At 43.8% G+C, this 42,579-nt stretch carries 37 protein-coding genes and 1 pseudogene (1 of these 38 cut by a window edge); 12 read left to right on the forward strand and 26 right to left on the reverse strand.

Annotated elements, in window-relative coordinates:
• Window positions 1-739 carry the 3' portion of an MOSC domain-containing protein gene (locus ACE1CD_RS14135; protein WP_374824882.1) on the forward strand. Its footprint begins 59 nt before the window's first position, so 739 of the gene's 798 nt are visible here — the last part of the coding sequence; its start codon lies beyond the left edge, outside the window; it ends in the stop codon at window positions 737-739.
• 83 nt (window positions 740-822) lie between these two features.
• On the opposite strand, the gene ACE1CD_RS14140 is transcribed toward ACE1CD_RS14135, so the two are convergent.
• On the reverse strand, window positions 823-2,466 hold the full coding sequence (locus ACE1CD_RS14140; RefSeq protein WP_374797518.1) for an adenylate/guanylate cyclase domain-containing protein: 1,644 nt from the start codon (window positions 2,464-2,466) through the stop codon (window positions 823-825).
• Between the two features lie 162 nt (window positions 2,467-2,628).
• Here ACE1CD_RS14140 and ACE1CD_RS14145 point away from each other — a divergent pair, with 162 nt between their 5' ends.
• On the forward strand, window positions 2,629-2,796 hold the full coding sequence (locus tag ACE1CD_RS14145) for a hypothetical protein (RefSeq protein ID WP_374797520.1): 168 nt from the start codon (window positions 2,629-2,631) through the stop codon (window positions 2,794-2,796).
• A gap of 143 nt (window positions 2,797-2,939) precedes the next feature.
• Here ACE1CD_RS14145 and ACE1CD_RS14150 read toward each other — a convergent pair whose 3' ends face one another.
• The 4 genes from ACE1CD_RS14150 to ylqF all read right to left on the reverse strand — a co-directional run bounded on the left by ACE1CD_RS14150 (window position 2,940) and on the right by ylqF (window position 7,403).
• Window positions 2,940-3,155: a DUF2283 domain-containing protein gene (locus tag ACE1CD_RS14150; protein ID WP_374797522.1), complete on the reverse strand. Its 216-nt coding sequence runs from the start codon at window positions 3,153-3,155 to the stop codon at window positions 2,940-2,942.
• 133 nt (window positions 3,156-3,288) lie between these two features.
• On the reverse strand, window positions 3,289-3,903 hold the full coding sequence (locus ACE1CD_RS14155; RefSeq protein ID WP_374797524.1) for a hypothetical protein: 615 nt from the start codon (window positions 3,901-3,903) through the stop codon (window positions 3,289-3,291).
• An 18-nt stretch (window positions 3,904-3,921) separates the two neighbouring features.
• Window positions 3,922-5,871: a tetratricopeptide repeat protein gene (locus ACE1CD_RS14160; RefSeq protein WP_374824885.1), complete on the reverse strand. Its 1,950-nt coding sequence runs from the start codon at window positions 5,869-5,871 to the stop codon at window positions 3,922-3,924.
• 668 nt (window positions 5,872-6,539) lie between these two features.
• Window positions 6,540-7,403 (reverse strand): ribosome biogenesis GTPase YlqF, encoded by an 864-nt coding sequence (gene ylqF, locus ACE1CD_RS14165; RefSeq protein WP_374824888.1) that lies wholly within the window; start codon window positions 7,401-7,403, stop codon window positions 6,540-6,542.
• A gap of 48 nt (window positions 7,404-7,451) precedes the next feature.
• Here ylqF and ACE1CD_RS14170 point away from each other — a divergent pair, with 48 nt between their 5' ends.
• Window positions 7,452-8,306, forward strand: a complete 855-nt coding sequence (locus tag ACE1CD_RS14170; RefSeq protein ID WP_374824890.1) for a class I SAM-dependent methyltransferase — start codon at window positions 7,452-7,454, stop codon at window positions 8,304-8,306.
• A 282-nt stretch (window positions 8,307-8,588) separates the two neighbouring features.
• On the opposite strand, the gene ACE1CD_RS14175 is transcribed toward ACE1CD_RS14170, so the two are convergent.
• Genes ACE1CD_RS14175 through ACE1CD_RS14185 form a run of 3 tightly spaced genes read right to left on the reverse strand, consistent with a single transcriptional unit; the run spans window position 8,589 to window position 10,681 of the window.
• Window positions 8,589-9,002 (reverse strand): universal stress protein, encoded by a 414-nt coding sequence (locus ACE1CD_RS14175; RefSeq protein ID WP_374797532.1) that lies wholly within the window; start codon window positions 9,000-9,002, stop codon window positions 8,589-8,591.
• A gap of 31 nt (window positions 9,003-9,033) precedes the next feature.
• Window positions 9,034-10,200: an RNA-guided endonuclease InsQ/TnpB family protein gene (locus tag ACE1CD_RS14180; protein ID WP_374824940.1), complete on the reverse strand. Its 1,167-nt coding sequence runs from the start codon at window positions 10,198-10,200 to the stop codon at window positions 9,034-9,036.
• Window positions 10,085-10,681: an IS607 family transposase gene (locus ACE1CD_RS14185; RefSeq protein WP_374824893.1), complete on the reverse strand. Its 597-nt coding sequence runs from the start codon at window positions 10,679-10,681 to the stop codon at window positions 10,085-10,087. The genes ACE1CD_RS14180 and ACE1CD_RS14185 overlap by 116 nt, the downstream gene beginning before the upstream one ends.
• Window positions 10,682-10,864: 183 nt before the next feature.
• Here ACE1CD_RS14185 and ACE1CD_RS14190 point away from each other — a divergent pair, with 183 nt between their 5' ends.
• The 3 genes from ACE1CD_RS14190 to ACE1CD_RS14200 all read left to right on the forward strand — a co-directional run bounded on the left by ACE1CD_RS14190 (window position 10,865) and on the right by ACE1CD_RS14200 (window position 13,986).
• Window positions 10,865-12,067, forward strand: a complete 1,203-nt coding sequence (locus tag ACE1CD_RS14190; RefSeq protein ID WP_374824896.1) for a phosphoglycerate kinase — start codon at window positions 10,865-10,867, stop codon at window positions 12,065-12,067.
• A 414-nt stretch (window positions 12,068-12,481) separates the two neighbouring features.
• Window positions 12,482-13,066 (forward strand): hypothetical protein, encoded by a 585-nt coding sequence (locus ACE1CD_RS14195; RefSeq protein ID WP_374797538.1) that lies wholly within the window; start codon window positions 12,482-12,484, stop codon window positions 13,064-13,066.
• A 233-nt stretch (window positions 13,067-13,299) separates the two neighbouring features.
• A complete protein-coding gene (locus ACE1CD_RS14200) occupies window positions 13,300-13,986 on the forward strand; it encodes a Bax inhibitor-1 family protein (protein ID WP_190464397.1) in 687 nt (228 codons plus the stop codon).
• Window positions 13,987-14,137: 151 nt separating this feature from the next.
• Here ACE1CD_RS14200 and ACE1CD_RS14205 read toward each other — a convergent pair whose 3' ends face one another.
• The 9 genes and pseudogenes from ACE1CD_RS14205 to ACE1CD_RS14245 all read right to left on the reverse strand — a co-directional run bounded on the left by ACE1CD_RS14205 (window position 14,138) and on the right by ACE1CD_RS14245 (window position 26,493).
• Entirely contained in the window at window positions 14,138-15,616 is a 1,479-nt protein-coding gene (locus tag ACE1CD_RS14205) for an ATP-binding protein (RefSeq protein WP_374824899.1), read from the reverse strand.
• Window positions 15,617-15,745: 129 nt separating this feature from the next.
• Complete coding sequence (locus tag ACE1CD_RS14210) at window positions 15,746-16,141, reverse strand: hypothetical protein (RefSeq protein WP_374824902.1); 396 nt, start codon at window positions 16,139-16,141, stop codon at window positions 15,746-15,748.
• Window positions 16,142-16,263: 122 nt separating this feature from the next.
• A complete protein-coding gene (locus ACE1CD_RS14215; protein ID WP_374797544.1) occupies window positions 16,264-16,677 on the reverse strand; it encodes a hypothetical protein in 414 nt (137 codons plus the stop codon).
• A gap of 47 nt (window positions 16,678-16,724) precedes the next feature.
• Window positions 16,725-19,067 carry a protein kinase gene (locus tag ACE1CD_RS14220; RefSeq protein ID WP_374824905.1) on the reverse strand — a complete coding sequence of 781 codons (2,343 nt, stop codon included), beginning with the start codon at window positions 19,065-19,067 and terminating at the stop codon, window positions 16,725-16,727.
• 210 nt (window positions 19,068-19,277) lie between these two features.
• Window positions 19,278-19,736: pseudogene (locus tag ACE1CD_RS14225) on the reverse strand (RNA-guided endonuclease InsQ/TnpB family protein); the annotation flags it as partial.
• A 192-nt stretch (window positions 19,737-19,928) separates the two neighbouring features.
• A complete protein-coding gene (locus ACE1CD_RS14230) occupies window positions 19,929-20,084 on the reverse strand; it encodes a hypothetical protein (RefSeq protein WP_374797548.1) in 156 nt (51 codons plus the stop codon).
• Between the two features lie 209 nt (window positions 20,085-20,293).
• Window positions 20,294-23,941: a GAF domain-containing protein gene (locus ACE1CD_RS14235; protein WP_374824907.1), complete on the reverse strand. Its 3,648-nt coding sequence runs from the start codon at window positions 23,939-23,941 to the stop codon at window positions 20,294-20,296.
• Between the two features lie 54 nt (window positions 23,942-23,995).
• Window positions 23,996-24,985 carry a hypothetical protein gene (locus ACE1CD_RS14240; protein ID WP_374824908.1) on the reverse strand — a complete coding sequence of 330 codons (990 nt, stop codon included), beginning with the start codon at window positions 24,983-24,985 and terminating at the stop codon, window positions 23,996-23,998.
• 2 nt (window positions 24,986-24,987) lie between these two features.
• Window positions 24,988-26,493 (reverse strand): AAA-like domain-containing protein, encoded by a 1,506-nt coding sequence (locus tag ACE1CD_RS14245; protein ID WP_374824911.1) that lies wholly within the window; start codon window positions 26,491-26,493, stop codon window positions 24,988-24,990.
• A gap of 221 nt (window positions 26,494-26,714) precedes the next feature.
• On the opposite strand from ACE1CD_RS14245, the gene ACE1CD_RS14250 reads away from it, so the two are divergent.
• Window positions 26,715-29,264, forward strand: a complete 2,550-nt coding sequence (locus tag ACE1CD_RS14250; protein WP_374824914.1) for a GAF domain-containing protein — start codon at window positions 26,715-26,717, stop codon at window positions 29,262-29,264.
• A 359-nt stretch (window positions 29,265-29,623) separates the two neighbouring features.
• Here ACE1CD_RS14250 and ACE1CD_RS14255 read toward each other — a convergent pair whose 3' ends face one another.
• Together ACE1CD_RS14255 and ACE1CD_RS14260 are read right to left on the reverse strand one after the other, a co-directional pair.
• A complete protein-coding gene (locus ACE1CD_RS14255; protein WP_374797558.1) occupies window positions 29,624-30,031 on the reverse strand; it encodes an AbrB family transcriptional regulator in 408 nt (135 codons plus the stop codon).
• Between the two features lie 109 nt (window positions 30,032-30,140).
• Complete coding sequence (locus ACE1CD_RS14260; protein WP_374797560.1) at window positions 30,141-30,404, reverse strand: hypothetical protein; 264 nt, start codon at window positions 30,402-30,404, stop codon at window positions 30,141-30,143.
• 193 nt (window positions 30,405-30,597) lie between these two features.
• Between ACE1CD_RS14260 and ACE1CD_RS14265 the strand changes: the two genes are divergently transcribed.
• Window positions 30,598-30,747: a hypothetical protein gene (locus ACE1CD_RS14265; protein ID WP_374797562.1), complete on the forward strand. Its 150-nt coding sequence runs from the start codon at window positions 30,598-30,600 to the stop codon at window positions 30,745-30,747.
• A gap of 188 nt (window positions 30,748-30,935) precedes the next feature.
• On the opposite strand, the gene ACE1CD_RS14270 is transcribed toward ACE1CD_RS14265, so the two are convergent.
• Window positions 30,936-31,145, reverse strand: coding sequence for a hypothetical protein (locus ACE1CD_RS14270; protein ID WP_374797564.1), 210 nt, complete (start codon window positions 31,143-31,145; stop codon window positions 30,936-30,938).
• 123 nt (window positions 31,146-31,268) lie between these two features.
• On the opposite strand from ACE1CD_RS14270, the gene ACE1CD_RS14275 reads away from it, so the two are divergent.
• The 3 genes from ACE1CD_RS14275 (at window position 31,269) to ACE1CD_RS14285 (ending at window position 32,834) form a co-directional block, all read left to right on the forward strand.
• Entirely contained in the window at window positions 31,269-31,433 is a 165-nt protein-coding gene (locus tag ACE1CD_RS14275; RefSeq protein WP_374797566.1) for a hypothetical protein, read from the forward strand.
• Window positions 31,434-31,839: 406 nt separating this feature from the next.
• Window positions 31,840-32,058 carry a hypothetical protein gene (locus ACE1CD_RS14280; protein WP_374797568.1) on the forward strand — a complete coding sequence of 73 codons (219 nt, stop codon included), beginning with the start codon at window positions 31,840-31,842 and terminating at the stop codon, window positions 32,056-32,058.
• 80 nt (window positions 32,059-32,138) lie between these two features.
• Entirely contained in the window at window positions 32,139-32,834 is a 696-nt protein-coding gene (locus ACE1CD_RS14285; protein ID WP_374797576.1) for an SRPBCC family protein, read from the forward strand.
• 187 nt (window positions 32,835-33,021) lie between these two features.
• On the opposite strand, the gene ACE1CD_RS14290 is transcribed toward ACE1CD_RS14285, so the two are convergent.
• Window positions 33,022-33,267: a ChaB family protein gene (locus ACE1CD_RS14290; RefSeq protein WP_374797578.1), complete on the reverse strand. Its 246-nt coding sequence runs from the start codon at window positions 33,265-33,267 to the stop codon at window positions 33,022-33,024.
• Window positions 33,268-34,070: 803 nt separating this feature from the next.
• On the opposite strand from ACE1CD_RS14290, the gene ACE1CD_RS14295 reads away from it, so the two are divergent.
• The gene (locus tag ACE1CD_RS14295) at window positions 34,071-36,767 is read left to right on the forward strand and encodes a CHASE domain-containing protein (protein ID WP_374797580.1); all 2,697 of its coding nucleotides are present in this window, start codon (window positions 34,071-34,073) and stop codon (window positions 36,765-36,767) included.
• 193 nt (window positions 36,768-36,960) lie between these two features.
• Here ACE1CD_RS14295 and ACE1CD_RS14300 read toward each other — a convergent pair whose 3' ends face one another.
• The 5 genes from ACE1CD_RS14300 to ACE1CD_RS14320 all read right to left on the reverse strand — a co-directional run bounded on the left by ACE1CD_RS14300 (window position 36,961) and on the right by ACE1CD_RS14320 (window position 42,313).
• A complete protein-coding gene (locus ACE1CD_RS14300; RefSeq protein WP_374824917.1) occupies window positions 36,961-39,630 on the reverse strand; it encodes an AAA-like domain-containing protein in 2,670 nt (889 codons plus the stop codon).
• Between the two features lie 256 nt (window positions 39,631-39,886).
• Entirely contained in the window at window positions 39,887-40,831 is a 945-nt protein-coding gene (locus tag ACE1CD_RS14305) for an SPFH domain-containing protein (RefSeq protein ID WP_374824920.1), read from the reverse strand.
• A gap of 22 nt (window positions 40,832-40,853) precedes the next feature.
• Window positions 40,854-41,393: an NfeD family protein gene (locus ACE1CD_RS14310; RefSeq protein WP_374824923.1), complete on the reverse strand. Its 540-nt coding sequence runs from the start codon at window positions 41,391-41,393 to the stop codon at window positions 40,854-40,856.
• A gap of 14 nt (window positions 41,394-41,407) precedes the next feature.
• On the reverse strand, window positions 41,408-41,890 hold the full coding sequence (locus ACE1CD_RS14315; protein WP_374824926.1) for an NfeD family protein: 483 nt from the start codon (window positions 41,888-41,890) through the stop codon (window positions 41,408-41,410).
• A 66-nt stretch (window positions 41,891-41,956) separates the two neighbouring features.
• Complete coding sequence (locus ACE1CD_RS14320) at window positions 41,957-42,313, reverse strand: hypothetical protein (RefSeq protein ID WP_374824928.1); 357 nt, start codon at window positions 42,311-42,313, stop codon at window positions 41,957-41,959.
• Window positions 42,314-42,579: the final 266 nt, after the last annotated feature.

A 42,579-nucleotide genomic window follows, 5' to 3' on the forward strand; every position in this document is an offset into this window, starting at 1 on the left:
TACTCAAGTAACTGTTCTTGCCAGCGGTGCTTTAGAGCAAGATCGAGAGTTTGGAATAATAGACGCAAAAGGTAGATTTGTCAATGGGAAGAGTAACGCCAAGGTTCATTTGTTGCGATCGACTTGGGATGCAGCCGCAAACACTGTCTCCTTACAAATACAAGGTCAAGTAGAAAAACGAACATTTCATTTAGAACAAGAATCGAGAGAATTGCAAGCTTGGTTAAGTGACTTTTTCGGTTTGACGGTTCAAATAACTAGAAACTCCCTCACCGGTTTTCCAGACGATCCAATTGCATCGGGGCCAACAATTATTAGTACTGCTACTCTGGAAACAGTCGCATCTTGGTTTCCGGGAATTAGTGTAGATGAAATGCGACTGCGCTTGCGAGCTAACCTGGAAATTGGCGGAGTACCTCCGTTTTGGGAAGACCGACTGTTTGCAAATCCCGAAGAAGTTGTGCGATTTCAAATAGGAGAAGTGCTGTTGGAAGGAATTAACCCTTGCCAACGCTGCATTGTGCCGACAAGAAGCTCCCGCACTGGAGAAAGTTATCCCAATTTCCAAAAAGTATTTTCGCAAAAGCGGCGAGAAACTTTGCCATCTTGGGTAAATTCATCGCGGTTCAATCATTTTTATCGCCTGAGTGTGAATACGAAAGTGCCAAGCTCGGAAGCGGGAAAGATTTTACATATTGGAGATGAAATTAAGTGCTTGTCAACTGAGCATATCTCATAGGCGCTCCCCTATCGCTGGAGGTAATTTCAAATTTCCGATTTCCCAGCAGACTTTTTCAATTTGCCATCTGAAATTATGTGCGTTCAATCGGTAATAATCTCCGTAATACTGGATCTATGACTGTAATAAACTCGGATGGGTCGATCGATACCTTTGAAACGATATTCTCCCATATCGTCTAAAGCTATACGTTGAGATGGCCGCAACATATTATAAGTTGTTTCGCTCACCACACATTTACCGATCGGACAAATTGCTTCCATTCGAGATGCCAAATTAATAGTTCCTCCCAACACCGTATAGTCTACTCGTTGAGAACTACCGACATCTCCCACGACAGCTTTACCTGTATTAATAGCAATTCGCAATTGTAGCGGTTCGCGCAAGGCTTTTTTGGCATTAAGATTATCCAGGCGATCGAGCATTCCTTTGGCAGCGGCAAAAGCTCTGTCTGCATGATCTGGCTGAGGTTCAGGAGCCCCAAAAAAGGCCATTATGCAATCTCCAATAAATTTATCTAGCGTGCCACCTGCTGTAAAAACTTCCTGCAACATTTCCTCAAAGAAACTGTTAAGCAAATTAGCAATTTCCGCTGGGCTCAAACGTTCTGAAAGAGCGGTAAAACCAACGATATCGGCAAATAAAATACTGATCTCGCTTTCTTTAGGCAGAAGACGACTGTTTTCCAAAGTGCCGGCTGTCATCATTTGTTGCACAACTGCTGGAGAGTGATAGCGTTCCAATCTGTGCCGAATCTTTTCTTCGTTTCTGAGTTTGCGGGTAAGCAGCCAACGTTGCACGCTGGCTGCTACTAAATTTGCTAATGTCGAAAAAAAGCTAATATCTTCCTCACTTCCCTGATGGGAATCTTGCATACAAACGTGACCGTCGGCATAAAGAACTCCCACAACTTTATCTTCATCCCAAAGAGGCACAGCCATGACGTTATGGATGCCTTTATCGATGATGCTTTGTTCGCTATCAAATCGGTTGTCTTTTTGGGCATCTGCCGTTTGAATAGCTACTTTTTCATTAAAGACTTTTTGACAGATGGTGCGACTAATCCAATTTCCATCCGGTTTCAAATATTTTTGTTCGTATACATCTCTGGCAGCACCTTTGAGCAATTCAAGTTTTCCAGACCCATTAATATCAATTAATAAAGCTAAGCGCTCAATCTTGTCAAGGTAACGGAAAACGACTGCCTGCGCTGCTTTAAAAATTGCCTCTATAGATACAGCAGAATTTAAACCTTGGGCTATATCTAACAAATCTTTGAGACGGGAAATAGTTATTTCTTGACGATCGGCTTCATCGCCGCGATCGTCAGCTTGTATCCACTGCTGTCGTAGGTCTTGAACATTCCGAAAAATGGTCATGCCTACAACTTGAGTATCCATATCATCATTGTTGATTTTCAATGCGTCGTCATAGAATAGTGCGCTCAGATAAACGCTGCCTAACTGAATCACATCGCCGTGCTTCAATATTTGAGGAGATTCAACCAATTGTTCGTTCACGACGGTACCGTTTCGGCTGCCCATATCTTCAATAAACCACACTCCCTCTGGTTTCTTAAAAAGGCGGGCATGATATCGGGAAATGCCAAAGTAAGGCAAGTGCCAATCGCAGTCTATTGCCCGACCTAAAGTAAAAATATCCCGACTGACGGTGATGGTTTTTTCTATATGTTGTTCGATGTATAGGTGCAGTTTAAGCTCAATCATTAATACCACCTGTTTTTGTTAGCAAAATATTTTCAATAGATACCCTGAAGATCTTTAATAAGTTGGCCCAGGCTATGCGATCGCGTGCATTTGCAGGCGATCTCGTCTACTTAGTACCACCATAACCGCATCGATCGCAAAATTGGTATCCATAAGACAATTGTGAAGAAGAAACAGGCCAAAACCTACTTCGATCCTAATTCACGCATAGGAGCGATCGCTCAGCATGAAACAATCCTAGATATTTCCCCTACCAAACTCAACTGCATTTGTCAGCGATCGAGATGTAGCTTCGGGATCGGGCGGCTGTTGCAGAAGTCGCGGGACTGAAATTGTGGATGCTCGTGTATATTTTGTTAGCTTATATACTGGCAGAAAGTGCTAATTTTTGATATAATTATGCTATTTGTCTGTTTGCTTCAGTTTGCTAGTAAAGTAAAGCCACCGTATCTGCAAAGAAACATCTAACGACTTTAGGCGTTAGTGATAAGCAATCTAGGAAGATTAACAGTTTCTAGAGTTTTCAGATCGAGTTTTTGGGAAGCGTTGTCAATATCGATGCCAACTATATTGCCATCAGCATCAAAGTCTACGACCAAACCATCTGCTATTTCTTGAGAATCTTCGCTATGTTTGGCATTTAGCTCGATGTAAAGTGAATCTGTTTCTGGGTAGTAATGTAATTTCATAATTCTTCCTCTGAGCTTTCATCTGGTATGACAAAATTTCGGTCTGGGAAGGCGTTGTGAATTGTCTCTCCATCAGCAATCAACTGTAACATAAACGAACATTTTCCCCATAAACCCGAAAGAGTCAACTTTTTTAACTTTTACTCGATCCTATCAATATACTCACCATTAATCCTAATGCTACTCCAATCCAAGCTGTGCCGATCATTGTGAGAAAAACTTGCACTTTATCAAAATTATTATTGACCATTTTTACCTTAATAAATGACCAGTAGATTAAAGCTGCTGTATCGGCAATGAGCAAGATTGAAACAACTGCAAATGTAGCCAAATTTGTCAATTCACCCCATTCTTCTTCTACAGAAATATAGGCTATTAACCCAACCAATATAAAACTGCAAATTCCAACCAAAAACCCCCAGATAAAGTCAAGCTTAACTAGGTCACTGACGACGATCGCCACCAAAATAGTTGCTATTATACCTGGAAATATAGAAATAAACCAGGGAGATTTAGCAGCAGATAACCCCCAACTGATTAAAAGATAACCCAGCAATCCACTCAGCATCGCTATAATCGGTATCCTTTGCCGAATTTCTTGGGGTATTAAAGCGCCGATGAGTGCCATTATGCCCAAGCTCAGCACTAATATAATGATACCAACTTCTATAGGAATGCCCAAAAGTAATTGGTTTTTATCGCTTGGCGTACTCGATTGGGCAAGGAAAAACACTTGTTCTAATAACATCGCAGTTTAACCTACTGATTAAGGAGATTTAAGATCGTCTGAATTTTCTTTAAACGCCCTCAGCTTTGCTTTAAAATTCTGAGTCGTACCATTACGCTCGACTTCTACCTCTAACTCAGATCCTACCCCCGTGGAACGAATAATATTACTCAACTCAGAGGGATTGATAACTGAAGTACCGTTAACTTTTTGAACGATATCACCTACTCGCAGTCCAACTTCATCTGCTGGCGAGTTGCGGAATATTCGATCGATTAAAACGCCTTTTTTTTCATATTCCTTCATTCCTATGCCTAAGAAAGGACGCCCATCAAATTGCTGAGCAGCTTGTTTTTTAGCTTCCAGTGCTGCTTGGTAATTAGGATTAATTTCGAGCGCTTTGTCAAAGGCAGCGATCGCTTCTTCGTAGCGTGTCAGCGCAACTAGCGCCCTACCTCCATTAAACCAAACTTCCACAAAATCTTTTTTGATTTTCAACGCCTCATCATAAGAATCAATTGCTTCTTGATATTTACCTAACTGATGTAGCGCTTTACCTCTACTGTTCCAAACTCCGTGTTTTTTGGGTTGATTTAAAGGATCGTCAAATTTGATGGCGATCGCTTTGTCATAGGCGGCGATCGCATCCTCATACTTGCGTAACTGATACAGCGCATCCCCTTCACCATTCCACGCATAAAAATAGTCCGGCTTTATCTCTCTAGCCTTCTGATAAGATTTAATTGCTTCTTCATAATCTTTCTTTTGAAATAAAGCTTTACCTTTCCCATTCCAAGCATCATAGGCATTTGCTTTGATGGCGATCGCCCTATCATAGGATTTAATCGCCTCATCGTATTTCTTCAAACAAGATTCCGCATTGCCTTTGATAAACCAAGTATCATTGGAAACAGGCAGTGTTTCTGGCCAGATTTCCAGAGCCTTATCAACAGATTTAAGCGCATCTTCACAGCGGTTCATATAAAAGAGCGCATCGCCGCGATTACTCCAAACACCTGCAATCCCTCCGGCATTTTCTCGTGGTATAAGTTTGAGCAGCGTATCCCAAGCTTGCAGTGCTTCTTCATGTTTACCCATTTTAGCCAGCAAAAGACCTGCACCCTGCAAAGCTAGAAGGTTGTTTTGGTCAATTTCCAGAGCCTTTTGAATAGGAGCAAGCGCATCTTTGTATTTTCCCAAATCAAATAATGCAGAACTCTTGCAACTCAATCCTCCGAAATCATCAGGGCTAATTTTGAGAGCCTTTTCACAAGCGACAAGTGCTTTTTCAGGTTCCTTCATTTTACGCAGCACCTCACCTTTTCCTATCCAAGCTTGATAAAAGTTTGGGTCAAGCTCGATCGCCTTTTCAAAAGAGGAAAGCGCGTCTTTATAATTTTCCAAAGCAAATAGTGCCGAACCTTTGCCAAGCCATCCTCCCGGCAAGTCTTTATTGATTTTTATAGCCTCTTCGTAAACAGAGAGCGCTTCTCCGGGTTTTCCCAACGCACCTAACAAATCACCTCGACTCAGCCAAGCTTCATAAAAGTCCGGCTTGATTTCAGTCGCCTTTGTAAAAGCTGCAATTGCTTCATCCGCACCCTCATAACTTTTTATATTCAATAGCGCTTTACCTTTTCCAAACCAGTCATAAGCATTATCTGGTTTAATTTCTATCGCCTTTTCGTAGGCATATTTTGCTTTCTCAAATTCCTTTGAATTCAATAACGCATCGCCTCGCAAAGCCCAAGCTAAAGAACTTTTTTGATTGATACTGATACCCCTGTCATAAGCTTCCTGGGCTTCCTTGTATTTTTTCAAACCCATTAGCGCAGTGCCTTTACCAAGCAAAGCTTCAAAACTATTCGGTTCTTTTTCCAGTGCTTTATTACAATTTTCCAGCGCTTTTTGGTACTGATTAGAATTATTTAGATAATTGCATCTTTCAACTAATTTTTCGGGGGGGGGGAGAGAATAAACAACTACCAACAGTAGTAGAAATTGCTGCTGCTATTCCCAATTTTGTTAAATTTTTCCGGAGGATTGAGTGGTATGTCATAGCTAACTGGAAAGTCTTTTTTACTCATCAATACATAAACTTTTAACTGGAGTTTCCCCACTGGCTTTTCGATCTACTAGAAAGGCGGTCAACTAATCTGAGCATCGTAGTTTATCTAGAGCAGTCAGCCAGAAAAGTGCTGTTTTCAGTCTGAGAAACTCGGTTTCTGAGCCCTACTAAACAATACTTGACTGATAATCTAGGGATGAAAGACGGCTGGAAAGGTGTTAGCGCAGAGCCTGGGATATCTTGAATTAAGCAGAAAAGCTTAATTATCCCTACGTACTTTTTAGGTTATTTTACCATAGATATGGTATTAGTCAACACTAGCATTGATTCCCTGACAGCCTAAGCTGCGACGCATCTAAGTTGTATAACTGGGGCGGCGGCGATGCCCACCCCACAAGAGTGTCACTTTCTTGCAATTATTAAAACAAAGCTGGCGCTACAGCTTATCACTGATGGAAGGTATCGTAATGCCAGACACCTGGTTTCTTCAACAATACCCTCGCCATTTTTTTTTAGGTTGGGTTTCGTGCCTCAACCCAACCGACGAATTTCGATCGCAATTATTTTTAATTCTTTTGTTGATGAATATTTAATTTGGCGGCAATTCCAGAGGAATCGCACCCAAATTTCCTTTGCGAAAATCATTTAACAACTGACGCGCAGCGCGTTCCGCATCGCCTTGATATCGTTCGTTTGCCAAAGTCAACAAATAATCCTCACCAGTTACATTTGTAGCGTCTAAACCGTAACGCGATCGCAAAATAGATTTTGGCAACAAATTACCAGCCGTATCTTCCAAATATCCAATTAAATCCACCAACTCAGTGGCTACTAACTGATTGTCGTAAGACGCCTCACCAATATCATCGCAAATAGCTAACTTAATCGCCGCTTCGCGATCGTCCAACTTGGCGGGAATCACGCCTGGTGCATCCAGCAACTCAATTTGATCGGAAATTTTGACCCAGCGCAGTTGACGCGTCACACCGGGACGTGCGGCACTTTCCACCACTCGGCGTCCCAACAAACGGTTAATCAGCGCTGATTTTCCCACATTAGGAAAACCGATAACTACGGCGCGAACCGGACGGGGAAGCATACCGCGATCGCGCCTTTTTTTATTCACATCCACCCCAGCTGCTTGCGCCGCCTTCACCACAGCTGCTGTCCCCTTACCGTGTTGTGCATCGGTAAAATAAGGCACTTCCCCTTGCGCCACAAACCACGACTCCCACAACTTCTGCACTTGCGGAGAAATCATATCCATACGATTGAGAACCAAAACTCGACTTTTGCTACCAGTCCACTGAGAAACTTGGGGATGCTGCGTGGCAAGGGGAATGCGAACATCGCGCACTTCCAGCACCACATCCACAAGTTTGAGTTGTTCCTTGAGCGCTTTTTCAGCTTTGGCAATGTGACCGGGATACCATTGAATGGAGGGAGAAGTCATTGTCAGCTTTTCCTGTAGTTTACTTCTACTTTGCTAAGGTTAAAATCGATGCAACAACTGGAATCTCAAGAATCCCAAAATAAAAGCACGAGTGAATATATTCATGGTTTCACCAAAACCGAACAAGAGCGTCTAGTTAGACAAAGCCGATTTATCGAACCTTATATTTACCCTACCATTGACTTTGCCCAATGCAACCATATTTTAGAAATAGGGTGCGGCGTGGGAGCGCAGATAGAAATACTTTTACGTAAATATCCAAATTTAAGGATTACTGGTGTCGATCGTTCAAAAGAGCAAATTCAACGTGCCACGGAATTTCTCAAACCATATTATATAGATGATGCCCAGCGAGTTTTCCTGCATCTTGAGGATGGTGGCAATCTTCCTTTTGCTAACGACACTTTTGATGGATGTTTCATTTGCTTTGTATTGGAGCACACAGAAGATCCTATTGCTATTTTGCAAGAAGTACGGCGAGTTATCCAGCCAGGTAGTCGCTTATATTGCAGCGAGGTCTTCCATAGGAGCTTGTATATCTATCCATCCTGTCCATTGACTGAGTTATATTGGCAAAATCTGAATGAATATCAAAAAGAGTTAAAAGGCGATCCGGAAGTGGGAATAAAGTTGTGTAACTTGGCATTAAAAGTGGAATTTTCTGATGTCACAATTCGCGATTTTTGTATTCACTTGGATGCCAGAAACCAGAATCTAAAAGAGCGAGAACTTTTTTTTGATTATTGGATTGATTTGTGCCTCAGCGTCGCCCCATCCTTGTGCGAGCGAGATAAAATTACTCTCGATCTGCTAGACGGAATGAAGGCAGAGTTACATTCCCTCAAAAGCAATCCAGACTGCATTTTTAGCTACACGGGCAAGCAACTAGAAGCTGTAAAGTAATCTAGCTTTTTGTCCATCAATTGTGAAATTAAGTTGACGGGGTGACAAGTATTGCTGAAACTCTTTGACAGTATTTGTTGTCCCACGTCCCCTTTGACAAAAAATGAACTCATTTTTGGGGTTTGTTGACACTATTCTCAAGTACCAGCAGCTACCAGTCTCATGGATTCGTTGTGGATCGTTAGATTTCTTGGCTAATTTTTCCAGATGTGAATGGCGATGAATTGCAATCCCTGTCAAGGTTTCCGCGATAGTTGTCACCCCGTCAGCGATCGACAGGCTCTAAGGGACAATCAAAACTGGACAGGGAGACAGATTGATCACCCGATTGGTTACGCTGTCGGACATTCCTTCTTCGGTTAAACCGAGACCGCGACAACCCATAACGATTAAATCCGCGTCAACTTCGTCAGCTACATCACAGATAGTGAAGGCAGGCTTGCCCTCGCGTTCTATAGCTTCGGCGGAAATTCCTCGATCGGCAAATAGGGACTTGGCAGTTTCCAGCAGTTGTGCTACTGCCTCTGGGGAAGTCATGGCATCTGCGTTAGCAGACTCCCCCTCCTCTGGCGGCGGTTCTAGAACGGACAGTAAGATCAGACGACTGCCGTACTTTTTCACCACATCGACAACCACATCAGCCGCTTCGCGGGCTTCGCGACTTCGATCGACTGGAAACAAAACTGTATTAAACATTTACGCACCGATACATTTTTGCTAACGTTTGCTAACAAATACACTCTCTGAGAGAGGGCGTATCAACCAATGCACGAAGGAAAATCCCTCGCGCACCATTCCAATCCCGTGGCATCTTCTGACCTGTTAGCTTGGACTTGATAATTTTTGCTCCACCTAATTTAGGAACGATTTCACCAGTCCAACTCACTGTTTTGGAAGTATAGGCTTCGTTGACATCCAGCACTACTTTAAGAGTCTCAAACGCCTTATGTCGGAGAAACTGTTTGAACTGGTAGTGAGATAATGTCAGCATTTGTCTGACAGACTTGGCTCTAATTCTGCGTTTTGCCTTAAGAGGCATTTGAGATGTCTCAAATGTAGGAAGCAGAATAATGTCAAAGTTATCGACCAAGAATCGGGCTATCTTTTTGTGTAACTCCGAAACTAGGTTTTTAATCCTCCCTCTAATTCGATTGGCAGCAAGCCGCATACGCCTTTTCTGCCTGCACTTAGATAAGCTGATTTTAGAAATCAACTTATCTAAGCGGAAGCACAAACGCTGAATTCTTAAATTAGAGGCTCGTCCTAACTCTCCAAAACTTTCTTCAGAAAAGAACGTCATAAACGTTCTGATGCCAGGGTCAAGAGCCACGACACGTCCTTGGTTATCGGCAACATTGCGTGGCGACTCTCTAGGGATAGCGAGATAGTAATCACCATAGGCAAATACCAATCGGCAATCCCCAAAGCTTTGTGGTAGAGGCTCTTTGAATGTAGCCTCCCCTAAGATGGTGTGGTAAATCCCCATTACCTTAACAACAGACTTAGGGATGTAGCAAGACTGAACTGGGTTCTTTTTAGACTTGAACCGCATCTTACTAATTCCACCACCATTCTTAAACTTTTTCTTGGCGTTACTTACCGCTTTACAGGCATCTTTAACGGCGATGGATTTAATTTGATAAGGGACTTCAAAGCACCAATCGGGCAGTGCTTCTAGAATCCCTCCTTTAATCGCTTTCCAGTTGGCTTTAGTCTCTGGCTGCTGCAAATATTCAATGGTTTTGTTGTAGACAAAACGCGCTACGCCAAACCACTTTTTAACAATCTTCTTCTGGTCTGGGCTCAGATAAATCCGGGTCTTGTTTGATTTTTTGACTATACTTTCTGAGCCCGTGCATTCGACAAGAGAAGACGTGGAGGATGCTGAGTAAATCTTGGGTAAGTTCCGATGAAGGGCAGTATACAGCTTGGTCGAGAACCACGATTTGTCCACCGTTTTGCTCGACCAAGTACTGAATAAGCTCGAATCCAAACCTCGCGAGTCGGTCACGACAGGCAACAACAAGCGTGAGCTTATCTCCGCGCAAAAGTCTGTCCAGTAAGGAACGCAGTCCTTTCCTTTTGAAGTTAAGTCCACTTCCGATGTCTTTGATGATTTCGGCATCTGGGTAGAGGGACTGCATATAGGTGACTTGTCGGTTGAGGTCGGCGAGCTGCTTTGAGGAAGAGACTCGGCAGTAGCAAATAGTGGTAACTCTAATTGAATCGCCTCTAATATAGGACTCGACATCGTAGAGCCTTTGCCCTGCTTGGTTTTTAATGCTTTTGATCTTCCCTTCATCTGCATATCGTCTCAACGTATTAGGATGCAACCCCAGAAATTCGACCGCTTTTCTGAGTGGAATATATGCCATACCTAAAGTATAGTATTAGTGAGCGTTAGTGAGCATTAGTTAACAAAATCTTAAATGGCTAATTTCCGTCCTAGAAAGACGGGGCTAACAACCCATTTTTCGGTAAAATGTGGACGGCGTAGATAGAACGGACGACCGGTGGCACGCTGATTCCGTGAAAAAAGTGATTAGGAGGTTTTTTCGGTGTCCAAAAAAACTGTAGCAAATTTGTCGTCGTCAGACTTAGCTGGCAAACGGGTTTTGGTGCGGGCTGATTTTAATGTGCCGGTGGATGAGGCAGGTAACATCACCGACGATACGCGCATCCGCGCTGCTTTGCCAACCATCCAGGATTTGACCGGAAAGGGAGCTAAAGTAATTCTATCAAGCCACTTTGGGCGTCCCAAGGGAGTGGATGAAAAGCAGCGCCTCACCCCAGTTGCCAAGCGCCTGTCGGAGTTGCTGGGTAAGGAAGTCAAAAAACCCAGCGATTGTATCGGTGATGAAGTTGCTGCTACAGTCGCCGAAATGGAAAACGGGGATGTCATTCTGCTGGAGAATGTCCGCTTCCACAAAGAAGAGGAGAAAAACGACCCGGAATTTGCCAAACAACTGGCTGCGAATGCAGATTTATACGTAAACGATGCGTTTGGGACAGCTCACCGCGCTCACGCTTCTACGGAAGGCGTCACCAAGTACCTCAAGCCTTCTGTGGCTGGGTATTTGATCGAGAAGGAACTGCAATATCTGCAAAGTGCGATCGAAAATCCCCAGCGTCCTTTAGCTGCAATTATCGGCGGTTCTAAGGTTTCCAGCAAAATCGGTGTGATCGAAACGCTACTGGAGAAGTGCGATAAGTTGATCATCGGTGGCGGGATGATTTTCACGTTCTACAAAGCTCGCGGTTTGAGCGTGGGTAAGTCCTTGGTGGAAGAAGATAAGCTGGAACTGGCGAAGACTCTGGAAGCTAAGGCAAAAGAACGCGGCGTGCAGTTGCTGTTACCTACCGATGTGGTAGTTGCAGATAAATTCGCCGCCGATGCTGAATCCCAAACTGTCAGCATTGAAAATATCCCCGATGGTTGGATGGGTTTGGATATTGGCCCCGACTCTGTGAAAGTGTTCCAAGATGCGCTGGCTGATTGCAAGACAGTGATTTGGAATGGCCCGATGGGTGTGTTTGAGTTCGATAAGTTTGCCGTAGGTACGGAAGCGATCGCTCACTCTCTCGCCGATCTTACCAAGAAAGGCGCTGTCACCATTATCGGCGGTGGCGACTCCGTAGCTGCTGTAGAAAAAGTCGGTGTGGCAGACCAAATGAGCCACATTTCTACTGGCGGCGGTGCTAGCTTGGAATTGCTCGAAGGTAAGGTATTACCCGGTATTGCCGCACTTGATGAAGCTTAATTTCTCTTAGCAGTAGGTGGGCATCGCCCACCTTACATTATTTGTCACCCGATTTTAGATTTTGGATTCTGGATTTTGGATTGGCTCGGCCTTGAAAAGACGGAGCTTGAAATTCGGAAAATTTTTTTGATGATTCCCCTTGAAATGGTTGGCTTGAAACCCTTTTGTTCGGTCAAAAAAATTTATACTTAGCAGTAGGGTGGGCACTGCCCACCCTACTTTTGTCAATTTTACTCAGAACAAGAAGCTAGGTTACTCCCTTCCCGCTGGAAGAATTTGTATTTTAATGAACCGCGAAGACGCGAAGGAAGAGAAAAGAAAGAAGTACATAATCTTATTGCGGGATGGAAGTAATGTGAGAATTTTGTAAATAAATTGTTCTAAAACAGTATTTTGTAGAAGATATAAACTATTATGATAAAAACATCAACATGGAAGAAATGGCTGAAGCGAGCGCACAAATTACTAGCATTACCAGTTTTTCTCGCTCTGATTAGCAACACAGTTAAAGCATCTGCTATTCCGGCTGAAGTTTTTACTCCCTACTTAAATGAAATCGGCAATAGTTTACCACCCGGTTGGGTAATGCGCTTGCCCTCACGAATTTTACTGGGTGGCCCCGCTGACGAAGAATTTATCAGCCAATTGATTGTCCGCGTTTTTCCCTCCACTACTCCACCCGGTTTAACTGTTAGCTTGTTTAGCTGCACTTCCGGAGGTTATCCCTGCTTAGTCGGCAGCTTTTCCGTAGATAGCCAAACTTCTGCGAACGCACAGCGAGAATTCCGAAAACATATTGCGGCGGCGCAAGCAGTCACCCTGGCAAGGGGAATTCAGGGATATTTGCTGGAAGGGCAAAAACAAAATCAGCCCAATATGTTTTCATCGGTAATGTGGGAACAAGATGGCATGATTTACACTGTTAGCTTTTTGACGGAAGAACGCCAAAATATTCTGTTTATGGCTTCTTCTATGGCAAATCAAGCACCGTTGCGGTAATTAGCTAGGGGCTAGAAAAGTCAAAAGTCAAAAGAAAGGGCGTCGGGATTAGGGCGTCGGGATTAGGGCGTCGGGGCTAGGGGAGAGGGAGAGGGAGGAATTTTGACTTTTGACTTTTGACTTTTAACTCCCCCACTCCCCCACTCCCCTGCTCGGCATTTGTACTCAACTGGTTTGCCGAAGCGATCGCATAAACTAGCTTATAGGTTGGTTTCGCATTGAGGAAACTATCTATGCTGACTGTTGCACAAGCGCGACCAAACGAACGCGCCAAGTTTATCCAACAAACCTACACGCATCTAGCGGGGGCAGTTGGTGCATTTATTGTTGTCGAATTTTTGCTGTTTCAGACTGGCATTGCGGGAGTATTGTTCCGTTTTGTAGCCGCCAGTCGATTTAGCTGGTTAGCGTTTCTGGGAGCGTTTGCGCTGCTGGGCTGGCTATCGAGGGAATTGGCTGCGAAGGCAGATTCGGTGGAAACCCAGTACACGGGTTTGGGGATTTATGTGGTTGCAGAAGCGCTGATATTTGCTCCCCTGCTGTACATTGCTGCCTTTTTTTCGAGTCCTGATGTGATTCCGACAGCGGCGATCCTGACCCTGTTCCTATTTGGCGGTTTGACTACCGTTGCGTTCACGACGCGCCAGGATTTTACTTTCTTAGGCGGCATTCTCAAAATAGCTGCTTTTGTCGCCTTGGGTCTAATTCTTTGCAGCATCATGTTTGGCTTCACTTTAGGGCTATTTTTCTCAGTAGCAATGGTGGTGTTTGCCTCGGCGGCAATTCTGTACGATACATCGAATGTGATACACCACTACTCAACGCATCAGTATGTGGCGGCTTCGCTAGAACTATTTGCTTCTGTAGCTTTGTTGTTCTGGTATGTGCTGCAAATTGTGATGTCATTGTCTCGCCGCTAAGACAATGGTGCTTTGATTTTTAATAATTAAAAACCAAAAAGCGCTCTCGTTAAAAGGAGAGCGCTTTTTTTGCATCTCTTTCGGATTTATCAAATTTTATCATAATGTCGCAATTCATCTCCCGTTATAGCGTTAGCTTAACGGGAGAGTGTCAAACACACTCTGACTTGCCACTGCTGCTATTAACGCTTTCCTCAGCTATCAAAGGCTGTTGTCCGGCTTCACTTGGCAGAATGCAAGCTGCCATCAGAGGTAGCTGCACCGTAAATGTAGCTCCTTGCCCTTCGCCTGGGCTATTTGCTTGCACTGTTCCCCCGTGCATTTCCACCAATTGCCGCACAATGGCAAGTCCTAATCCCAATCCACCATGATGCCGTGTAGTTGCTCGTTCTGCCTGACGAAAGCGGTCAAAGACGTAAGGTAGAAAATTTGGATGAATACCTTGACCGGTGTCACTGACTGTAATGACGGCGTTGGAGGAAATGCGCTCTAACCGAACTTCTATTTGTCCATTTCTGGGAGTAAACTTAATGGCATTGGAGAGCAAATTCCAAACGATCTGCTGTAAGCGATCGCTATCTCCTGACACTAAACTGACTGATTCATCAAGATCTGTCCAAATCTCGATGTTTTTAGCTGTGATGGCAAGCTGCACGCAATCAATAGCTGCCCGAATCACAGCAACTAAATGGACGGGGCGGATATTGAGATGAAGTTTACCTCGAACAATGCGAGAGATGTCTAGCAGATCTTCAATCAGTGTTACCTGGGTTCTGGCATTCCGCTCGATCGTCTCTAATGCGCGAGCGACGATCGTGTCATTTAACTTCCTAGCGCGAAGGATCTGTGACCAACCCAAAATAGCATTTAACGGGGTGCGGAGTTCGTGGGAGACGATCGCCAAAAATTCATCTTTGAGGGTATTCGCTTGGTTGAGCGATTCCGCTTGCTGTCGCAGTTCCTTCTCTAGCTGCTTCCGCTGGGCAATTTCTGCTTGCAAGGCTTGGTTGGTCATTTCAGCCAGTTTTGCCCGCAATTGCGCTTCTTCCAGTTGCTTCCGTTCGCTGATGTCCCGCACTAGCCAGCGTAGCCCCACGATCGTACCTGTCTGGTCAGACACCCTAGTGACCGTTAATGCAGCATCAAAAGGTACTGCACCGCGAGGCTGTAACTGGATAATCCACTCTTGAAGTCGTTCAACTTCATGCAATCGGTTGAGTTCGTTGCGGAAAGCTCGACGCTGAGATTCGGGAATAAATACGATTAAAGGTTTGCCAACCAAGTACTTTTGCGACACCTTGAGCAACAGACTAGCAGCATGATTGGCTTGCTGAGTTTTGCCTTCTGTGTCAGTAATCAAGTAGGCATCAGGAGCAAATTCAAATAACTCTCGGTAGCGCTGCCGTTCTACTTCTAGCGACGCATAAGCCTCCTGCAATTCCTGATTCTGCTCGTGCAATACCTCTTGAGATACCCGCAGTTCTTCTAGAGAAACACCCAGTTCTTCCAATGCTTGGGGCAGCAGTTCTGGGTGTTGCGATGGATTGGAATGAGCGTAGTTTAATAGGTTACTCACTCGCTCACCCAATGCTCTCATTTGCTGGCTCAGCCACTCACCGTTCACGTTCATTCTTCCAATCGTACTATTTCCAAATTAGTACGAATTTTTCTGCTGACATCCCTCCTGAGATTTGTTCGATCGATGAATCACTCAAACAAACCAAACTGGCTTGTGCAAAAAGTACAACCGGACAGGATATTATCTGTCTTCCGGTTCTAAAAAACCATAGAGAATTTCATCAGGTTCATCGTCTGGAAAGTTTTCATCACTATATATATATTCTTGTTGAACTTTTTTGATTAGGTTAACTGACGCCGGATCGGAGATGGCGATCGTAGAAGTCGCCGCGTGCAATCTTTCCTGCAAACTTTTGACTGTGGCGTTTAATTGAGTTATTTCTTTTTGCAGTGTTGGCATTTCTTTTTCCAAGGCTAAAAGGCGATTGTCAACAGTCTGGATATCTTCACCTAAGTATTGCGCGATCGCTTCGTAAATGATTTGCGCGGACTGCTTTTTTCTTTGTGCTGCTATTTGCTCGATTTGACGCTTCCAGTCTTGAGGAATCTGACAATTTACCATTACATTTTCTGACATTATTAACGCTCCCAATATTAATTATCAAACAGGAGCATAATTTGATTGGTTTACACAGATATTTTTTGCTAAACCAACAATATGAAATGTTTGCTCTGCTCCAAGGCAAGTATAACCCTTAATTAAACCTCTTTTCTGAGCAGTTTGGATATTTCTGCATGGCGCATAGCAATATCGGGATTGCGTTGAATGGCGCTATGATAACGCTTCTGTAAGCTCGTTCCTTCCTCTGATGGCGTTAACAGATTTCGCGCTTCTTCTAGAAGTTCGTTAGCTTGGCTCAAGGTTACGGGTTCTTTGGCGCTGAGGGTTTCATCGATTTGGACGATAAATTGAGAAAATGAGCGCAACCAGCTAAACCATTCATGCTCTATGACTAAACGGAAAAACTCTCCTTTTGATTGAATTCTGCCGTGGAACTGCTCATAAACGATCCGCTCAGATTCTAGCAGTTCTTTGTGCAGACGAAGTAGAGCAGCCCTTACCGAGCGCAGTTGTTGGAGTGTCAACTCTAGAGATGAATTGTTGGCTTCCATTGGTAACGATCGCAATAAACACTTTTCTATCTTCAGATCATAGATCTTTAAATTCCGTTAGAAGGAGTCTGGGTGTCAGTTGGACTCGGTGATGGCGGAGTCTCGGTGGCGCTTGGACTTGGTGGTGGAGTCTCGGTGGCGCTTGGACTCGGTGTAGCAGGAGTCTCGGTTTGAGTTGGATTCGGTGTAGCAGGAGTTTGGGTATCAGTTGGATTCGGTGTAGCAGGAACTGTCTGAGTGGGTGGGGAACTAGGCGTAGGTGTAGGAGAAGATGTCGGAGGTAATGCGGGATACTCAGCTGTTAAGTTGAGTCGATAATTAATTGGTTTTGATGCTTTGGAAACAACTACAAATTCGTAAAAACCTTTTGAAGATAATGTTCCTGACCAGGTTCCCTTAGTAGAATTTTCCAGAAGTGCTTTTTGGTTGCTCGTTGGCGGATAAACTGATAATAGAATTTGTGGATCGGCTTGCAGATTTACTGTCATTAGTTGACCTGCATCAAGTCCGGCGATGTAAGCTTTGCCTTCGCCTGGTGGGAGATTACCTTTGACTTCTGTACCAACAGCGCCGGGAGGAAAGACAATTTTTTCTAAAGCGTTGTTATTCTTCAAAGCGTTGACTTTATCGAATGCGATCGCGTGCCAAATTTGACCCGTCGGTTGTTTGAGAAACTGGTCGAAACTGAGGTTCAGTTTTTTGGCAGAGTAATCACCAGCAAAAGATGAATACTTGGCATCGGTTAATGTAAAGAGAGCGCGACTGCTGAGGTGTAAGTTGTTCGCTTCTGCGATCCAGCGATCGCGATCGTTTTTATCGAAACTTCCCAGCTGCTGACGCGCTGCTACACTCAATTTAGCTTGCTGCAAATTGTTGAGTAATTCAGCGCCTATGCTATCCCACTGCGCCCGCAACTGTTCGTCTTTCGGATCGTCGCTGAGAGTAGTTCCCCGTAAGTTGGGATTCCTTTGCCAAAATATTTGATTGACAAAATTAACGTAAAAGTTGTAATCAATACCCAATTTGAGGCGAAGCTGACGCAAAGCTTCTTTGCGATCGCGTTCTGCTTGCGAAAATTTTGGCGGTGGCGGGGGTTCGGGATCTTTTGTCGGCGAAACAATTGGCTTATCTGAAGGTTTTTGAGCTATTTTCGCTATAATCTTGCCACCTACTACCCAACCGATACTACCGGCGATCGCAACCAGAACGCCGACAAGCACAATTTTGCCGAAAAAATTAGGTGAATTGCCTGTACTTTGACTGGGAAGTGGGTTGACTGGTGGCGCGGGGGCTGGATTGGGCGGCGAGATTGGTAAAGTAGCTTGTAGTGATTGTGAAGTCGGTTGTGGAGTAGGTTGTGGAGTAGGTTGTGGAGTGGGTTGTGGGGTGGGTTGTGGGGTGGGCGTCCCGCCCGCCACAGGCTGATTTGCAGGTGTTGGAGGACTGAGGACTTGCAATACATCGCGGGCGGATTGGTAGCGATCGCCCGGTCGATAAGACAACATTTTATCTAACACCGCACCGAAATTCGGGCTGAGGGTAATTTCCCGCCGCCAATTCCAAGTCATCGTGTGCGTATCGATTAGCTGTTGCGGTTCCTTACCCGTCAGCAACACCAACACCGTTGCTGCCAAAGCATACAAATCGCTGTGAGGATAAACCGTTCCCACTTGCATTTGTTCGTTTGGTGCGTATCCAATTTTACCCAAACGAGTCGCAAAAGAAGGCACAGCGCCGGGGGCAGCTTGAGTAAATTCAGATTCTGCATTGGCTGCCACTTGCTTAACGCCGCCAAAGTCAATCAGTACCGGCAGCAAGTCCGAACTCCGCAACATCAGGTTATCTGGGGAGATATCGCGGTGAATCACACCCATTGCGTGAATATATTCCAACACGGGCAGAATTTGCAGCATCAGCTGGGTAACTTCTACCTCAGAAAATCGCAGTCCCTGACGTTTGCGGGTATCTAATAAGGTGCGATAATTTTGCCCTTCTACGTAATCTTGCACTAAAAACAGGTGTCCTTCCTCATCCACCTTGGTGCGGAAGAGTTCGCGAAAGCGAGGAATTTGGGGATGTTGCAGCTTGTAGAGGACGCCTGCTTCTCTCTCAAACAATTCTGATGCTTTTTGCAGTGCGTAAGTACCGCGAACTTGGGGCGCAAATTCTTTGAGGACGCAATGTTCTCGGAAGCGGTTAAGGTCTTCAGCTAGATAGGTGCGTCCGAAACCGCCGTGTCCGATTTCGCGTACAATACTATAGCGATCGCCCAGCACCACACCTGGATAAATACCCTTACCGGCTGGTTGATTCAGCTTCTCGCCGCACTGCTGACAATACACATTAGTGGCAGCGTTCTCGTGTCCTTTACTGCAATAGTTTCTCTGCATTCTCAAAACCTTTAAACCCAGATTGCACTTCTAGCCCTACGTTGTTTGTGCCTAGCGATTTGGTGTCTCGCTTTGATTTGTGCCTCATTGAGCTTAGAAACATTACGGGCTCGACGTTTAGTGCTACTGGTAATGTCGTGCTTAAATAAATCATATTGATAATAAACTTTAAGTTTTGGACTGAACGTGAACTACCCAACGCCAAGCTTAGGTCATGCTTACGGTGACAGTCTTGATTGTTCCTTCAATCGGTCTGTGGACTTTAGCTTTAACCGTACCAGTACGTCCAGGGAACTTGAGGCAACCATCAACAACTCTGACAGATTGTGGATACTGAATTGACTGCCTATTTTTCTTGGCTTTGAATCTAGGATATCTAGCTCTCCCTTCAAAGAAGTTTTTATAGGCAGTTACTAAATTGAGTGTAGTGGACTGTAAGACCTGGGAGTAGCACGAACTAAGCCACTCGGTTTGTTCCTCTTTTTTGAGCTTTGGTAAGAGCTTGTTCAATGCAATCTGAGTCAAGCCTTTACCCGTCGCTTTATAGGTTTCCATACACAACTTGAGTGCATAGTTCCACCACCAGCGAGAGCAACCAAAGTGTTGAGCTAGTATCTGTTGTTGTTCGATTGTTGGATATAGCCTAACTTTGATGGCTTGATGCTGCATTTGCTTTTACCCCCTCCTTATCAGAATATAACTTTTTGGTAAGGCCGTACAGATGGCTTGCTAATTTTACCGGGATTGACCGGATAAAATTAGCTTGGGGAGTCCATGTATCCTGACGCTGACCTTTCAGTACAGCGCGGGACTTATAGCTCCCCAAACCCCTCATTAGTTAAAGTCTTGACTTATAGCGCATTATACAACATCGTGAGCATAAATATCTGCGGTAATAGGCGTTCCTGCGGTTGCCGCCCCAGGCATTTCGTGGCCTAATTCTTTAGTGAGATCCCAGCAGACTGCCGATTTGCTAGAGTGGGTATCGCAGTTATAACTGTATACTCTACTGTTCACTGTTCGCCGTTCACTGCTAACAGTCAGCGGTCAACAGTCAACAGTACTGCACTTCAGGCTGCTAATTGCTTATCTTAGACAGCTTCTTAGATATGCCAGACAAAAATTCTGCGATCGAACAAGTTTTATTGCGATTTCAGCATGACGTTGAAAATTCCCGCGAACAACTGTCTGGTATGTTTAAACTATTGGAAATTACCATCCTACAACTAGCCCCTAAGAGTCTGCGGTTGAGCGCTTTGGAGAACTACACCAATTTGATTGTTGAATATCTCCATATACCGCAGATCGGTTTCATTAAAACTAGCTTTAAAATAATCGGGAACTTTGGGCCATTCCGCAGAATTATACTCTGGAAAATCACCGCTTTTGCGTTTGTTGAGTAATTGGGTGACACCAAGTAATTCACCATCAAAACCTAAAACTGGCATACATAATAAGCTACAAGTGCGATAACCTGTTTCTCGATCGGTTTTTTTCGCATTTTCGGCGCTGGGTCGATCGTACAAGTCAAATGGGATAATTAATGGTTGGCAAGATTGAGCGACTTGTCCGACAAAACCAATTCCAATTTTACATCTCATTTCCCCTAATCCGGGTAGGTCAGTCCACAATTCACCTGCTTCTCGATCGACTAACCAAAGGGTACTGCGATCGGCATTGGTGAGTTTTTTTGCTTCTGACATAACGCGCTGGAGTATTTCTTTAGAATTCCAACTGCTTTGGCTAACTGAACTAATTGCCGACCACAATGCTTTGAGCGCTCGTTGCTTTTGAATTGTTTTGATTTCTCGATAAAAAGATTGGAAACCTTCCAAGATCGGTAGCATCGAGCTAGTGCGTTGTGAGAGGCGATCGAAATCCGATTCCGTGAAGCCATTCGGGTCAGCCGATTTTGGATTTTCGATTTGGTGCGAAGTGGGCGTCTTGGCGCTTCCCGTCACGATGCCCACCTTCGCAAGAGAGGATTTTGGATTAGCTTCGCAACGAGTGGGATGAGCTTGCAATTCAGAAAAGTTTTTTGATGATTCCCATTCAAATAGGAGGCTTGAAACGCCTTTTATTCGGTCAATTTTTTCTAATAAATCATCGCTGTCTAACTGGGGATATATTAATTTTTTGACTAATTCGACAATAGCGACAAAATCTCCCCGTTCGTTCCAAAGGGGAATAACATAAGTATTATAAATATACTTATAGTAATGTAAATCATCCCATAATTTTACATTTAATTGAATGGGTTCTCTTGATTGGCAATCGATAATTTGTCCTGCTATAACTCCCTCAGCAGGAAGTGTAATTTCTGTGGGCATACCTCCTTTATCTTCCACAATCACCGACCAAAGTTTGTTGTTATCTGCATTGTATAAAAAAATATTTACTTGTTCGACATCCACTAATTTCGCTATCGATTGAGTAAGAAGATTCAGCATATTATACAGTGCATTGTACCAAGATTCATCATCCTGGTTACCGACAGCATTGCTGAGCATCACTAAAGTATTATGCACAACTTCTTTGGATTTACTTTGGGCGATATGCTTAAGTGTTTCGTGGGTTTTAGCGTACTGAAGAATCACGCCAGCGCGTTCGTTGAAAACCTGCATACAGTGGCGATCGTTCTCGTCAAAGCTAGCCTTGAATTGTTCGGGTGCTTTCGGCCAATCGGCTGGGTTATATTCTGGAAAATCTCCTGATTTCCGTTTATTGAGTAATTGAGTTACACCCAACAATTCGCCTTCAGGATTTAAAACTGGCATACATAACAAACTACAAGTGCGATATCCCGTTTCTTTATCGGTTTTTTTAGCATTAGAAGCATTAGGATGGTCGTACAAATCAAAGGGAATAATTATCGGTTCGCGGGATTGAGCGACTTGACCGGCAAAACCAACGCCAATTTTGCATCGCAGTTCCCCTAAATGGGGAAGTTCCGTCCACAAGTCACCGCGATCGCTATCCATCAACCATAGCGTACTGCGATCGGCATTCATCAGTTTCTTTGCCGCATCCATCACCCGTCGCAGTATTTCTTTAGTATCCAAATTGCTTTTATCGAGCGATCTCGTAGCTTCTGCAAGCGCGGCGGTTGCTCTTAGTTTCTTAGTAGCTTTGTAAGAAGAACGGCAACTTTCCAAAATCCTTTGAATAGAAGGAACAAAAAAATTCAATCTTTCTCTGTCTACTTTTGTAAAACCATTTTTATCAATTTTCTGGTACAAATCCTCATTAAGATGATCGGGTTGCTTCAATTTGTTAAGTAACTGGATGACAGAAACAACTTCTTTGCTGTCGTTCAATATCGGAATAGCCAATAAATTGTAAGTGTGATATCCATATTTTTTATCGAACTCTTTGACGAGAACGGAACGCGGGTCTTGGTAAAGGTTCGCCCGAATATTAATAAATCTCTTTGTTTCGGCCACTTTGCCAGCCACGCCTTCTCCTACTTGCAGCTGAATATCGAGGAATTCATCCCCTTCATTTTCAGCCACAAGCGACCAAAGTTCGGTTTTTTCTTCATTTAGTAAATAGATCGTGGCGCGGTCTGCACCGAGTAAATCGCCGATTTGCAAAGTGATATGGCGCAACACATCATAGAGAGCTTGAGCGGAACCTTTACCTTCAGCTATTTGACTAAGCTGAGATACTAAAAGTTTTCTTTCTAATTCCGCCAGGGTTTTGATAAATTCCACGTCGCGTGGCTCGATTTCTGGCTGGGTTATATTTAATGATTTTTCAACCCAATTTTGATTAAATACAGACTCGTAAATGCGATTGCGAACTTTTAATTTGCCTTGATGTTTGGCTACTAAGCCTGACAGTCGCATTTCCATTTGTTCGGCGCTGTCATTAGCTGCTATACCCCCGACTTCCTCCCGATCGAGGGGGCGCTGTTGCAGGATTTGCTGATATAATTTTAACAGCTTAATACAGCGCTTTTCATCCCGGAGAATGCGATCGCGTATCGTCCGCAAATGTTCTGGTTCATCTTGGCTTTCCCAATTTTGGATAATGCGCGATCGCACTAATCTTTCCACCCATTCCCACTCACCGCCACAGGGAACAGTATCTTCAGAATCGATGATTAACTTACACAACTTCTGAGTTAAAAAAGGCTGTCCCCCCGACCAACTCAACACAGCTTCTAGTAATTTATCCGGGTTTTCCGATTTAAATTTCAATCCTTCCGCCAGCGGTTTTGCTTCTGGTAACTGAAAGCCGTTGAGTTCGATCGCTTTGCCAAAATTGAAAGGAGTGCTGTTATTTCTCTCTCTGATTAAATCGGAAGGCGATGCCACTCCTAATATGGCAAAAGTCAAGCGATCGTATTCTGGTTGTTCCGCTCGATTGTTATGGCAAGCGCGAATCAAACTGAAGAAATCATTTGCCGAAAATGGTAATCTGAGTACGCTATCAATTTCATCGATAAAAATGACAATATTTTGACCCAAAAGCGACGGATTAGTTAGCAATACCTCCTTGATAAACTTACTCAATCGTTTTATAGGTGAAAGTCTGCCATGTTTCCCCCACCAAGCATCAAAGCTACCGATTTGCTCTGCCAGATTAAAAGTATCTACTAATGTGTCGGTGATACTGCCATAAAATTCGCTTCTGGTGATATCCGGACTGATAATCTCCGTTAAATCGATCGCAGCACAGGCAATTCCCCCATTTTTTAGCCTTCTCATTGTCTGCACGAGCAAACTAGACTTACCCATTTGTCGGGAATTTAGCACATAACAAAATGTCCCCTTTCTCAAATGGTCAAACAGCTCGTAATCTGCCTGTCGCCAAACGTATGTAGGCGCATCCGGGGGTAAACTTCCACCAACTTTGTATTCGTAATTCATAGATTAATTTTTTCTAACCGCATTCGAGCTTAAATACCCCTTCCGCCATTCATATTACCGAATATTGATGAAGTCCGGAGAAAATTCGCGAATTTGATTTTTTAATTTTGTATTAAACTCGAACCTCCCCGCAAATTTTCCACTCAGTTGTACTTCCTCAGATACATATTCATTCCAAGGGTTATATTCGAGAGTATCCACAGTTTTATTACGCTTCCTTACTCCTGTAACCTCTTGCTCTCCCAAATAGTAGGACAAGCTACCGTCACCCATGTTAAGGCAAAAACCGAAGGCGATTACATCTTTTGAAGTGCCATTACAAACAATAGCGCAATTTTTTTCTTTGAGCTTATCGTCGAGTATTCTTAACGAAAAGAACCAATCGTTGATAAAAATTTGTTCTTCATACTCATTTCCTATTTTAACAAGCATTTTATCTCTAAAGACATCTTTATAGAGGATGGCTGGAATTTTAGCCTCACTTTCAATGATAAAAATATCATACTCCTTTGGAGCGTAACTTAGCTCTGGAAGTCGAGCGATGTTATCCAGATTATCGAGCATCGAATGCTCGTAATTGCCAAACCTCACAGAGATAAAGTAATTTTCTACTGCTTCTCTTTCTACTTCACTCAAAGTATTTGGTTCGTATACAGGAACTGGGCGCAACCACTGATAGAGATTGGATCGTGTTTTATCCCTTTCAATTAGCCTAAATCCTTCAACAAAGTTGAATTTATCCTTGTTTTCTAAAACAAATGCCTTAATTTCAAGTAAGTTGAATCCGCAGAATTCAATTACAGATTGGAAGTCACCACAGCCATTAGAACCAAGAATATATTTGAAGCGAATGGTTCTGCTTTCGTTGGTGAAGTTGAAATACAAGTCTGCAAATTTATGGTAAGTTTCTAGCTGAACGATATCTTCTGAGAAGCCATTCACATCAAAGCTAGATTTTAAGCATTTAATCAGTTCTTGAAGGCTGGCAACTCTGGAGTCATGATTTTCCCAAGGAAGAGTGAGTTTTAGGATCGAGTATTCCATTGCTAACTACCTAAAAAACGATCGCGAAAATATTGCCTGTACAAATCGTTACGTATCGTCACCTGATTGCCTTGCAGATGTACCAATCCTATACTATTTAATTTATATGCGATCGCCGACTTGATCTGCACGGGTTTATTAGTGGCAACAACCTGTTTAAAACATTCTGCAAACTCTGGATTTCGTTCCAAGTGCCACAAGTGCGATCGCAAATGTTCCCCATAAATTCCCGTATCGGTAGGCGCTTCTTTCAGTATGCGATCCAAACTCATATTTTCCCGCGCCATCTTATATAAAGCCACGCGCACTAAATGAGGATGTCCGCCCACCATCGCCATCAGTTGTTTTACCTGAGTTTCTCTTAAATCCAACCGATGTCGTCGCGCCAAATTCTGTACCTGTGAAGAGTTAAACTCCGGTAACTCGATCGGTAGCCCTACATTAAACGGGGACAGATCTTTACTCAGGGGAATATAAACTTCTGTACCGTGGACAATTACCAGCCGAAAGTTTTTCCAAATATCGCTTTGCTTGGATTTTTCGTGCCAAGCCCGCAGCAAACCGAAAAAATCATCTGCCACTTTCTCTTGGGGAAAAATGCGATCGACTGCATCCAACCCCAAAACTAAAGGAGTAGCAATTTCGGCTAATAGATATTTTTCAAAGTAATTAGTACAATTTTTTTTACTGCCTAAAAACTCGCTCCAGCGGCTATCTAGCTGAATCGGTAGCTCTAAATCATCCGTTACCGTGGCACAAAACCATTGCAAAAATTGATTTAAATCCCAAAAAACTTCCCGATCTGCCAACTCAAAATCTAAAGCTACCGAACGATAACCAAGTCTTTCCGCTTGTTGCAGCAACCTCGTCATCAGGGATGTTTTTCCCATTTGCTTGGGGGCTTTGATGCGAATTAAGCTTCCCGGTTTGGCAATTTCTTCATAAGCGCGTTCTTCGATCGGCGGGCGATCGATATAAAATTCCGAAGCCAGATCCAGCGAACCTCCCGGTAACTCAAGATTGGGGATTTGGCATCGGGCATCGGGCATCGGGCATTGGAAATTCTCCCTTTCTCCCCTTTTATTCTCCCCTCCCTGTGTGACGGGTCGGAGTTGGGGGTGGGGTTGCTTTGCTTCTGCATCTCTTTCCCGTAATTCCTCCAAAACTAAGCGCACGGTTTTGATGCTGACTTTTTTGTCGGTAACATCTGATAGCAGCTTCCATAACTTGGGAGCTATCTCTCGCTGTATAGTGTTACTGCTATAACCAGCCACTTGGATATCCTTTAGTTTCTCACCTACCAAAGCCTGCCGAAGTATATTTTTTTGCACATCACTTAAAGGTTCTCCTGTTTTTTGGGCGATCGAATTATCTGCAAGCTCTACAAGTTTTAATACCTCAACCCGATCCATTACGCACCCAAGTATAAGTTCTTCTAGGATAACATGAATTTTCTGAATTTTCTGAAAAAATCTAATTATTCGCCAATTAGCTAATGAAAAAATCATTGAATTTTATGAGTTAAACTCCTGAGTATTTTTAACAAAAACATCTTGTTTCTCTAATATAGTTAAGAAATGAAACCACAGACAAAACAATTTTTAGGAAACGATTATAACCGATATATTTGAGATTTTAGCATTAAAAAAAATTTCAAATCGCCAATAAATTGCTAGTCTGCGGTCAAACTGATTCCCGGTCGGCTCTGAGTAAAAGGTATCATTCAAAAATGAGAAATTCAACAGCCACGGCACTAGCCACCAGAAAGTCAACATTTTATGAATTGATTGCCCCTCTCAACAAAGAAAACTTTAAGAAAGAACTAAAGGAAGTAGAAAAACAGTTTAAAACCGTCCACAGAACGCTGTCAATGTTAAATTTTGACAGTCAGAATTTTAACGGTGTTTTAACTGAAATGGTGACAGCGATCGCCTTAAAAACAGGCGAACTTTTGCGGGCCGATCGCACCACAATTTATCTGTTGGATGAAGCGTCGAACGAACTGTGGTCTTTGATCGCCAAAGATGATGAAGGCAATGGTTCTCTAGAAATTCGCATACCAGTCGGACAAGGGATTGCCGGAGAAGCTGCCAAGTTGAAACAAGCGATCAACATTCCCTTCGACTTTTATCAAGACCCACGGGCGACCGCAGCCAAAGAGTTAGACAAAAAACATCATTACCGCACCTACACCATGCTAACGCTGCCCCTCTTGAACGATGAGGGAGATTTGGTGGCAGTTGTCCAGCTAGTGAATAAATTAAAGAAGAATTACGCCTTCGGAGAATCCTTGCCAGAAAGAATCGATCGACAAGGCTTTACCTGGGATGACGAAGTTTTGTTTGAGGAATTCTCCCCGTTAATTCGGCTAATTTTGGAAAGTTCCCGCTCTTTTTATGCAGCGACGCAGAGACAGCGTGCAGCCGAGGCACTTTTAGAAGCGACGCGATCGCTTGCTTCCAGCAGCTTGGATTTAGATTCAACCCTCAAGCGGGTGATGGACGCAGCGCAAAAACTGATGAACGCCGATCGCAGCACCCTCTGGCTATTAGATCGCGATCGCAAAGATCTGTGGGCGAATATTCAACAGCCAGATGGTTCTCTTAGAGAACTGCGAGTCCCAATTGGCAAAGGATATGTCGGTAAAGTTGCCAAATCCGGTAAACCTCTGAATATTCCTTTTGACTTATATAAAGACCCCGATTCCGAAGTTGCTCAACAAGTTGACCAGCTCAACGGTTATCGTACTTGCAGCTTATTGTGTATGCCAATTTTTAACGCCGACGGCGAGTTAATTGGTGTCACTCAACTGGTCAACAAACGCAAACAAGGCGATTTTCCTCCCTACAACCCAGAAGATTGGCCCCATGCACCGGAGTTCTGGAAGGCGAGTTTTAATCGCAGCGACGAAGAATTTATGGAGGCGTTCAACATTCAAGCTGGTGTCGCCATCCAAAACGCTAAGTTGTTTGAAAAAGTCAAGCAACAGTACGAGACGATCCAGCAACAGTATGCCAAGATTCAGCAACAAGAACAGATGCAGCGAGATATTCTCCGCAGTCTGACGAATGGGGTAATCTCCACCAATGCAGCCGGGGAAATTATTGCCGCTAATCCCAGCGCGAAGAAATTGCTGGGTTTTAACAATGAAGACTTTTTAGAAGGTAAATCAATCTGCGAGGTAGTTCGCATCAAAGAAGGTGACTTCAGCAGTTGGTTTGGGGCAGCTTTAAAGGGACGCGATCGCAAAGCGCGACACCAGTATTATCCAGATCGGACTTTGTTATCTACCGATCTGGAGTCCCGCAGCGTGCATTTATCGATTAATTCGATCGCCGATGCTAGCGATGCTTCCAATGTTTACGGCGCTTTAGTGGTAATGGATGATATCAGCGACGAAAAGCGACTCAAGAGTACCATGTACCGCTACATGACTCAAGAGTTAGCAGAACAATTGCTGCAAAGTGGGGATGCTAAGTTGGGAGGCGATCGCAAAGAAGTCTCTATATTATTCTCGGATATTCGCGGCTACACCAACTTAGTGGAAAACATGGAAGCCGAAGAAGTCGTGAGTATGCTTAACGAGTATTTCTCGGCAATGGTGGAATCCATATTTAAGCATAAAGGCACCCTGGATAAATACATCGGCGATGCGATTATGGGCGTGTTCGGTTCTCCAGTACCCCTACAGGATCATGCTTGGAGGGCAGTACAAACAGCTTTGGAAATGCGATCGAATCTGGCAGAATTCAACGCTCGCCGCCAAACTGCCAATCAGCAATCCATTCGGATTGGCGTTGGCATCCATTCTGGCGCTGCTATCAGCGGTAATATCGGTCACCAACGGCGAATGGAGTTTACCGTTATTGGCGATGATGTTAATTTGGGTTCCCGTTTGGAAGGCACATCGAAATTGTACGGCTGCGATATTGTGATTAGCGGCAGTACCTATACTCCCTGTGCAAATCGCATTTGGGTGCGCGAACTCGATATCGTGCGGGTGAAGGGAAGAACTCAACCGGTGTCGATATACGAGCTCGTAGGTTTGCGTTCCGATCCAATTCCAGCCAAGAAACAGCAGACGATCGAACTTTACGAACAAGGTCGCGAGTTATATCTCCAGCGCAACTTCGATCTGGCATTGCAAAAGTTTGATGCAGTGCTGGCGATCGACAGTCACGATAAAGCAGCGCTGTTGCATCAGCAGCGTTGTCATAGCTGGATGAATACCGCCCTACCAGATGACTGGGATGGCATCGAAACGCTTACCGAAAAATAGGCGAGCTGGTTTGCGCGAATCGCCTATTCTCAGCTGCGAATTTGGGAATTGGGCAATTGGGCAATTGGGTAAAAGCTGATTATTTATACCAAATCGGCTGCGATGACCCCCTTTATCTCGCTCGGCTGTAGAGACGTTTCATGAAACGTCTCTACTACAATGAAATGGCCAAAAATTAAAGGGGGTAACAAACCCGGATTTGGGATCGTAGGGCTTACGCAAATAAACCCTGTTTCCAGACTTATGTCTGAAAGAAACGCGATGTGGAACGTAAGTCCTAGAATTAATAACTCATAACTTCCCGACGCCCGACGCTTTTACCGCGCCACCTCGTCCCCAGTGTCTACGCTCAACTACAATTAAGCTTCTTCTTCTTCTTCTCCTCCTTCAACATCTGCATCTCGGTCAAGTTGAATCAAACGAATGTGCTTGTATCCGAGCCGAATTTCAAACTCATCACCTGGCTTTAATCCCATTGCCTGGGTGTAAGCAGATCCGATCACAATTTGACCGTTCTTATGTACGCTCACCCGGTAAGTCGCTTCGCGACCGCGACCATCTTTCTCACTTTCTGGCTCTAAAGCAATACCTTTAGCTGCCAGTACAGCATCGTAAAAGTCTGTCAGATTGACGCGGACTTGGTTACTTTTGGTCGTGGTGTAGTAGCCACAAGCCTTAGCGGTTTCCCGGCGCGATAGATGGGAAAGTTCTTTGACTTTTTGAAGTAGAGCTTTCCCTGATAATGGCGCTGTTGCAGTTTCAGCCATAAAATTGCCTCTGACTAAATTTCACTTCTTTTGCATTATTGAACCATATACCATTGTTCATTAAACATCAACTACTGTGCTAAATTCTTTTCTCTGTTGTTAAAACTTATCATTTTCGCCAAGACCGCTCTCTCAGTAATGTTGTCCGAGCGCTTACCCATTTCAACAGTGTAATGACGGCGAGTGCCACCAGAAGATTTTGTAGCCTGTGGACGATGAGTGGCGTCGCACGGATGGTGAGGGGAGAATAGGTGGAATTCAGCTGCTGTTGAACTTGGCGATCCCAGTGGCGATCGTTCTTTTCTGCATAGGTAATCGTAGCTCGTGCGGCGGCTTTCCTAAGTTCTTGTTGAGGAATCCTCTCGCACTTCACGAGTAACAGCGAGTTGCCTTCACGCCATCATGAATTGGGGCAGCACAGGCGCAGAGGAGATCTAGGAGCAGAGGGGAAAGAGAGTTGGCGATGAATCTAACTTGGTATCATTAGCAAACATTACAGTATACTCTTTCCGCTCAAATGGAAATTGCGATTCTCGTCAAAATTTCCCCAACAGGGAACGAGAACCGTGAAAAACGATATTTTTTTTACTGTGAGAGGATTTAATCTAGAGTTTCCAGATGGGCTAAATCCTTCCGTACTGTTTGCGATGCAAACAGAGGCTCCAGACGAGCCAGAGAACACCCAGACAGTGATGTGCTTTGTCAGGCAGAGATAGATTCTTCAGCCTGAAAAAAACTTTTGATGTACTGCTTGAGATTTTGGGGGTGCTAGTTTATTTGCACTCATAGGGGAAACTTTACCGCTGGCAGCTAGCAAGTAAGATGTAACCGGAAACAATACTACACATTAGAGTGGACTGATGGCGTTTTTTGCGATCGCATTCTCTGGCAATTCATTCCCCCTTCAAAAAGGATTCCACTCTACCGGCCCACGATTGGCAGTCTCTCCCATACTCTGCCACCTTTGAGTCTCCGATCGATTTGTTTCTCTGATTGCCTGTAGTTGCCCCGCAATCATCGCTTGCATTTGTTCTAGTTCCTCACGGCTCCATTTATAGATGTGCGGTGCAACATCTTTAGGACTGAGGTCGTGGGGAATGCGCTCTTGTTGCATATTGTTGGCCCTTTTTTCAATTGATGCCTCGATCGTTCCGCTTGCTAGCTACTAATCCAAAAAGCATCATAATTACCAGCTCGTGGGTTGGCAATATTTTTAGCTAACCCATAAGCAAACTATATGTGTGCTAAGTCCTTTCCTTACTCGCTGTCAGTAATGGGAATCTTTACCCGCGTACTGTCCGCAACGGATGTGGAATTGGATTCGATCAAACAAATAATACCGTTTTCGGTTGCTTGTGTCACGATCGCACCACATTTAATCGGTGGGGGTAACAAAGATTAACAAGCACTCCTCGGCGCACGTTTTGGTATGAGAAGTAACAATTGTGTTCAATCTTACAAGCATACTTAATAATAAACTCGTTCTTGCGGTAGAAAATAAGCTTGTTCCTGCGGTAGAAGTTTCCGGAAATAACAAAAGTTAACTTACATAGTAAGGACAGCGGAATCCAAACCTCGATAACTCCAAAAAGGGCGAAAGGGAGATGATGGCGTGGCAAAAGCGATCGCAAGAGCTCTGCGGCTAAGCTCACTTGTCGGAGCAGCTATAACTTGCCCAATCCAAACCGAGCCAAAAAAACTCATCTCAACCCACCCTCAAACCTTAACGAGGTATAAATAGCATCAAGTCTGTGTAAGACTTGGGGACTGCCGGCAACATACACCTGATGCTTGGGAGAACGAAAGAGATGAGAAAATATCAGTTTCATGACGAATACACTTTATCAGAAACAGCCGTAGAACTTGGCAAAAAAGCTATGCAGTTAGGGCTAATTCGTAGTTTTGTCGTGCATTACTTTCCAGACAGCAGCCAATTCTATATCCCTAACGAAAACGAATCCGAACCCCTGACACCAGAACGAGCATATCTTCTGCTCAACAGAATCGTGGAAAAATCTGGTAATTAGAAACCCTTAAGACAGTCGAGTGCGATCGCGTGCTCGCAGATATAAATATAAAGCATTAACTATCCAAGGGAGATAACGAAATGGAAATGACGACAACAAATACTACCAACCAACAGGAAAATTCTGGCAACGTCAGCGATGCCGAGCGTTGGACATCGTTAATCGGTGGTGGCGCACTCGTACTTTACGGTTTGTCGCAACGCTCTCTTAGAGGTGCGTTAATGGCAGTTGCTGGTGGGGGTTTAGTTTATCGCTGCGTCACCGCACAAACGGGTATTCAGGAAGCAACAGGTATGAATCAAAGCATTAAAGTTGAAAAGACGGTGACTATCAATAAATCGCCAGAAGAACTGTATCGCTTTTGGCACAATTTTGAGAATTTGCCTCGCTTTATGAAGCATCTCAAACACGTAAAGGTATACGATGAAAAACGCTCGCACTGGATTGCCAGTGCACCTATGGGTAATAGCGTGGAATGGGATGCAGAAATAATCAACGACCAACAAAACAAGTTAATTGCCTGGGCTTCAGTTGAAGGTGCAGATATCGATAATTCCGGTTTTGTGCGCTTTCAACCCGCACCTGCCGATCGCGGTACGGAAGTGAAAGTTGTGATGGAATACAATCCGCCTGGTGGTGTGGTGGGATCTGCGATCGCCAAACTTTTCGGTGAAGAACCGGAACAGCAAATCGTCTCCGATTTGCGCCGTTTCAAGCAATTGATGGAAACTGGTGAAATTGCCACCACAGAAGGTCAAACTTCTTGTCGTCAGTAATTGACAAGTATAAAAATTCCCGTACATAGAAACCCGGTTTCTTAAAGAAACCGGGTTTCTGCGTTGTACTTTATCTGAGTTTAAGTTGTAGCGTGCATCAGACCCCTGAATTTTGGATCTCATCACTAATTTTATCGCCAGTCACGCACCCTACTTAATGTAATTGGCAAATTGAGCTAAAAGCTGCTTAATTGCCGCCTGAAGTGACAGATTTATGGTGTTGGTGGCTATCTTCTGGCTTGGGACGCCATTGCCCATCTTCACCTGGTTCGTATTCTTGCTTGACACTGTTCCAAGCAACATTCATAGCAGCTTCTTCGCTCATACCGTCTTCACTGGCGCTATTGTATGCTGCCAGAAAAATTTGCTGGGCACCTTGATTTAGCTTTTGTTGTACTTCCGAAGGTAAATCTTGTAGTTGTTTCTGAGGCATTAACCCGCTCCTAGTTTTATTTCCGTCTGGGATCATCGTAAAAAGCTCAACAAACAAGTTCCTCTTTCTGGAAGGTAGTATGTTTGATTTACCTATCTATCTTTGGGATGAGCAATGCGTTAAGAGATTTCGTATCCAGTCATACAAAATCTCATAGCTACCAGCCGCCAGAGTTCCTAATACCTTTCTTTTTGCTACTATGCGGCTTCAGGATTTAGCTGGATCATTTCATGCTTAAACTGTTTACTTTGGATTCTCTTTTTTTGAAAAGCAGACTATGTGTGATTATTTGTATGGAAATTGCCGTCAAACCTAATGTGAGGCGGGTGCTTTTTCAAAACTTCTTCAATTAAGTTATTTATTCTATTAATTCTATGTTTAACGCATTCCGGGTCGATAGTGGCCCAAACAATAGCTCTGTTAGTTTTACTCATTTGTGTTTGCCAACACAAAATATATGCGATCGCAATTACATATTTCGCTAAAAATAGCTTGACAGCCTCTTACTTAGGGTAGAGAAGACATAAAAATAAGCCGCTCGTACTAAGTCAATTACTAAATATAGTGAATATTTCATCTATCTAAAGAGTGATAAAATTAAAGAGTAGGGTGAGGTTCGCCCACCTCTACCCAATTCTCAAAGATAAATACGGGCAACCCAAATTCATTTGTACTCAGTCGCAAAAATTTGAATAAAGTCAAAAGTTATACCAATGCTTAATGATGAGCATATTCCAAAAGCTTCTTCGATAGGATGGCACAAGATATGCAACTGCTTCAGCTTTAAAGTTGCTTTATATTGTATGAAACCGGACTTGCCATTCAAACCCACACAAGGGCGTCGCACCTGGACTCCTTATTTCGTTCTGCTTTTGAGTCTAGCGCTGACTGCGATCGCCAGTTATTACGTCGCGGTAATGGCAAGAACTAAAGACGAGCTGCGGTTTGAAAATGCAGTTCAGCGCACCCAGAACGACATTCAACAACGTTTAGACACTTACATCACTCTGCTGCGTACAGGCAGTGGGTTATTTGCGGCTTCCGAGCAAGTTCGCCGCGATGAATTTCGTGCCTATGTCGATCGCCTCGAACTCCGCCGCACTTACCCAGGAATTCAGGGAATCGGTTTCTCAGTGCGAGTATCGCCCTCGGAAAAAGATGGTGTCATAGCGGATATGCGTAAACAAGGAGTAAAAAATTTTACGATAAGACCTGAGTATAAACGTGCCGAGTATCACTCGATTATTTATCTCGAACCGTTAGATCGGCGCAATCAAGCGGCGATCGGTTTTGATATGTTCTCCGAACCGATCCGCCGCGCTGCAATGGAACGGGCACGGGACACTGACTCACCCGCAGCATCCGGGAAAGTAATTTTAGTTCAGGAAATCGACAAAAACAAGCAAGCTGGCTTCCTAATTTATGTGCCTGTTTACCGCAACGGTACAACACCCAAAACAGTCGCGCAGCGTCGAGCTGCATTGCAGGGTTTTATCTACAGTCCTTTTCGTGCAGATGATTTAATGGCGGGAATCTTCGGCAATGACAAATTTCCCTTCTTGGACTTTCAAATTTATGACGGAACTGCTCCCGACGCGAAAAATCTGTTGCACTCCTCAGATAGTAAGAGTAATTTCCAGCACAGATTTTACCGACCTCGCTTTAGCACCACTAGAAAAATAAATATTGCCGGACGCCCTTGGACTATTGTTTTCACTTCGCGACCGGAACTCGATCGCCTTTCCGAAACAACCCTGGTGCCTTACATTGCCTTGGTGGGTGTGTCGATCGCTTTGATACTGTTCGGTGTCACCCGCAGTCAAGTTTGCGCCCGCATTGCCGCAGAGTGTCTAGCCGCTGACTTACGCGATTCGGAAGGGGCGCTCAAAGAAAGCGAGGAAAGATTTCGGCAATTGACTGAAAAAGTCCGCATTATCCCTTGGGAGGCAGATGCTATCAGTGGGAGATTTACCTATGTTGGGCCTCAAACAGTGGATATCCTTGGCTATCCGCTAGAAGATTGGTACACCGATAACTTTTGGGCGGAACACATTTACTCAGAAGATAGAGAGTGGGCGATCGAGTTTTGTCTAAACAGCACAGTTTCTCAGGAAAACTACGAATTTGAATACAGAATGTTGGCGGCGGATGGAGAGATTGTATGGTTACTTGACTTAGTGAATGTCGTGCGAGATGAAAATGGGCCGAAACTGCTGCGCGGCATTCTGATTGACATTACCGATCGCAAGTTGGTAGAGGCAGAACGCAGCCGACTGCTGGAACGCGAACAGTTAGCTCGCGCCGACGCGGAGGCGGCAAACCGTATGAAGGATGAGTTTCTGGCCACGCTTTCTCACGAGTTGCGAACGCCTCTGAATGCAATGGTGGGATGGACGACTTTACTGCGAACTCGAAAGTTTGACGAAGCTACTACTGCCCGTGCTTTGGAGACAATCGATCGCAATACAAAGGCACTTTCCCAACTGATTGAAGATCTGTTGGATGTCTCGCGCATTATGACGGGCAAGTTCCGCTTTGATTTACGTCCGGTGAATCTGGCTGCTGCGATCGAGGCTGCTATTGATGCGGTGCGATCGGCTGCGGAAGCAAAAAATATTATCATTAATTCGGTATTTGAAGACCGACATTGTTTAGTATCTGGCGATCCTACTCGCTTACAGCAAATTGTCTGGAATTTGCTTACCAATGCAATTAAATTCACACCCAAGGGAGGGCTGGTTGAGGTTCATCTCGATCGCCATAACTCCAATGCACAAATAACTGTGATCGATACCGGTCAAGGCATTTCTCCTGAATTTTTACCTCATATTTTTGAACGCTTCCGTCAAGCTGATGCCAGTATCACTCGCAAGCACGGCGGTCTAGGCTTAGGGTTGGCAATTGTTCGCCATCTAGTCGAATTGCATGGCGGAACTATTCGCGCTGAAAGTCCAGGAGAAGGACAGGGAGCAAAGTTTATTGTGACTCTACCGTTTAGGGCGATTAGCGACTTATCGCAAGTTTCGGAAGTTTCGAGAAGCAATGAGCAAGAGCTAGTTAGCGATCGAAATGAGGATGTTGCGATCGACAAATCTTTATTCCTCAATAATTTATCCGTGCTTGTTGTTGATGATGAACCCGATGCACGCGAGTTGGTGACTGCTGTACTGGAAAAAAGCGGAGCTAAAGTAACCGCAGTTGGATCGGCTAAAGAAGCTTTTGCGATAATTACTGAGGCTGCTGCTGGTAGAAGACCGGATATTATGATTAGCGATATCGGAATGCCAGAAGAAGATGGATATAGTTTAATCCGCAAGATTAGGGCGCTTAAGCCAGATCGAGGCGGACAAATTCCCGCTATAGCGCTGACAGCATATGCTAGAGCAGAGGAACGAGCCAGAGCGATCGCCGCCGGTTTTCACATCCACATACCAAAACCTGTCAAGCCAGAAGAATTGATTGCAATCGTTGCCAACCTCAGCAATCGATTTCATAGCTAGGGACTAGAAAAGTCAAAAGTCAAAAATCAAAAGTCAAAAAGAAGAGGAAAAAGGGAAAAAGGGAAAAAATTAATACTGCTTTGTCTAACAGACTCGACTGGGTGAAGAAGCTTCTTTTTGTGAATTTATTCTACTGGACTGGCGCTCTAGCCCTTTTCCTTCTTTTGACTTTTGACTTTTGACTTTCATCGCCCTAGCGATCGCAAAGCACTTTATCCTTTTGACTGACATTTTGATTAGTTGGCAAATAATTACGTGCCAAATTGCAACTTTTAGTTAAAAGATCTTCGAGATTGAAATTCCAGAGAATTACCTTGTTATCCGAACTTGCAGAAGCAAGCATCTGACCGTCCGGCGACCAAGATAAACTCCTCACTTCACCTTGATGATTTTTCAAACTTCTCAGCAGGCTACCGTCAATGTGCCAAAGTCTCACCATTTTGTCTGTACTGGCTGTCGCCAGTGTTTGACCGTCGGGACTGAAACTGACGCTGGTGACTTTACCTCTATGCCTTAAAATACTCAGCAAAGTGCCTTCAATTTGCCAAAGTTTTACAGTTCCGTCCGCACTAGCAGAGGCAAGCATATGACTGTCTGGACTGAAACTTAGGCTTGTTACCCAACTGCTGTGTCCTTGCAAATCTCTCTCCCAAACACCGTCGCGACTCCAAAGTTTGACTGTGCCATCTGCATCGGCGGAGGCAAGTGTTCTGCCGGTAAAACTCCAATTTACGCAAGTGACCCAACTGCGATGTCCTGCTAAGTTTTTGACTGCTTGACTGTTCAATTTCCAAAGTTTAACTGTGCCATCTGCACTAGCAGAGGCGAGTGTTTTGCCGTCCGGGTTAAAACTTATGCTTGTTACTTTATCGTGATGTTCATTGAAAATTTTGAATGGGCGAGTTTCACTCACACCTTTGCCGTTTGTGTGCCAAAGTTTGATTGTGCGATCCTCGCTAGCTGCGGCAAGTATTTGACCGTCTGGGCTGAAATTTAAGCTGCTAATTTTAGCGCTGGCAAGATTGAATGTGGCGAGCGCTTTGCCATCGCTTTGCCAAAGTTCGATCGCTCCATTATCGCTAGCCGCAGCGAGGATAAAAGTTTTTGCTTGTTTTCCCCCCAATTTTTGAGGACTAAAAGTTATGAAAGTTATTTTACTGTTATTTTCCGGCAAGCGATCGAGCTCTTTTAGCGAGTAGATTGCTTGATTGAGGGCGAGTAAAACTCTCATGCGAGTATCGGAGTTAATTCCAAATGGCAATCTTTGCACTCTTTTGCCTGCGCGGATGCTTTCTATTAAGGCATCCCACTTTTTGTTCGATTCCAACAGTGCTTCTGAATATAAGCTGATGGCGTTAATTTCGGTGTTTCTGCGATCGCTCCATACTTTTAGCCAAACTATCTCGGCTATTAAGGTGAAAAATAACACTAAAACTACAAGCGCTCTGATATTAATTGCCACTCTCATTTGGCGCTCGTGTTTTAGTTTGGCTTCAGTTAATTTTCGGCGCTCTTGCTCTTTACTCAGTTCGGCAAGTAAATCTTTTTCCCTACTCAGTCGCTCAATCTCAGTTCGACTTTGTTGTTCTCGATCGCGCAATTCTGCTAAGGCTGATTCTTGGCTGGCTGCGAGGAATTGATAATCGCGATCGCTCAAACTTTTGCCTGTCGCCCAATTGAGTGCTTCTTGCAATGCTTGCCCTCGTAACAATCGCGATTCATCTTGACAGTCGGATGCTAACCATGCTAATAATGCTGCGCCATGAGGACGCAAATCGGAAAAAGCTTTTTCAACCCAATTTAAGTTAAAAATTGCCTCGTAAATGCGATTGTAAACTCTTAATTTACCAGCACGCATAACTACCAAACCAGATAGCCTTAGTTGCGCTTGTTCGGGTGTGTCATCGGCGGGAATTTCTCCATCTTCTAATATTTTTTGATAAAGTCCCAGCAATCTGCCAGCGCGTTGCTGATTGGAGAGGATGCGATCGCGTATCGTTTTAATATGCGCTGGTTCATCATGAGATTCCCAATTTTCGATAATATAATCTTTTACCAATTCAGTAATTGTTGATGGTTCATTGTTGATGGTTGATTGAACTACTAATTTACAAAGTTTTTGCGTGAGAAACGGCTGTCCGCCTGTCCATTCCAATATCTCTTTTAAAATTTCTTGAGAGTAGTTTAATTTTTCTACCAATCCTTTGGCTAGCGGTTGAGCTTCGTGCAGTGCAAAACCATTTAATTCGATCGCACGACCGATATTAAACGGCGTGCGAGTGGGATCGGAAATTAAATCGCTTGGCGTAGCGACTCCCAACAAAGCAAATGTAAGGCGCTGGTATTCCGATTTTTGGGCGCGTTTGTTGTGGCAAGATCTAATGAGGGCAAAAAAGTCGTCTAGAGGTTCTTTGAAACTGAGGACGCTATCAATTTCATCGATAAAAATTACGATATTTTCAGTAACTTTTACCAGCAGCACTTCTTCTATCAATTCACCTAAACGTTGGACTGGGGGAATTAATTCGCGATCGCGCCACCAGTTCATAAACTCCATCGTGTTAAACAAATTGAAATTTGTCAATAGTTTGTAGGCGACGCCTCCATACCATTTTTCTAAAGAAACTTGCTGACTGCCAATATCTGAAAGGTCGATCGTAGCGCAGGCGACTCCTTCAGCTTTTAGCCTTTGCATCGTTCGCACCAGCAAGCTAGACTTACCCATTTGTCGAGAATTGAGTACATAGCAAAATTCTCCTTTTTTCAGTCCTTCATATAAGTCATTGTCAGCTTGTCGCACTACATAAGTGGGTGCATCCACTGGTAAACTTCCGCCGATTTGGTATTGATAATTGTCTGACATATAAATAAATTTTAAATTTTGTGGTGATAATAGAAACTTATTAAATCGTAGGGTGGGTTAGGCACGGGCAATAATTTCAGCGCTTTCGATCGATAATTTAGTTCCCGTGCCGTAACCCACCGACTCAACCGTAACATTAACGAACATTTTTCCCCATCAATCGGAAAGAGCCGACTGTTAAAGGCATTATATAATAAAAGTGATCGCCCTTGGTTTCCTTGAGCGTAAGATAAGAGCGATCGCATCCTACCCATGCTTAAGAAATCTGTTTTACATTGCCATTATTTTCTTCTCCCACAATCGAACCAATCCCCTCCAAAGTCGATGGAATACTGCGCGGATCGACAAACATCACCTTACTGCTTCCACTGCTACCAATCTTGATACCCATTTCGATATAATTTTGCGCCAGTAAAAACTGCAAAGACTTGGTAGCATTGGGATCGGCATTTAACTTTTTACCAAGAATTTCCATCGCCGCCGCCGTACCTTGCGCCTTTAAAATTTGCTCTTTTTGTTGCGCTTCCGCTGACAAAATTGCTGCTTTTTGCCGCGCTTCCGCTTCAATCAGTTGTGCTTCAGCTTCCCCCCTCGCTGCATTAACTACCGCTTCTCTTTCCCCTTCCGATGTAAGAATTGCAGCTTGTTTTTTGCGTTCCGCAGACATCTGCAATTCCATCGCACCTTGCACGGTTTTAGAAGGAACAATTTCGCGCAATTCCACCCGCGTCACCTTTACACCCCAAGGTTCGGTAGCTGTATCTAAATCTCGCAACAAACTTTTGTTGATTGCAGTGCGTGCGGTGAAGGTTTCATTCAGTTCAAGGTTACCCATTTCTGAGCGAATTTGAGTTACCACCAAATTCACAATTGCCGCTTGCAAATTTTGGACTTTGTAATAAGCTTTCTCAATGTTGATAATCCGCCAGTAAACCACGGCATCTACACTGATGGAAACGTTGTCGCGAGTTATACAAGTTTGAGGACTGATTTCCAAAACCTTTTCTCGCGTAGTTTCTTTGAATACCACTTGCGATAGAAAAGGGGTGATAAAATTCAAACCAGGTTCTAATTTTTTGCCATCATATCTGCCGAGAAATTCGACTAATGCTTCATCGCCTTGATTGATAATTTTGATACTTCCGGCGAGGGTAGCTGTTCCCGTAATTGCCATAAATGCCAGCCACATTAAATAATCCATGACTAATCTCCTTTTTGTATGTCTAAGAATCGAACATTGTTTCGGGAGCGACAATCAAAGTATTGCCTTCTCGATGCAAAACGTAAACTTTTTGATTGGATGCGATCGCACCTGTTTTATCCGCACATCGCGCTTGCCAAAAACAACCTTCATAGAGAACTTGTCCGGTTTCTCCCGGTAAAATATCCGTGACAGTTTTCGCTTCTGTCGCATCGGGAATCACAAACTTTTTACGCTTGATTAAGGTGGGACGTACCCAGATAATACAAGCAAAAGATACACCCATCCAGTACAAAATTTGGATGCCAAAATCTTCGTACATAATGATGTTCCAGTCGATTCCCAGTCTTACGGTCATTTGCCATACCATAATTGATGTAATAAAGGCACTTGCTGCCATAGACAAGGCAATAAATTTATATTGAGAAGACAATTTTTTGGCAAGTAAAAATTCACTGGTAGTGAGAGTAACTCCGGCAATTAACCAAAACCAAGGTGGAGTGATGAGGAAGTTGCGATCGCTCGTTATTTCTGCCAGTAACCAGATTGGGTAAAAGTCCACAATTCGATAACCTCCTACTGAAAAAGCTTTTTAGGTGCGACAATTAAAGTGTTGCCTTCGCGACGCAAAACGTAAACTTTTTGGTTTGGTGGAATCGCCTCGATATGTTCGTCACAACTCGCCTGCCAAACAGAACCTTCATAAAGTACTTCTCCGGTTTGTACTGGTGTAATTTCTGTTATGGTTCTGGCTTCTGTTGCGTCTTTAATAACTTTATTTCTCTGCTTCATAAACATCGGACGTATCCAAATAACGCAAGCCGTAGATACTCCCATCCAATAAAAAATTTGAAATCTAAACGGCGGGACGGTATTTGCTCTAAATAAAAACAGCGCTAAAAGAAAGGCGCAAATTCCTGTTGTTAGCGGTACGAATCGAAAACTTTTTGCAAAACTTTTTGGTAGAAATAATTCAGTTAAGCAAAGACTGATACTAACTGCCAACCAAAATAAAGCTAAACTTAACTGCCATCCGATCCAGGTAAAGCTAGGCAACACATTAACCTCCCGGTAAGTTCATCCATATTCACCAAACCTTTGCTACTTTCTATTTAGACAGATGTTTTATTGAGTTCTTGACTGACTTGTTCGAGAATTCATCGACTTTTCATCGACTTTGAGCACTTTTTCCAGGGGCATTCCCAGAAACTTTCGCATCAGATTAATGGTTTCTAGTTTTTGTGCGATCGACTTAATTCCCAAGTTTAGGGTTATGCTTTCACCAGATGCCAAAAAAATCGCAATTTCATAATCACTTGTATCATGATGCTGCCATCCATTTGATTGAAGCTGGACATCTAAAATATCCGCAATAAAATACCAACTTACTTTGGTTTTAAGCAAGCCGCGTCGCTGGATGCTTAAGCTGTTGTAGTCTTTATCAAAATGATATATAACTACTCGTCCAGGCCAAATTAGCACGAAAGCGCTTGCGATTAGGTTGAATAGAATAAAAAATGGCACCCACAACAAATCTACGAACTGGCTAAGTTGCCAGTAGATTAGCAGAACGATCGAAAAAGTGCCTAATATCCAGCCAGTTGTACCAACTGGAGTTTAGACTAACCGCGCTTTAGGGCGCGGTTAGTCTAAACTCCTATACAAGGCAAAATAGCTCAGCTTTTAGCTGAGTAAAAAAAGATTGATTTAATCAGGATTTAAGAGAAAAATAAGTTAGCTTTTTGAGT

Source organism: Aerosakkonema sp. BLCC-F183, from assembly GCF_041929145.1.
Lineage (GTDB): Bacteria > Cyanobacteriota > Cyanobacteriia > Cyanobacteriales > Aerosakkonemataceae > Aerosakkonema.

Coding starts and splice junctions, on each gene's coding strand:
- ACE1CD_RS14140 (WP_374797518.1), bottom strand. CDS start 2,466: ATGATTGAGCTTAAACTGCACCTATACATCGAACAACATATAGAAAAA.
- ACE1CD_RS14150 (WP_374797522.1), bottom strand. CDS start 3,155: ATGAAATTACATTACTACCCAGAAACAGATTCACTTTACATCGAGCTA.
- ACE1CD_RS14155 (WP_374797524.1), bottom strand. CDS start 3,903: ATGTTATTAGAACAAGTGTTTTTCCTTGCCCAATCGAGTACGCCAAGC.
- ylqF (WP_374824888.1), bottom strand. CDS start 7,403: ATGACTTCTCCCTCCATTCAATGGTATCCCGGTCACATTGCCAAAGCT.
- ACE1CD_RS14170 (WP_374824890.1), top strand. CDS start 7,452: ATGCAACAACTGGAATCTCAAGAATCCCAAAATAAAAGCACGAGTGAA.
- ACE1CD_RS14175 (WP_374797532.1), bottom strand. CDS start 9,002: ATGTTTAATACAGTTTTGTTTCCAGTCGATCGAAGTCGCGAAGCCCGC.
- ACE1CD_RS14185 (WP_374824893.1), bottom strand. CDS start 10,681: ATGGCATATATTCCACTCAGAAAAGCGGTCGAATTTCTGGGGTTGCAT.
- ACE1CD_RS14195 (WP_374797538.1), top strand. CDS start 12,482: ATGATAAAAACATCAACATGGAAGAAATGGCTGAAGCGAGCGCACAAA.
- ACE1CD_RS14200 (WP_190464397.1), top strand. CDS start 13,300: ATGCTGACTGTTGCACAAGCGCGACCAAACGAACGCGCCAAGTTTATC.
- ACE1CD_RS14205 (WP_374824899.1), bottom strand. CDS start 15,616: ATGAACGTGAACGGTGAGTGGCTGAGCCAGCAAATGAGAGCATTGGGT.
- ACE1CD_RS14210 (WP_374824902.1), bottom strand. CDS start 16,141: ATGTCAGAAAATGTAATGGTAAATTGTCAGATTCCTCAAGACTGGAAG.
- ACE1CD_RS14215 (WP_374797544.1), bottom strand. CDS start 16,677: ATGGAAGCCAACAATTCATCTCTAGAGTTGACACTCCAACAACTGCGC.
- ACE1CD_RS14220 (WP_374824905.1), bottom strand. CDS start 19,067: ATGCAGAGAAACTATTGCAGTAAAGGACACGAGAACGCTGCCACTAAT.
- ACE1CD_RS14235 (WP_374824907.1), bottom strand. CDS start 23,941: ATGAATTACGAATACAAAGTTGGTGGAAGTTTACCCCCGGATGCGCCT.
- ACE1CD_RS14240 (WP_374824908.1), bottom strand. CDS start 24,985: ATGGAATACTCGATCCTAAAACTCACTCTTCCTTGGGAAAATCATGAC.
- ACE1CD_RS14245 (WP_374824911.1), bottom strand. CDS start 26,493: ATGATTTTTTCATTAGCTAATTGGCGAATAATTAGATTTTTTCAGAAA.
- ACE1CD_RS14250 (WP_374824914.1), top strand. CDS start 26,715: ATGAGAAATTCAACAGCCACGGCACTAGCCACCAGAAAGTCAACATTT.
- ACE1CD_RS14255 (WP_374797558.1), bottom strand. CDS start 30,031: ATGGCTGAAACTGCAACAGCGCCATTATCAGGGAAAGCTCTACTTCAA.
- ACE1CD_RS14270 (WP_374797564.1), bottom strand. CDS start 31,145: ATGCAACAAGAGCGCATTCCCCACGACCTCAGTCCTAAAGATGTTGCA.
- ACE1CD_RS14275 (WP_374797566.1), top strand. CDS start 31,269: ATGTGTGCTAAGTCCTTTCCTTACTCGCTGTCAGTAATGGGAATCTTT.
- ACE1CD_RS14280 (WP_374797568.1), top strand. CDS start 31,840: ATGAGAAAATATCAGTTTCATGACGAATACACTTTATCAGAAACAGCC.
- ACE1CD_RS14285 (WP_374797576.1), top strand. CDS start 32,139: ATGGAAATGACGACAACAAATACTACCAACCAACAGGAAAATTCTGGC.
- ACE1CD_RS14290 (WP_374797578.1), bottom strand. CDS start 33,267: ATGCCTCAGAAACAACTACAAGATTTACCTTCGGAAGTACAACAAAAG.
- ACE1CD_RS14295 (WP_374797580.1), top strand. CDS start 34,071: ATGAAACCGGACTTGCCATTCAAACCCACACAAGGGCGTCGCACCTGG.
- ACE1CD_RS14300 (WP_374824917.1), bottom strand. CDS start 39,630: ATGTCAGACAATTATCAATACCAAATCGGCGGAAGTTTACCAGTGGAT.
- ACE1CD_RS14305 (WP_374824920.1), bottom strand. CDS start 40,831: ATGGATTATTTAATGTGGCTGGCATTTATGGCAATTACGGGAACAGCT.